Genomic DNA, 57,671 nt, shown 5'->3' with positions numbered 1-57,671 from the left:
TTCTGACTAGGTTTGTAAGTCTGAGTTGTTTGATTATCGGATTGTTTAGCTCTGTTATTAATATCTGTCATATCATTTTCTGAGCCAAACTCTGTTGCATAATTAGGCTGACCAACGTTTTGACGTGTCGTATTTTCCGCAGACTCGCCGATACGAGCAAATAATAATGGGATGCAGACAAGTCCACTCAACCCAACAAGGCTATAAATAATTCTTGATAAAGCTGAATCTTGTCCGCCAAAAAGGGCCGCTACTAAATCAAATTGAAAAAAACCAATTAGTCCCCAGTTAATCGCCCCAATAATGACCAAAAGCAAGGCAATTCTTGATAAAGTTTTCATGCTTTCTCACCTCCTGAATTAAGCTGAAGTTATCGCTTCTAGCATGTGTAAATTCCGCTGTAATCATACAATCAAAAAACGAAAAACAGGCTGAAAACTCAGCCCGTTATAAAAAGACAACAAAGATTAAATAATAAACTTTGAAAATGGTCCAGCTCCAGCGCCTAGGGGCTCGGGGTCATAAGCTTATCCAGTTGCGGTTCCTTGGGACTCGAGCCATAAGCCACCCCCTGAAGAAGGCAAAAAGCGCCTTCTTACAGGGTGCGTCTTATGCCTTCGTCCCATGACAGTCGCCTTCACATTTAAGTCAATCCGTCAAGAAGGCTCGTCTTAAGCCTGTCGCCCCTGTTCAAGGCGCTTCCGCTTATCTTTTAAATTGACTATTCTGGCTGTTTTGTTTGTCAGTGTTTTGTTCTTCATTCCCTGGGCCGGCATTGCCTTTTACACTGGCAGCACTTACAGCCGCTTTGGAAGGATTCTTTTTCACTCTCGCCATAAATATCACCTCATGAATAGGATGCCCATCGGAGCCAAAATATGATGCTAAAATTTTGTGCTCAAAAAAATTTTAAAATTCCGCGTTTATTGATTGCACAAATTTTCGAAATATTTTATATTAAATAGTAGCAGGACTCATTCCTAAATGAATTTTTTTTGCTATAAAAATGAATGAGTATTCATTCAAAGTTGAAGGGGGAGACAATGTTGAACCAATTGATTAAAAAAGCAGCTGTCCTTGGATCGGGAGTTATGGGCTCGGGAATCGCTGCCCACTTAGCAAATATCGGGATCCCAACACTGTTACTGGATATTGTGCCAAGGGATTTAACGAAAGAAGAAGAAGCCAAGGGACTTACATTAGCTGATAAACCGGTTCGAAATCGCATCAGCACACAAAATATCCAAAAACTATTAAAGCAAAAGCCTGCACCACTTACCTCTAAAAAGAATCTCGCCCTCATTGAAGCAGGTAACCTCGAAGACGATCTAATGAAACTGAAAGACGTTGACTGGGTCATCGAAGTTGTCGTCGAAAACCTCAACGTAAAGAAGCAGGTTTTTGAACAAGTCGACCAATACCGCAAACCTGGCAGCATTGTCAGCTCGAATACCTCTGGAATTTCTGTCGAAGCGATGGTGGAAGGACGTTCCGATGATTTTAAAAAGCATTTTCTAGGAACACACTTCTTTAATCCGCCGCGTTATTTAAAATTACTCGAAGTCATCCCAACTCAATATACGTCGCCAGAAGTACTTTCATTCATAAAAACATTTGGTGAGGATGTATTAGGGAAAGGTGTTGTAATCGCTAAGGATACCCCAAACTTTATTGCCAACCGTATTGGCACTTATGGGCTCCTTGTCACCGTTAGGGAAATGTTAAAGGCTGGACTAAGTGTCAGCGAAGTAGATTCGATCACTGGTCCATTAATCGGCCGAGCTAAAAGTGCCACCTTCCGTACACTTGATGTCGTCGGATTGGACACTTTTTATCATGTGGCCGCCAATGTATATGAACAAGTCGAAGGTAAAGAAAAAGAAGTCTTTGAAATCCCTGTGTTCCTTAAATCAATGGTCGAGAAGGGCTGGCTTGGCAGTAAGTCGGGTCAAGGGTTCTTTTTGAAAAAAGGGAAAGAAATACTTGAGCTAGATCCCAATACATTGGAATACGGACCGCGTAAAAAAATATCAACGCCAGCGGTTGAATTAGCGAAGCAGGAAAAAGGAACAGCGAATAAATTGAAAGCGCTTGTATACGCAAATGACAAGGCTGGTCAATTTTTATGGAATACATTCACAGAATCCTTTTTATACTCCGCACAGCTCTTAGGTGTGATTGCCGATGATATTGTCGCCATCGACCAGGCAATGAAATGGGGCTTTGGCTGGGATATGGGGCCATTTGAAGCCTGGGATGCGATCGGTGTGGAAAAGTCCGTGCAAAAGCTGAAAAGTTGCGGAGTGGAAGTACCAGCTTGGATTACTGATATGCTTGGAAAAGGGCATACCTCTTTCTACTTAGAAGAAAATGGTGAACAGTTCTATTATGATAACGGTCAATATCGACTCGTGGAAACCAATCCAAAGGCGATTGACCTTAAGAAAATTAAGAAACAGAAAGGTGTTATTAAAAAGAACAGTGGCGCAAGTTTAATTGATATCGGTGATGAAGTGGCCCTGTTGGAGTTCCACTCGCCTAACAATGCGATTGGTCTCGATATCGTCCAAATGATCAATTACGCAGTGGATGAGGTTGAGAAAAATTATAAAGGTCTTGTCATCGGAAACCAAGGGAAAAACTTCTGCGTCGGAGCCAATCTCGCGATGATGTTAATGGAAGTGCAGGATGACAATATTTATGAGTTAGATCTGATAGTCCGCCACCTTCATAGTGCCCTGTTAAAAATGAAATACAGCTCCAAGCCGGTAGTGGCTGCTCCATTTGGAATGACACTTGGCGGCGGTGCCGAGGTTTGTCTGCCTGCAGCCCATATTCAAGCTTCATCCGAAACTTATATGGGTCTTGTCGAGGTGGGTGTCGGCCTGCTTCCAGGCGGAGGCGGAAACAAAGAGCTTTACATGAAGCACTTAGAGAACCTGCCAAACGGAGTACCATTTGATTTGCAAAATGTCGCTAATAAAGTGTTTGAAACGATTGCCACCGCAAAAGTTTCAACATCTGCAGCAGAAGCAAGAGAAAATAACTTCTTAAGCTCTGCTGACGGCATTAGTTTTAACAGTGATCATCTTATTTATGATGCCAAACAGGCTGTGCTTGCCTTACATGATAAAGGATATAAACCAAGAGTTCGCCGGAAGGTCCCAGTCGTGGGCGAAACAGGTTATGCAACCCTATTGCTTGGGGCAGAAGCGATGCGTTTATCCGGTTATATTTCGGAGCATGATTTGAAAATTGCCAAGAAGATTGCTTATGTCATTGCTGGCGGCCGCGTTCCATTCGGAACAGAAGTCGATGAGCAATACCTCTTAGATTTAGAAAAAGAGGCTTTCTTAAGTCTGATTGCCGAGCCAAAATCACAGCAGCGCATGCAGCACATGCTGGTAAAAGGGAAACCGTTAAGAAACTAATACTAGATTAAGAGAAAGTGAGGGAGATGGCATGAGAGAAGCAGTGATTGTGGCCGGGGCCCGGACACCGGTCGGTAAGGCAAAGAAGGGAACGCTCGCAACTGTTCGTCCTGATGACTTAGGAGCTTTAGTAGTAAAAGAAACCTTAAAGCGTGCCGGAAACTACGAAGGAAATATAGATGATTTAATTATCGGCTGTGCGATGCCAGAAGCGGAACAAGGAAACAATATGGCCCGCAATATTGGAGCATTGGCAGGACTACCGTATACAGTTCCTGCGATCACGATTAATCGTTTCTGTTCTTCCGGCTTGCAGGCCATCGCCTATGCGGCACAAGGAATAATGCTGGGACATACCGATACCGCTATTGCCGGCGGAGCCGAATCGATGAGCATGATTCCAATGATGGGGCATGTCGTACGTCCGAACATTAAACTCGCGGAAACGGCACCGCAGTACTACATGGGAATGGGCCATACGGCGGAGCAGGTTGCCCAAAAGTATGGCATTTCCCGTGAAGATCAAGATGCATTTGCGGTTCGCAGCCATCAACGTGCAGCAAAAGCGATTGCAGAAGGAAAGTTCGTTGATGAAATAGTACCTGTTGAAGTAACGATTCGCACGGTAGGGAATGACAATAAGATTGTTGAAAAAACCGTCCAATTTTCTATGGACGAAGGGGTTCGCCCGGAGACCAATTTAGAGACACTAGCTAAACTTCGTCCAGCCTTTTCCGTCACGGGATCTGTAACCGCTGGTAATGCTTCGCAAACGAGTGACGGAGCAGCAGCCTTGATGTTAATGGATCGTGAGAAGGCAGAAGAACTTGGCCTAAAGCCGCTAGCTAAATTTCGCTCGTTTGCGGTCGGAGGCGTCCCGCCTGAAATAATGGGTGTCGGGCCAGTTGTCGCCATTCCAAAAGCAGTTAAGCTCGCAGGTTTGGAATTATCGGATATCAACTTATTTGAATTAAATGAGGCTTTTGCTTCCCAATCATTGCAAGTCATTCGGGAGCTTGGGTTAAATGAAGAAATTGTTAACGTAAATGGCGGTGCAATTGCCCTTGGACATCCACTTGGCTGTACAGGCGCGAAACTGACTCTCTCCTTAATCCACGAGTTAAAACGCCGTAACGAACAATTTGGTGTCGTGACGATGTGTATCGGCGGCGGAATGGGAGCAGCCGGGGTATTTGAACTACTGTAATAAAAGAATAGGAGGAATTTTAATGACTGAAACAAAAAAGGTTGTCAAAGGCGGAAGCTTTTTAGTTGAGGATCTATCCTATCAAGATATATTTACACCAGAAGATTTTAATGAAGAGCACTTAATGATTGCACAGACCGCTTCAGATTTTGTAGAAAAAGAAGTTGTCCCACAACTTGAGCACTTAGAAAATCACGAATTTGATCGCACGGTTAAGCTATTAAAGAAAATGGGTGAGCTCGGCCTATTAGCTGTTGACGTTCCCGAAGAGTTTGAAGGGTTAGGCTTAGATAAAATCACTTCATCCCTAATTACGGAAAAAATGGCGGGAGCCGGTGGATTCTCCCTTTCTTATGGTGCGCATGTCGGGATCGGATCCCTGCCAATCGTTTTGTTCGGTAATGATGAGCAAAAGAAAAAATATTTACCTGAACTTGCATCAGGTGGAAAAATTGCCGCTTATGCCTTAACAGAGCCTGGTTCCGGTTCTGATGCTCTAGGCGCTAGAACCACAGCGAAATTAAATGCCGCAGGTACTCACTATATTTTGAATGGCGAAAAGCAATGGATCACCAATGCTGGTTTTGCGGATGTATTTGTGGTTTATGCAAAAATCGATGGTGAGCACTTCACTGCATTCATTGTAGAAAGAGATTTCCCTGGCGTTTCAACGGGTGCGGAAGAAAAGAAAATGGGCATCAAGAGCTCTTCAACTCGTACATTGATTTTAGAGGATGTAGCTGTTCCTGTTGAAAATCTGTTAGGTGAGTACGGTAAGGGCCATGTGATCGCCTTTAACATCTTAAACATCGGCCGTTATAAGTTGGCAGTCGGCGGTGTCGGCGGTTCTAAAAAGGCATTTGAGATGACAGTCAAATATGCAAATGGCCGTAAACAGTTTAAAACAGCCATTTCTCAGTTCAATTTAACAAAAGAGAAGTTTGGGACAATGGCATCGAAAATTTATGCGGCTGAAAGCTCTGTTTACCGCACGATTGGTTTATATGAAGAAAACCAAGGAAAGCTTTCCACCGAGGATGCGAAAGATCTTAAAAAGGTGGCAAATGCGATTGCAGAGTATGCCATCGAATGCTCGGTGAACAAATTCTTCGCAAGTGAAGTATTATCCTATGTAGTCGATGAAGGTGTCCAAATCCATGGCGGTTATGGCTTTATGCAGGAATATCCGATTGAAAGAGCCTATCGTGATGCCCGGATTAACCGGATTTTTGAAGGAACCAATGAGATTAACCGCCTGCTTGTGCCAGGAACACTCGTGAAAAAAGCATTAAAAGGCGAACTGCCGCTATTCCAAAAAGCTTTAGCACTGCAAGAGGAATTAATGATGTTAATGCCAGAAGAGCCTGGCGATGAGCCATTAGCTCAAGAAAAATACCTAGTGAGAAATGCCAAAAAGATTGCCTTATTGGCTTCCGGTTTGGCTGCTCAGAAATTTGGTAAGGCATTAGAAAGAGAGCAAGAAATTTTAGCTAATATTGCGGATATCGTTTCAAACGTATATGCGATGGAATCGGTTGTGCTGCGTACCGAAAAGGCCATTGCGCAAGACGGCTTAGAAAAGAGCAAGCAGAAGCTTCTCTATACTCAAATCTTCTGTCAAGAAGCCTTTAATGAAATAGAAGCAACCGCAAAAGAATCGCTTGTAGCGATTGAACAAGGCGATACGCTTCGAATGATGCTAACATCACTGCGCAAGTTTACACGCCACCAGCCAATCAATGTAATTGCCAAAAAACGCGAAGCTGCCGACGTCATTATCGAAGCTGAGCGCTATACAGTCTAATATTGTGGAGCCCCTTCATTTTGATGGGGCTTTATTATATTTTTAAAGAAAGAAGGAAATTATACAAAAGGTGTCGAATTTTACCTATTGGAGTGCGGTCCATTAGGAGTTTAGAGGACCATATGATAAAATTTTTATGAATAAAAAGTATAGGGTGGTGAAAACCATTGGCTTTAACTTTTTACTGGTATCCAAAATGCGGTACATGCCATAACGCGAAGAAATGGCTGGATGCACATCATCTTTCCTATGAAGAAGTACATATCGTCGAGCATCCCCCGTCACGAGATCAGTTGCAGGAGCTTTATCAAAAAAGCGGATTGGAACTAAAGAAATTTTTTAATACAAGTGGTTTAAAATATCGTGAATTAGGGATTAAAGATAAAATGAAGACGGCAACTGAGGGCGAATTGCTCGATTTGCTTGCATCTGATGGGATGTTAATCAAAAGGCCGATATTGACGGATGGCGAACGCGTTACCGTTGGTTTTAAAGAAGAAGAGTTTGAAAAAAATTGGCTCTAGCTTCTAAATGAAGGTGAATTTTCTTATAAAAACAGGAGGGATTTTGCATATGAGTACACCAAAAGAATTACGTTATTCTGAAGAACATGAATGGGTAAAGGTAGAAGGAGAAAAAGTACGCGTCGGGATTACTGCCTTTGCACAGCATGAATTAGGAGATATCGTTTTCGTAGAACTTCCAGAAGTTGGTACTGAAATAACAGCTGACGAACCATTTGGAAGTGTTGAATCAGTCAAAACCGTTTCTGAGCTTTATGCCCCTGTCAGCGGTAAAGTTGTGGAAGTAAACGAAGAATTAAGTGACAGCCCTGAGTTTGTCAACGAATCTCCATATGAAAAAGCATGGATGATTGTCATCGAGCCTTCCAATGTAGGCGAAGTAGACAAATTAATGACTGCTGAGCAATATGAAGAAATGATTAAAGAAGATTAATCCGTTTCAAAGCACCTATTTTATGGGTGCTTTTTCTCTTAAATTTCCACTCCTTTTATTATCGGGCAGGGACAGACTATTCCTAAACCATATTGAAGAGGGTGGAGCAAATGACATTAAACCAACAAAAGATTGATGTGACCGATCGAGTGGTTGGAAAATTAAAAAATGGCGAAATTGAACTGTTTCTTGAAAATACATCAATAGGTAAAATAAAACTTTCTGATCAGATGCAAGTGGAATTAGATCATCATTTTGAGGCAGAACAACAAAAAATTTATCAGCATGTAACCGTAACTGAACAGCCGAATGCCAAGTATACCGACTGTGATGATGGTGGATGGTGTTAACATAATTTCAAGCAAATACCTATTTCTTAGCGGACAATCATGTTATAGTTAACTTACTAACAAGATGGTACACGAAATCAGTATTTTAGAATATGTTAACATAAACAACTTTATATTACAGGTGATGGGATATGAATGATTCGTATGTTGACAAAGTTCTTATTGTCGAAGGAAAATCCGATAAAAATAAGGTTAAGCATATTGTGAAGGAACCTGTGGAGATTATCTGTACAAATGGAACCATCAGTCATTCAAAGCTAGAGGAGTTGATTGAGTTTCTTGAGGATAAGGATGTCTATATCCTTGTCGATGCAGATGATTCAGGTGAAAAGCTTCGTAAACGATTTAAACGTGAATTTCCCCATGCGGAGCATTTGTATATTGACCGGATGTATCGGGAGGTAGCGACGGCGCCTGAACACCACCTGGCAATGGTCCTATTAGGGGCAAATATTGATGTACATGCTGAGTATTTAGAAATGAGTTAATGTGTGATGAATGAATGGAATCGAACTGAATTGGCTGATTTCCTCGACCGTGAGGGAATCGGTCTGTTATATTTCTATACCCCTCTATGCGGCACCTGTCAGGTTGCGTCTCGGATGCTTCAAATCGTCGGGGAGCTTGTAGAGGTTACGATGGGAAAAATGAACCTGAATTTTTATCCGGATTTGGCTAAGAATTTTGCAATTGAGAGTGTACCAAGCCTGTTGATTATTCGTAATGGTGAGGTCCAGGAAACGATTTATGCGTTTCATTCTGTTCCATTTTTGCTAGAAAAAATTAAATTTTATTTTGGGTGAGCAGATGCGTGGAGCGCATCTGCTTTTTCTATGAGGGTGTGGGCGAAGAAGGAACGTAATTTTCCCCAACTGGTAACAAAGGGTTGGCCACGGTCGAAATAAAAAGGAATTGTGCCCATCACGGTAAAGCGGAAGCCGGAGCGGTCGAAATAAAAAGGAATTGTGCCCATCACGGTAAAGCGGAAGCCGTAATGGTCAAAATAAAAAGGAATTGTGCCAATCATGGTAAATCGGAAGCGGTAACGGTCAAAATAAAAAGGAATTGTGCCCATCAAGGTAAAGTGGAAGCCGTAACGGTCAAAATAAAAAGGGATTGTGACTGTCACGGGGAAATAGAAAAAGGCAGCCGTCCAAATAAAAAATAATTGTCCCATTAAAATGAATTAAGAGCTATATTGGTAACAAAAGCTCGCGACAGTATACATACATACCTCTGGCTATTCGTAAAAGAGTCCCTTTGTCTTACCATTACAGATCAAGTTTTGTTTTAGAACCCTCCGAATAGTTTTTTTTGAATCAATACTCTCACACCATTCAAAAACTAAGTTAGTTGTAATTTTCTCATTAGGATAAAGCAACTTTATTTCCCCTACAGCTCTTAAGACCGCAGAGTCAAGCCCCTCACAATGACCACATACCTGACATTGCACATGTTTATCAAAACTAGAAACATCAAAAGAATGACAAACAGCACAAATAATCCCTTTCTTTAACATATCAATTGAATACTTTGAGTACTTTTCATAGGGGGACTCCGTCTGGTGCATAGATACTAATTGCTCAGCTAAACTTTTATGGCGTCCATTCAAAGTGGAAGATTTTCTATTTAATTTACACATAAAATCGGGCAGCTGATTTGGATAGATAATGGGTTTATTCATAGGGGATTGATATAAGTGGAATTTAGGGTTAATAAAAATAACATAGGCCTCAATAGTCAGGTGATACCCAAGACTTTGAAGAAGCTGTCGAAGCAGAGATTCACACCGTTCTAATTGTAGCAAAGGATTCTTAATTTCCTTTTTGATAGCGAGAGAATAAAACCTTCCATTTTCATAATTAAAATCACCTTCATAATTTTTTACCTCGAATAGGTAAATGGGGTCCTGTCTAATCATCAACGTATCAATTTGAAACTTGCTATTGTTTGACTCCAGCAACAAGTCATGTAAGAGGTAACTTGGAGGGTTGAGCTTCCCCGTTAACAAATCAAACATTTTTTCACCCTCATAACCTTTAGCTTTATTATGAAGATATTTTTTTTCCTTTTCTTCTAACTCTGTTCTAGCGTCTAATAGCTTTAATATTCTTAATTCAAGTGGTTCAGGGCGATCCTTTAAAATCATACTCCACATCCTTTCTAGTATCTCCTTCATTTTAACCAGAATCCGGGTGCAAAGATTTGACTATTTTCTAACACTTTCGAAGACTCGACATATTTCTCGGGAAATCGTCTTTAATAGCCCATTTCATCAGAGAATTGTCGAGCGATAATCAAAGGAATCCCGTCTTCCATGCTGAATAAGTAATCTAATACGTGCGCAAAGACCGGAGTGGTAGAAATGAACGAACTGGCAGAAAAATTTTTAGAAAAATTCACCTTACAGGGGCATATCCTAAGCTTAATTAAACATACCGATATAAAAGTAAAATTCTGTTGTGAAGAGGATACCGTTATCATCGAAATAAAAAATGGCAAAATGTCGTTACTAAATGACCAAGAATCCATTTGTTACGAAGTAAAAGGGGACTCGAACACCATACAGCAGCTTTTCGAAGGAACCGAAACACTGCGAACACTCGAAAAGAAAGGACGGCTAACCGTATCCGCCCCCCTAAGAACCACGCTGCTCCTAGAATCCATCTTCTTTTTAACAAAAGCAAATGAAAATCTTGCTAAAGTCATATAATCCTATATGTTGACTCGGAATTAAATTTCTAGTAATCTATAGTTAACAACAATTGAATTTTCAGAATCTTATCTAGAGTGGTGGAGGGACTGGCCCTTTGAAGCCCGGCAACCGGTTATAAAACACGGTGCCAATTCCAGCAGAGCAGCCTGCTCGAAAGATGAGAAGAGTTAACCCCCTCTTCTTAGGAAGCGGGGTTTTTTCATTTTTTTGATAAAAAGGAGGAACAGGAAAAATGGCGGAAAATCAAAAAAAGTACCGTTTTGAAACACTAAGTGTTCATGGAGGCTTGTCACCAGATCCTGTAACAGGAGCTCGCGCTGTTCCAATCTATCAAAACAATGCCTATCAATTCAAAAATACAGAACATGCAGCCAACCTTTTTAGTCTAGCGGAACCAGGTTACATATACACAAGAATTCACAATCCAACGACAACTGTTTTTGAAGACCGCGTCGCACTATTAGAAGGAGGAGTAGGAGCACTCGCCGTTGCCAGCGGCATGGCTGCTATTACACTAGCCATCTTAAATATCGCCGAAGCTGGCGATGAAATTGTCGCTGCTTCCAATCTTTACGGCGGAACCTATAATCTATTAGCGGTTACCCTGCCTAAATACGGAATCAACGTAAAGTTTGTTGATGCCGAGAATCCGGAAAACTTCCGCCAAGCGATTACTGAAAAAACAAAAGCAGTCTTTGCCGAAACGATTGGTAATCCAAGTTTACGAGTACTTGATATTGAAAAAGTGGCCGACATTGCCCATGCAGCTGGGGTCCCCTTAATTATTGATAATACCTTTGCCACACCATATCTCTGCCGGCCAATCGAACATGGTGCTGATATTGTCGTTCATTCGGCAACCAAATGGTTATTAGGGAACGGAACCACAACTGGCGGCATTATTGTCGATGGCGGCAAGTTTGATTGGAATTCTCCAAGATTCCCAGGCTTCACCACCCCAGATGACAGCTATCATGGCCTTATCTATGCAGAAGCCTTAGGGGCAATTGCCTATATCATAAAAGCCCGCGTCCAATTATTACGCGATCTCGGACCTGCACTAAGTCCGCAAAATGCCTTTCTGTTTACATTAGGGCTAGAAACGCTTCATGTGCGGATGAAGGAGCATGTAGCCAATACCAAGCAGATGGTTAATTATTTATTAGCTCATCCGGCGGTGGAGTGGGTATCCTATCCTGGTCATAGTTCACATCCAGATTATGAATTAGCGAAAAGGTATCTGCCTAAAGGTGCAGGATCAATGGTGGTCTTTGGTATTAAAGGGGGAAAAGAAGCGGGAGCAAAATTGATCAATTCCTTAACACTCTGGGCGCATGTTGCCAACGTCGGTGACGCAAAGAGCTTAATTATTCATCCTGCCAGCACCACCCATCAGCAGCTCGATGCCGAAGGACTTAAGGCAGCCGGTGTATCAGAAGATTTAATCAGGCTTTCCATTGGAATTGAGAATGTCGAGGATTTAATGGATGACCTTGAGTCAGCGATAGAATCTGCGACAGGGTTAACCTCACTAAAGGAAAATGTCTAAATTTTACCTATTATTATATTCAGAAAAAATCGTTGACACCCCATTTTATCCGTGATACGATAACTTTTGTTAATATAATAAATTTACTTAAACAATATAATGTTTTAATTGAATATAGAAGCTGTAAGCTCTTATCAAGAGAGGTGGAGGGATGTGCCCGATGAAGCCCGGCAACCGTCAATGTTTTTATTGAAATGGTGCCAATTCACACAAAGCGTTTGCTTTGGGAGATGGGAGAAAGGTTTATTTTTGATAATGCCTTTCTGCCCGTGCAGAAAGGCATTTTTATTTTTCTGAAATAATAGAATCCTTTTTATTTATACAGTGAACCCTATATTCATGATTTCTATAAAAAGTAGGTGATCAAATGATTTCAATTCAGAATGTCCGGAAAATCTTCCCTAGCAAAAAAGGTGACCTTAAGGCAGTCGACGATGTAAATCTTGAAATAAAAGATGGAGAAATTTTCGGCGTGATTGGCTATAGTGGTGCCGGAAAAAGTACATTAATCCGCATGTTAAACGGGTTAGAGATCCCAACCGAGGGCAGCGTTACGGTTGCAGGGCGTGTCATATCCAAAATTAAGGGGTCGGAACTTCGTAAGGCCCGTCAGGAAATCAGCATGATCTTCCAGCATTTTAACTTACTGTGGTCGAGAACAGTTAGTGAAAATATTGCCTTCCCTCTAGAAATTGCTGGTGTCAAAGGGCCGCAAAGAAAGAAGAGGGTGGCTGAGCTAATTAAGCTAGTTGGTTTAGAAGGCCGGGAAAATGCCTATCCATCAGAGCTTAGCGGTGGTCAAAAGCAACGGGTTGGAATTGCAAGGGCACTTGCGAATAATCCGAAAGTATTATTATGTGATGAAGCAACATCGGCACTTGACCCGCAAACAACGGATTCGATTCTTGATCTGCTTGTCGATATTAATAAACGACTTGGATTAACAATTGTGTTAATTACACATGAAATGCATGTCATTCGAAAAATCTGTCATCGCGTTGCCGTAATGGAAGGCGGGAAAATGGTTGAACTGGGTCCCGTTTTAGAAGTATTTAAACATCCAAGGCAGCCAATTACAAAACGATTTGTCCAACAGGTTACGGAACCAGAAGAAACGAAGGAAACAATAGACCATTTACTCGAACGTTATCCACAGGGACAGGTTATTCAGCTTTCGTTCGTTGGTGAGTCGGCAGAACAACCATTAATTACAAACCTTATTAGGGATTACAATGTGATCGTAAATATTCTCCAAGGTAAAATATCGCATACACAAAATGGATCGTATGGTTCCTTATTTATTCACCTTGATGGACAGACGACTGAAATTAAAAAAGCGGTCGATTATCTCCATTCACAGCAAATCGGTGTGGAGGTGTTAAGCAATGACTAACATAATGGAAACATTAAACTGGGATCAACTTTATGCTGCAACCCAAGAAACCATCTATATGACTTTCATATCGGTGCTTGCTACATTTATTCTGGGCTTGTTGCTCGGTCTTTTATTGTTTTTAACGGAAAAAGGAAATATTTGGCAAAATAAACCGATAAATATTGTTATTGCTGGATTTGTTAATATTTTTAGATCCATCCCATTTATTATCTTAATTGTATTGTTAATTCCTTTTACGAAATTACTAGTTGGGTCTATGCTCGGTGCGAACGCAGCCTTACCAGCCTTAATCATTGGGGCGGCGCCTTTCTACGCACGTATGGTGGAAATTGCACTCAGGGAAATTGACAAGGGTGTGATTGAGGCATCTCAATCGATGGGAGCCACACATGGACATATTATATTTAAGGTGCTAATACCCGAATCATTGCCGGCATTAATTTCAGGTATTACCGTCACAGCCATTTCTTTAGTCAGCTTCACCGCAATGGCGGGTGTAATTGGAGCTGGAGGGCTTGGACATTTTGCATACTTGGAAGGCTTTCAGCGCAATAGACCAATCATCACCTTAATTGCAACAGTTGCGATATTAATTTTAGTTTTTATCATCCAATTTATTGGAGATTATTTTACAAAGAAAACTGACAAACGATAACAGGGGGAGAAAAGAATGAAAAAAGTATTTAGTCTTATTGTAATTGCCTTATTAGCATTTGCTCTGTCAGCTTGTGGCGCTGCTAAAGATGATGCGGCAAAGGAAGGAAAAGATGGCAACAAAAAATTAATCGTCGGTGCATCTGCCGTACCTCATGCTGAAGTACTTGAAGCTGCAAAACCTTTGTTAAAGAAAAAAGGAATCGATCTAGAAGTGCAAGTTTTCCAAGATTATGTTCTTCCAAATGTAGCCTTAAGGGATAAAGAAATTGATGCAAACTATTTCCAAACACCAGGTTATTTAGATCTTCAAATGAAGGAAAACAAGGATTATGATTTTGTTAGTGTTGGTGAAATTCATAAGGAACCGATCGGTATTTATTCTAAAAAGTATAAAAGTCTAAAAGATCTTCCAACTGGTGCCAAAATTATTATGAGTGACTCATTTAGTGATCATGGACGAATTTTACCTATTTTTGAAAAAGCAGGTTTAATTAAGCTAAAAAAAGGCGTTGGCGCTAATGCAAGGGTAGAGGATATTGTTGAAAATCCAAAGAAACTTGATTTCTCTACTTTAATTGAAGCTAAATTATTAGCATCTTCTTTCGAAAGCGGCGAAGGTGATGCAGTTGTTATTAATACCAACTACGCATTAGAAGGTGGAATTGACATCGGTAAGTATGGAATTGCCTTTGAAGGCAGTGATGTTGTACCGGCTAATCTTGTAGTGGTTCGCTCTGAGGACAAAAACCGCCCAGAAATTAAAACACTTGTAGAGGTTTTAAAATCAAAAGAAATTCAAAAATTCATTAAAGATAAATATCAAGGTGCGGTTCTAGCTGCAGAATAATAATCTTTAATAATTTGACCGCTTTAATAAAGTGATGGAACCAGTGCGAAATAGCACTGGTTCTTTGTTTTCACGAATGAAGAATATATAGTTTAAGCAACCTATAGGTAACGGAAAAGTTTTTATTATTTATTTCATTTTATGGTAAAAAGTAGTTTGGATGAAGATGAATTCATTCCTTGGTTATTTTTAAAAAATAAGGTATGATTTTATTCGGGTCTATCTTACATAAGGGGTTAATGTCTGAATTTTCGATCATACCTATTTTTGTATTCTCAATTAGTAATCGCTTAATGAAAATCTTGCACTGTTTCTACTGTTTAAGAGTTGCTAATACATTTCATTTGTTATAAGATTGTAATGAGAATAAAATGAGAATAGAACTACAAAACAAACTTGCTTTGCAAGCTAACAACACTTTCTTTTCGGAGGTATAAATATGGCTGGATCAACTTTAACGATCAAAGATTTACATGTAGCAATTGATGGGAAAGAGATATTAAAAGGTGTTAACCTTGAAATAAAGGGTGGAGAAATTCACGCTATCATGGGACCAAACGGTACTGGTAAGTCCACTTTATCATCTGCCATCATGGGACATCCAAAATATGAAGTAACTAGCGGTTCAATTACTCTAGACGGACAAGATGTTCTTGAAATGGAAGTAGATGAGCGCGCACGTGCAGGACTATTTTTAGCAATGCAATATCCAAGCGAAATTAACGGTGTCACAAATGCCGATTTTTTACGTTCGGCTATTAACAGCCGTTTAGGTGAAGGAAACGAAATTTCGCTTATGAAATTTATCCGTAAGATGGATAAGCAAATGGAATTCCTTGAAATGGACCTGGATATGGCACAGCGTTATCTAAATGAAGGATTCTCCGGCGGTGAGAAAAAGCGTAACGAGATTCTTCAATTAATGATGATCGAACCAAAGATCGCGATCTTGGATGAAATTGACTCTGGACTAGATATCGATGCCCTAAAGGTTGTTTCAAAGGGTGTTAATGAAATGCGCGGAGAAGATTTCGGCTGCCTAATTATCACGCACTATCAACGTCTTTTAAACTATATCACTCCTGACCATGTGCATATTATGATGCAAGGCCGTATTGTTAAATCAGGCGGACCTGAGCTGGCACAACGCTTAGAAGCAGAAGGATATGACTGGATCAAACAAGAGCTTGGCATTGAAGATGAAACAGTTGGGCAAGAAGCGTAACAGAGTGTTAGGAGGATTACAATGACAACAGAAACCAAATTACCAGTTGATCAGGAATTTGTCCGCTCGTTCTCGAAAGAAATGAATGAGCCTGCTTGGTTTGAAGAATTCCGGCTTAAAGCACTAAACGAATTCGAACAGCTTTCCATGCCAAGACCTGATAAAACCAAAATAGAGAAATGGAATTTCACACAATTCCAACAGCACACAGTCAAAAGTGATGCCTATCCATCACTAGATGCACTTCCTGAGGAAGTAAAAGCATTAATAAATGTAGAGGATCAAAATAAAAATCTCTATATCCAGCGAAATCAGACTCCTGCCTTCTTAACTTTATCTGAAGAGCTGAAAAGTAAGGGTGTTATCTTTACAGATCTATTGACAGCTGCAAGAGAACATGGCGACCTTTTGAAAAAATACTACATGACTCAAGCCATCAATATGGATGAAAACCGTTTAACTGCCCTTCATGCAGCATTAGTAAACGGAGGAGTTTTCTTATACATTCCGAAAAATGTGGAAATTAAAGAACCAATCCAGGCAGTGTTTGTACAAGATCATGCTGAGGCAAACCTATTTAACCATGTGATTGTAGTCGCAGAAGACAATAGTGCTGTCACATATGTAGAAAACTACATTTCTACAGTGGAAACCTCAAATACTCTTGCAAATATTTTGACTGAGGTTATCGCCAATGTGAACGCAAAAGTTCAATACGGGGCTGTTGATTATTTGGCAAAAGGGATTACCACTTATGTCAACCGTCGTGGTGTAGCAGGTAGAGATTCCCAGATTGAATGGGCTCTTGGCCTTATGAACGAAGGAAATACTATTTCTGAAAACACAACAAACTTACTTGGCGATGGCTCAACTGGCGACACGAAAACTGTCGTAGTCGGCCGTGGTGACCAGACACAAAACTTTACGACAAAGGTTGTTCATTTCGGTAAAAATACGGTCGGAAATATTTTAAATCATGGGGTTGTAAAAGATAGTGCGACTTCCATCTTTAACGGCATCGGTAAAATTGAACATGGTGCATCGAAATCTGATGCAGAGCAAACTTCCCGTGTCCTTATGCTAAGTGAAAAAGCACGTGGAGACGCCAATCCAATTCTTTTAATCGATGAAGATGATGTTGTTGCAGGTCATGCTGCCTCTGTAGGACGCGTTGATCCAGTTCAACTCTATTATCTAATGAGCCGTGGAATCTCGAAAACGGAAGCAGAGCGCTTAGTTATTCATGGTTTCCTTGCACCGGTTGTTACCCAACTTCCAATTGAAGGAGTAAAGAAACAATTAACTGAAGTGATTGAAAGGAAAGTTCGCTAATGAACATCCAAGATATTCGCAGCCAGTTTCCAATCCTTGATCAAGAAGTGAATGGTAAACCATTGGTTTACTTGGATAGCTCAGCTACTTCCCAAAAGCCGATTCAGGTTATTGAGACCATTGAAAAATATTACCGTGAAATTAATTCCAATGTCCATCGCGGTGTTCATACGCTCGGAACTAGAGCTACGGACGCATATGAAGGGGCAAGGGAAAAGGTTCGTAAATTCATAAATGCTAAATCCATACAGGAAGTAATTTTTACAAGAGGCACAACAACTTCCCTTAATACGGTAGCTTCCAGCTATGCAGCTGCCAATTTAAAGGAAGGCGACGAAATCGTAATTACTTACATGGAGCATCATAGTAACATTATTCCATGGCAGCAAGTAGCGAAACGTACAGGTGCCCAGTTAAAATACATCCCGCTTCAGGAAGATGGCACTATCTCACTAGAAGATGTTCGGGCAACGATTACGCCTAATACGAGAATTGTCTCTGTAATGCAGGTTTCTAACGTTCTTGGCGTTATTAATCCCGTTAAAGAGATTGCCCAAATTGCTCATGAGAATGGAGCTATTATGGTCGTTGATGGCGCTCAAAGTGCACCGCATATGAATATCGATGTTCAAGATCTCGATTGTGATTTCTTGGCTTTTTCTGGACATAAAATGTGCGGCCCTACCGGCATTGGTGTTCTATATGGAAAAAAACATCTGCTTGAGAACATGGAGCCAATCGAATTTGGCGGCGAAATGATTGATTTTGTACACTTGCAAGAATCAACTTGGAAGGAACTGCCTTGGAAGTTTGAAGGCGGCACTCCTATCATTGCTGGTGCTGTAGGTCTAGGAGCGGCCATCGACTTTTTAAATGAGGTTGGTTTAGACAATATTGCCGAGCATGAACATAAGCTTGCGGCCTATGCGCTTGAAAAATTATCTGCGGTTGAGGGCATGACCATTTATGGTCCGCTTGATGCAGCTAAGCGTGCAGGACTAATTACGTTTAATATTAAAGATGTTCACCCGCATGATGTAGCAACCGTATTGGACGCAGAAGGAATTGCCGTCCGTGCCGGCCATCACTGCGCTCAGCCGCTGATGAGATGGCTAAAAGCCTCTGCTACTGCACGTGCAAGTTTTTATTTATACAATACTGAAGAAGATATTGATAAACTCGTTGAAGGGCTTGTCAAAACAAAGGAGTATTTCAGCGATGTCTTCTAAAAATATAGATTTAGATGCATTATACCGTCGAGTAATTATGGACCATTACAAAAAACCCCGCAATCGCGGGATTTTAGAGGATGGCAGCCACACGATCAATATGAATAACCCTACCTGTGGTGATCGAATTCAATTAACCTTTAAGGTCGAAGATGGAATCATCAAGGAAGCTATGTTTGAAGGAGAAGGCTGCTCGATTTCGATGTCTTCCGCTTCGATGATGACGCATGAGATCAAAGGGAAAAAAGTTGAAGAGGCGCTTAAATTATCAGAGATTTTTTCTGAAATGATGTTAGGTCATGATCACGATGATTCCATTGATTTAGGTGATATTGAAGCACTTCAAGGTGTTTCTAAATTCCCTGCCAGAATTAAATGTGCAACATTAGCATGGAAGGCAATGGAAAAGGGATTAAAGGAAGAGGAACAAAAGTAAAACGATTGGGCTAAGGCTTCAATCGTTTATGAAGGAGGAATACGACGATGGCAAAAAAGATGCCTGAAATCGGGGATTATAAATACGGTTTTGCCGATAAAGACGTTTCCATTTTCCGATCGAAACGTGGGTTAACACGTGAGATTGTTGAAGAAATTTCAAAAATGAAAAATGAACCACAGTGGATGCTTGACTTCCGTTTAAAGTCTCTTGAGCATTTCTACAATATGCCTATGCCACAGTGGGGCGGAGATTTGAATTCTTTAAGCTTTGATGAAATTACGTACTATGTAAAACCATCTGAAAAATCCGAGAAGTCTTGGGATGAAGTACCAGAGGAAATTAAAGCTACTTTCGATAAGCTTGGTATCCCTGAAGCAGAGCAAAAATACCTTGCTGGTGTATCTGCGCAGTACGAATCAGAGGTTGTTTATCATAACATGAAGGAAGACCTTGAAGAGCTAGGAATAGTCTTTAAGGATACAGACTCTGCCTTAAGAGAAAACGAAGACATTTTCCGTGAACACTGGGCAAAAGTAATTCCGCCAACGGATAATAAATTCGCAGCGTTAAACTCAGCGGTTTGGTCTGGCGGTTCATTCATCTATGTACCACCAGGTATTAAGGTAGATACGCCATTACAGGCATACTTCCGAATCAACTCTGAGAACATGGGTCAATTTGAACGTACTCTTATTATTGTTGATGAAGGTTCATCTGTACACTATGTAGAAGGATGTACAGCACCAGTTTATACAACTAACTCTCTTCACAGTGCGGTTGTAGAAATCATCATTAAAAAGGATGCTTATTGCCGTTATACAACGATCCAAAACTGGGCAAACAATGTGTTTAACCTTGTTACCAAGCGTGCGGTTTGTGAAGCGAACGCAACAATGGAATGGATTGATGGTAATATCGGTTCTAAGTTAACCATGAAATATCCTGCGGTTATTTTAAAAGGTGAAGGCGCACGTGGTATGACATTATCGATTGCGATTGCAGGTAAAGGTCAGCACCAGGATGCGGGTGCAAAAATGATCCATTTAGCACCAAATACTTCCTCAACGATTGTATCTAAATCCATTTCTAAACATGGTGGTAAAGTAACATATCGTGGTGTTGTTCATTTTGGACGCAAAGCAGATGGAGCTCGTGCGAATATTGAGTGTGATACATTGATTATGGATAATCAATCAACATCTGATACGATCCCATACAATGAAATTCTAAACGACAATATATCTCTTGAGCACGAAGCGAAGGTTTCGAAGGTTTCTGAAGAGCAGTTATTCTACTTGATGAGCCGCGGAATTTCTCAGCAAGAAGCAACTGAAATGATCGTAATGGGCTTTATTGAGCCGTTTACAAAAGAATTACCAATGGAATATGCCGTTGAGATGAACCGTCTGATTAAGTTCGAAATGGAAGGTTCTATTGGTTAATATTGAAAAAACCCTTGTGGGGCAAGGGTTTTGACGATTTTTATAAAAGGTAAAATTGCCGGCGTGCCGATTTGATTTATCTTTGAGTGTAGGAGGCGAACTTTTGAAGTTCGTCTTCTTCTATTTTTTCGGTGATATCAAGATAAGTATCAGCCGTTGTTTTGATGGTTTTATGTCCTAAACGATTAGATACACATTTCAGACTTGTACCTGATTCAAGTAGCAGGACAGCGTGTGTGTGCCTTTATATTCAACACTGGCTTGTTTATGATATGGCTGCATTGTTTCACGAATAATAGAAGGTGTGAGATAATGACCGTTATAATTTTGAAAAATAATACCATCTTCATTTTGGCGAAATCTTGGATTTCCTAAAATTAATTCATTTTGCTTTAGCTTGAATTTCTTTAATTCACGTACTAATTCTTGTTCAATTTTTATTGTACGATAAGAAGCAGTATTTTTTAATGTTGTTAATTTCACTTTATTGTTATCATCACGGCTAGTTTGTTTATCGATGGTTATCTTATCTCTATCAATATCTTCCCATCTTAAAGCTAAAGCTTCAGATATTCTTAAACCGGTTTTGCTTAAAAAGGACATTAACATGTAATAAAGCTGATATTCAGGAAAGCGTTGATGCTTATATGTTTTCATGAAATCCAATAATTGATTTAATTCCTGAAGGCTGAAATATTTTACTTTTTCCTTTTTAATAGCAACACTATCTTGAACAGGAACCTTTAATTTATCAGCCGGATTTTTTTCAAGTACTTCAAGTTCATGAACAGCATAATGAAAAATGCTTTTTATTACTGAAAGATATTTTAACCTTGAACCAAATTTAGCAATCCATCTTTTTATTTCAGGTCTATGAATTGTCATGATTTTTTTATGCCCAAATGTGGGTAAAACGTGATTTCTAATAATTACTTCAAGCTGCACAAATGTTGATTCCTTTACATTTGCTTTCTTATGTTCAAGCCAATCCTTCACTGCATCATCAAACAGCATGTTTCTATCATTTAATGTTTGACCATAGTAAATCCGTTCTTCAACTTTAGCAGCTTCAATTTCAGCTTCCTTTTTCGTGCGAAATGTTCCAATGCTGCTTTCTTTACCATCATATGAAACACGTGCCTGCCATTTCCACTTGGTAACTTTCTAAATGTTGCCATCTTCCCTTATCTCCTTTCAATCCTTTAAAACGATTTCGATAACGCTTTTTATTTTTGCTTTTTGGTACAAAAAAAGGGAACGTCAAGTAACGATCCCTTTAGCCACTCATGCAGCAGAGCTGCACCACAAAGAATGAAAATGGGTAAGAACGACAATACTAATACTGACCTTAATCCAGTCATGCCTTTGGATGCTTCTTCAATTCATCTCAAAAATTTTCTCTACCACAGAGGTAATTCTCAGCAAGTTTTTTAGTATTAGATATATTCTGTCCAATCGCTAAGGGTTTATAAGTAGTGTCCCCCATTAACTCGGTATCAGAAACCTCGTAATACTTTATTGCTTTACGCTCATTTTCTGTTTCCACACTTTTGTTCCTAAACGTAAACGAAAGTTGGTTTGTTTTTAATTATCGTAATAGCCCTTTTGATTAAATATTCTATCTTTGAAAGCAGTTCAAGAAACTCCTCTTCATATGGTTGATAATCTATAATTATTCTATTAACAATCGCTATTTCTTCCAAAATCCTCATTTTTAAGTTATTGAGATATAGGAAGAATTGTAATAACATCAATAGTTACTATTTAAAATAAAATGTTAAAGATTTTGAAAAAACACCTTCCGAAATAGATATTTAAGAAATCATATCATAAAACCGCCATTTATATCGATGGAAGCACCAGTTATATAACTTGCTTGTTCTGAAGATAAAAAGGCAACTAGATCTGCTATTTCAGTAGCTTTACCGTATCTTCCTATAGCGATAATTTCTCTTAGTAATTTTGCATTAGAACCATCTGCTGGATTCATATCAGTGTCAACAGGTCCAGGCTGTATATTGTTAACAGTTATTCTTTTTAAGGCAAGGTCCCTTGCTAATCCTCTAGTCATACCTGCTACAGCTGCTTTCGACATGGCATAAAGACTCAAGCCTGGAAAACCTGTTACATTGGCATTAGCACTTCCGATTGTAATTATTCTGTCACCCTCACTCATTCGTGGTGCAGCTGCTTGAACACCCTCAAAAACGGAACGTACATTTACAGCCACCATTCTGTCAAACTCTTCCATTGTAAATTCGTCATACATCTTTGATTCAAATAAACTGAAGGATAATACGAGAATTTCGGAACGTTTATTTCGAAATTTATTTAACGATCTCTTTATTAGTATTTTTCATTTTGTTCTTTATAAAAACCCAAATACTTAATACAGGTAAATAGGTAAAAAGAAAAATAGAACTAAATAAAATGGTTATGGACTCCACTTTGTTGACATCGATCGTATCCTTGCAGAGTGTAACAATCATTTGAATAAGGATGACTGAAACCCACAAGGTTATATCCGGCTTCATTCCAATCGATTCTTTTAGTATGCGTACTCCCCCCCAAACGGCTATACAGCATGTAGGTAAAAAGACCAAAACCCAAGTAAAAATATACACATATTCAAACCTTTCAATAAACGGGAAACGAATAATTTTGGACATAATTAACGTTGGCCACACCGTATGTAAAAGCTGCCCATGGCTAAAGTAAACAAATGTAAAAATGGCTACTAGAAAATATAACAAGGTAGTGTAGCCCATTCCAAAGTGAAACCACTTTTGAGAATGTAAGTTATTTTTAATATAAGGATAGTAAATAAGCAGGAATTCCGGTCCAACAAAACTTAGCATACTACCTTTAGCGGAAACAAAATAATCATGGATCCCATGATTGAACAGCGGTAATAAGTTTGACCAATGAGCGTACTTAATAAGATAATACACTGAAAAGAATAAAAAACTTGGTAGGATGACTCCCCAAAAGCAAATTCCTGTAATTACGCGAAAACCACCTTTAACAATATTGACAATGACAATTAAGAGAATGAAAGAAAAAATCCATAAAGGAGTACTTGGAAATACCCATGTCATTAACACTTCTAAATAAGACCTGATCACAATCGATACGATTAATATACAGTAACTATATAGAAGAAGATTTAAAATATTCCCCATCCATCTGCCGAACAATTCCTTGTGCAGCGACATGATATCCCCGTTTCTGGCATGCTTTAATAAAAAATACATTAACACTCCAATTATATGAAAGGCCGCTCCCACCAAAAGGATAGAGACCCATGCATCTTGTTCCGCACCCTTGAATATCTCTTTTTGAAATCCAAGTAAACCTACACCCGTTTGTGCCCCATGGATAAGAAAAAATAAAAAAAAGGGAGAGACCGTTAAACTTTCCTTTAATTCTTTGCCCATAATCCTCCACCTTACTCCCCAATACCTGCCCGTGTTAATTCGATATTTAGGTCCATATCATATTGAACATTCGGATAGATATTTTCATAAAATTCTTTTTCATCCCAATCTCTAGATTTTGCTCTTACCAAATCACCTATACCAAGTGGATCTACTTTATTGGCAGTCAGTTTATGAAGAAGCTTTTTACATTCTTTTTCTACTTGTTCTTCTAGTTGTTTTTTTAACATATATTTTGGGGAAACTTCCCTTAGGTCCAACCAAGTAGGATAATCCTTCACCATACCTTGTAACTCCATATAAAAGTGAATCTTTGGTACCGAATGATTTTTTATGAATCTTTTTCTATTTTCCCCATATAAAACTGTAAAGACAGCTGTTCCTTTTCTATCTTCATTCTTAACGTTAAATACACTATCTCCTCTTATCGTTTCTCCTCTTAGTAATTTATATAAGAACGTCTCTTTTTCATCGAGTGTTGTTATTAGTTTATCGTTTTTAAATACCGCTAATCCTCCAATGGTTATTTTACCCGCGGAGTTTACTTTTAAGAGTGGTATGGCATTATCTCTTCCTTCACCATAATAATCAAATAAAAAACTATGCATATTCGGAAGAGGTAAATCATCCTTCTCATATCGATGCTCAATTAAGCGGACGATATGGTCACTACTGTTACTTTTATTGTTCTTTAATAACTCACCTGATTGTCCCTCGGAGACAGCCAAATACATATTGCTTCCTACTAAAGGGTCTCTACAAATAGTCTTTACAAAATAAGCGATCCCGTCTTCGGCTAATTCTTTGCCAAATAACAATAAACTCAACTTTCCAAGTTCAACTGGCTTTGAAGACTGCTCATCCATCTCTTGCAGGATTGTCCTTGTATTCAATCCCTTCCCCTTTAAGATTGTAGTTTCTCCCTTCTCCTCTTCTTTTGTATAGTCAGTATAAAGAATGGTTCCAATATACTTATCCTTTCCTTTATCTAATCCTAAAACGGAAGGAATTTGGATATCATTAATTGTCTTATTATTAGGATTATTACAGGCAGTCAAAGTTAATAAAACAGCTAAGAAAGTAATGCTAAATTTCAACTTAGGCCCATTCATTAGAATCATCCTTATTTTCTTGAGGTTTATATCTGATAAGAGAAAGCGGTCTTAAAAACCGGCTTCGTTTTGTTGTGTACTTGTATGATGATCGAATAAAACTATCTCTAAAGCTATTTATTCTAAAAGGATAAAGAGGAACCATATAGGGGTTCCCTAATGACGTTAATTTTAATAGGTGACTAAGAAGAAGAACAAATCCAATCGCTATACCAAATCCGCCTAATAAAGCAGCTAAAATAATAAATGGGAACCTCAGAAGACGGATAGCATTAGACATCTTAAAAATGGGAGTGGTAAAGGAAGCAAGGGCAGATAAAGAGACAATAATCAGCAAGATATTACTGGTTAAAGCTGCTTCAACAGAAGCTTGTCCAATCACAATTCCCCCTACTATCCCTAACGTCTGTCCAATCTTCGTTGGAAGCCTGGCTCCTGCCTCACGTAATAGCTCAATGGTTATTTCCAGGAATATGGCTTCCAATACAGGAGGAAACGGAACATGTGCCCTCGAGCTTATTAAAGGTTGAAGTAAATCTTCTGGTATTACCTCATAGTGAAAGGTCAGTATGGCTATATATAACGAAGTAGAAAACATGGAAAAAATAACCCCAAAAATTCTTATAATCCTAAAAAATGAACCTAATATCCAAGACAGAAAATAATCTTCTGGAGAGATAAAAAAATCCAATAAAGTAGACGGTCCTGTCACGATATAGGGTGAACCGTTAGCAAATATAGCAACTTGCCCTGATATCATGGCATAAACGACTCGATCCATTCTCTCAGTTGATAAAAATATCGGAAATGGAGTGTTAGAGTTATCCGAAAAAATCTGTTCAATTTGTGAACTGTCAAAGATGACATCAAAGTCAATATCCTTTAATCGTTGTCTGACCGTTTGGATATACTGCGGGTTTGTTACCCCCTCGATATAGGCAATCGCTATTTCTGTTTTAGATAGAGAGCCCAGTTTCATTTCTTCAAAAACTAATTCCGGAACAGCAATTTTTTTCCTTAATAAATGGATATTAACATTGATGTTTTCTATAAACCCAACTTTGGGGCCTATAACACTAAATTCATTCTCGGTTTCATTATTTTTTCTATATCCAAGTTCCTCATTTTGAATATTTATAACAAGTAACTCTTTAAGATCTCTAAATTGAACAGTGACAAAGCCTTTAATTAGCTTGTTTTCAATGTCGTTGGGGTCTTCTGAAAGATTAACCTCTTCAAAGGGGATTAATTGTTCCAATTCTTGGAGTGACTTAACTTTTTTACAGTTCTCCTTTATTACTGGAAGCAAAAGCTCATTTATCGCTTTTGCATCTACCATAGACTTGTAATAACTGATAAGTAGGTAATCCTCCCGCTTAAGGGGGGAAAATTGAAAAAAATCACTTGACTTTTTTGCCTGCTGATAAACGTCTTGAATAGACTTAATCTCAGTTTTATTTTTATTAATATCTATCCGTTTTGAGTTCTTAAAAGGCATATCTTCTCACCAACTGTTTTTTTAAGAATTAACCTTAGTTTATTTATTTAGCGTAAGCAGTGTAATCACCATAAGACTTATTTTGCCAACGTATGAAGTTTCAATCCATAGTTGTTAGTATTTTCATAAAATAAAAAAACTAATTAGGTTTTGGTGAACTGACCTACTCACTTGAGACAACAGAAAAAACACCTAAGCTACCTGTTCCCTATATTCAATAGGGGACAGGTAGTTTAATTTTGCCTGAAGTCGAACTTGATTGTAATAATTGATGAAATTATTTACTTTTTCCACTACAATAGGATTTGTAAGATACTCTACCATGAAAATAAGTTTCCTCAATTGGAATTGTCAATACTGATAATGACCTTAATCCAGTCAACCAATTCATAGACTTATTAATTAACGCCCTCTTCTTTTTTAACGATTGAGCCAGGGTCTTCTTAAGTATTGTCATTTGAGTTCAGGAAGGATTGCGGATGTTATCTAAAATTAAAAAATCAGTTCATAATTATGCCAAAGGTGCTCTCGTTGTTTGTATATAAACAACGAGAGCACCTTTATCTGTTTATTTAGTCAAAAATGTTGGTTTCAGTATCAAATTCGCTTACATTTTCAGCAAGATAAATATAATACTGGTCATCGGAAAATCTCCTCAACACCAGCTTTATTCAAGGCATCTAATTGAAGGTTCAAATTTTGCTCCAACTTGGAAACTCGTGCATATCCTAATTTCATTGTCAAATCCTCCAAAATAAAAATGTCTCAAAAACCAGTATCCACTAAATCCAGAGATGGGTATGATATTTTTCTGATTAACGGAAATAAGGGGACATCAGAGAGAATAGAATCATAAGAAACTTAGTTTGTTGGTTATACAAACATTAAATGTAATGCTATAATAATCTACAAGTTTTATCATTCGGTTAGAAGGAGGTTTTTGGGTGAAAAAGATTTTCTGAAGGGTATTGGTACGGCAGGTATTGTTAAAGATTAGGTAGTTCCGTCAATACTTCGTTCGGAAATAACGGAATTAAAAAGAATTGTAAGCAAAAGCCTCAAAGCGAAGGAAATTGATTAAAGATTTCGATACACTGCAATTACGATAGCTGCGGAATTTATTAAGATAAGAGGATAGAAATTGTTTACATTGAAAAATCTGGAATTCTTCTAAGAGTATTTTTGACGAAATGCGTTTATAGACCAGTAGTCACTAAAGTGAAAACGATTCTAAAATTTTCCCTGTATTTTGTGGTAGAAGAAAGTAAGAAATCAGTCCCGGTAGTTTCAGACTAACTGAATGAATAGTAAGAATAGCTGTCAGGTTTCTATTGAATAGCTGATTATTTCAAACATATAAATAAAAAATTGTTAAAGAGGTGATACCATATGCCAATGGGCAGAGTGATGGGGGGACTCTTCACTGTATGTGATTGGATTTGGAAGATGGCTTTGGTAAATATCTTATGGATTCTTTTTACATTAACCGGATTCATAGTTCTTGGGATAATCCCCGCAACTGTGGCGTTATTTACAGTGGTAAGAAAGTGGAACATGAAAGAAACGGATATCCCCATTTCTCGAATCTTTTTTAATACCTATAAAAAGGAGTTCCTTCATGCAAATTTAGTGGGACTACTAATGGGAGCAATCGGCTTTTTCCTATTTATTGATTATAGGCTCGTTATGGCAATAGGGGGAACCGTTCAATACATTCTGTCCATTCTTTTATTAATCCTTATTGGTTTGTATTTGATCACCCTGCTATATCTTTTTCCTGTTTACGTACATTTTGAATTAAGGTTTTTTCAATATTTCAAATACGCGTTTTATATCGGGACTCTTAATATACACATTACTATTTTGATGGTAGCAGTGCTTCTATTATTAAGTTTTCCGTTATCCGTTTTCCCAGGATTTATTCCATTTTTTTCGGTGAGTCTTATGTCCATTGTGATGATGTTTGGTTCGACAATAGCTTTTAAGCGTATTGAAAAAAAACAAAAGAAGTTTAGTGCTTAATAATTTGAAATATAGTTAGAAACTGACCCAAAGATCTGTTCTTTGGGTTTATTTTTTTAAAAAATATTATTTTTATTCTAATAACATTTAGAGGATGCAACACAAAGTCTAATCAATGCAAGGGTTGAGGAAGTAATTTCCCTTTTAATCTTTCTTTAACAGCAGAACCTTAGAATATATCAATTATTTATATGAAAATGTCAATGCATGGAGGGAATAATTATATTATTATTCTATTAAATAAGTTGGAAACGCTTTAGTTACAAAAACTTTTGCAGACATCAGAGTTGATCAAAAGAAATAGTTTCCATTGAACAGTTGTAACAAAAAAGCAGGGGAAAGTTGAAAACGATTTCAATAAAAGGGGTGATATGAGAATTGTAAGTCTTAGATTTTTTGAAAAAAATAAAAAGGGGAGAAAAATGTATGAAAAAACTTTTAACATCAGTGTTAGCTGGGGCATTAGCACTGTCTCTCACTGCTTGTGGAAGCAATAGTAGTCAGTCTAGCAGCAAAAGCGATGGGAAAACGATTTCTGGCGAACTCACTATTATGGGGTGGGGTGGCGGAGAAGAACTCCAGGCCAGAAAACAAGCTACAAAAGTATTTGAAAAATTGTATCCTGATGTGAAAGTTAATGAAATATGGCTTCCAGCAGATAGTGTTGATCAGAAGCTTGATGCGGCACTGGCAGCAGGGAATGCTGCTGATGTTATTATGATGTCTCCTGACTGGAAAGGTCTTCGTTCAAAATGGTTAGAAGATTTGAATCCATATTTAGAAAAGGATAAAATCGATGTTGCAGATTTTACCCCGGGGGCAGATGATGGGTATGTAGATCCGGATGGAAAACGGGAAGGAATGCCAACAACTCAATCAGATTTCATGTTTGCTTACAATAAAGAAATTTTCGACAAAGCCGGAGTTCCATATCCTACGAATGATTGGACTTGGGATGATTTTAAGAATATTTCAAAGAAAGTTTCTTCAGGTTCTGGAGCTAAAAGGAACTATGCTATTGTTTCACATTGGATTAATCATAGTTTTGCATCTTTCCCATATGGCGGCAGTCCATATAACAGTGATTGGACCAAACAGACCGTAGATGATCCAAAAACAATAAAAGGGTTAGAGTTGTTTAGTGACCTCATAAAATCAAAAGCGTTACCTGATGATTCTGCTTCTAAAAGTATACCTATGGACCAGATGTTTGTATCAGGAAAAGCGGCCATGTACCCATTAGGATTGTTTGAGGCTAAAGACATAGCCCAAAAAATAGGGAATAACTTTAAATGGGGTATAGTTTTGCCTCCTAATGATCCAAATGGAAAAAATACGAATATTAAATTTCAAACAGGTTTTGGTATGAATAAGGCATCAAAGAACAAGAAGGCTGCATGGGCGTACATAAAGACAATTTCTATGAATAAAGAAGTAAATGATATCTACGCCAAAGTAGGAATTCCAGCATTGAAGGAATCTGCTGACACCACTTTCAGTAAACTGACTATTCCAAACACGGATTTAAAACAGACTGACTATCTTACTGGATTGGCGGATGCAACTACGAATCCTTGGGGTGGATCCCTTAATAAAGCTGCAGACTTATTCGAACAAATATATCAACAAATTACAACTCAGCAAAGTTCGGCTAAAGACGCTGTGAAAAAATATGCTCCACAAATACAAGCTGCACTTGACGAAGTTCATCAAAAGCAAAGTAAATAGTGTAAGTAATTTAAATCAATGGGAGGAAGACATAAAGGACAGATCCTCCCTTTGTAAATTCTTCTCTTGAGGGGTGAAAAAATGAAAAAGAAGTATATTAGCAGTGAAAAAAGGGAAGCTAGGCAATTTTATTTGTATACATCACCATTTATTTTGGGTTTTATAATATTTACATTATATCCAGTAGTTTATTCCATTATGCTGATCTTTACAAATGCTGATATGACTGGAACAGGTGATTTTATAGGCTTAGCCAATATAAAAAAAGCTTTTACCCAAGATCCTCTTTTCTATAAATCTCTATGCAATACCTTATATTTTGTAATAGTTTCTGTCCCATTAAGTTTAATACTTTCATTTTTGGTTGCTCTCTTACTAAATCACAAAAAAATAAAAGGAATGGGAATATTCAGAACCACTTTTTATATACCGTATATAACTGCAGGTGTTGCTGTTACATTATTGTGGGGATGGATTTTTAACGCACAATTCGGTCTCATAAACTATGTTCTTTCATTTTTTGGAATAAATGGTCCGAATTGGCTAAGTGATGGTAAATGGGCGATGCCGGCGATTATCATTATGGGGTTATGGACGATTGGCAACTCTATTATCATAACACTTGCTGGGTTACAGGATATACCGGAACAATTATATGAAAGTGCTTCAATAGATGGTGCGAGTCGCCTTATAATGATCACTCATATTACTCTTCCTCTGTCAACACCAACATTATTTTTTAATCTAGTAATGGGAATAATAGGTGGCTTTCAAGTTTTCATGCAGCCTTTTGTTTTAACAGAAGGTGGCCCTAACTATGCTACCTATACCTATATGATGCATATATATAACAGTGCATTCAAATATGGTGAGATGGGGTATGCTTCAACATTAGCGTGGATCTTATTTATTATAATCCTGATTATAACTTTAATTGTAAACCGTACTTCTAAATACTGGGTATACTACGAGAATTAATTTTTGGAGGCGGAAAAATGCAGGCAAATGTGGCAATAAAAGAAACGACATTGAATTATAAGAATAAAAGAAAGGTTGAAACAATTAATCTTACTATAAGTTATATTATTTTGATCATATTAGCTTTAGTATTTATTTTTCCATTTTTATGGATGATTTCTACTGCTTTTAAAGTACCTTCTGAGGCATATACAATACCTCCGAAATTAATACCAAAAACATTCACATTGGATAATTTTATTCAGGGATGGCAGTATGCCGATTTTACAAGGTACACATGGAATACGATTATAGTAACTGTTTTAGCAACTTTAGGAGCAGTATTCTCAGCATCTTTAGTTGCATATGGCTTTGCAAGGTTCAAATCACGCTACAGTAACATCCTTTTTGCAATCGTGCTTGGAACAATGATGCTGCCTAATCAGGTTCTTTTAATTCCAACATATATTTTATTTTCAAAACTAGGTTGGCTAGATACATTAAAGCCTCTTATAGTACCCTCATTTTTTGGCGGCGGGGCGTTTAATATTTTTCTTCTGAGACAATTTTTTAAGACAATACCAGCAGAGCTAGATCAGGCTGCTAAAATCGATGGTGCAAATACATTTCAAATTTACTATAAAATTCTGTTACCTATAATAAAACCAGCTTTGATGTCAGTTGCAGTTATGTCAGTTGCTTTTCATTGGAATGACTTTATGACACCACTAATTTATTTAAATAGTGACAAACATTTTACGCTCGCACTTGGTTTACAGTTTTTTCAGAATTCATACGGTTCTTCACAAGTTCAGATGCTTATGGCCGTTTCTTTAATAACGGTAATTCCCTTACTCATACTTTTCTTCATAGGACAAAGATACTTTGTTCAAGGGATTACGATGTCAGGACTTAAGGGATGATCGATTCATATATGGTGGTTACTAGGAAAAGGTGATTGAGAGGATGTACAAAAACCCGATTATACCGGGATTTAACCCGGATCCGAGCATTTGCAGAGTGGGTAATGATTTTTACATGTAAATTCAAGTTTTGAATTTTTTCCAGGTGTCCCAATCTATCATAGCAGGAATTTAGTTAACTGGAATCTTATTGGATATTGCCTAACTAGAAGATCACAGGATGAACTATTAAATGCGCGGGCATCTGGGGGGATTTATGCGCCTACCATACGATTCCATAATGACATGTATTATATGACAACAACTAATGTGTCTCATGGTGGTAATTTTATTGTGCACGCAAAGGATCCAAGTGGACCCTGGTCGGAACCGGTATGGGTAGACCAGGGAGGGATAGACCCATCATTATTTTTTGATGATGACGGAACGGTATATTACTGTTCAAATGCAACGGTAGAAGGGAAAATGGGAATAGCACTTTCGATTATTGATCCAATTACTGGAGAAAGATTGTCTCCAATTGAACATATTTGTTCAGGTAGCGGTGGACGTTATCCGGAGGGACCACATTTAAATAAAATCAATGATTGGTATTATTTGATGATTGCAGAGGGCGGGACTGAATATGTTCACATGGAGACCATATTCAGGAGTAGGTCTCCATGGGGCCCGTATGAAGGCTGCCCCCACAACCTCATTCTTTCACACAGAGACTATACAAACAGTCCGATACAGTGTACAGGTCATGCAGATATGGTAGAAGATCAAAACGGGAACTGGTGGCTTTTGTGTTTAGGGGTGAGACCATTAAAAAGTATGCTTCATAATCTTGGCCGTGAAACTTTTCTTGCTCCGGTCACTTGGACCAGCGATGGATGGCCGGTTATAGGAAATGATGGTTATATCAAAATGGAAATGAATGGGCCTCTTCCAGAAGATATTTTCCCACAAAGTGATACTTGGCTTGATCATTTTGAGAGCAATACGTTGGATTTAAATTGGAATTTTATACGTAATCCAAAAATGGAAAACTATGATTTATCTTCAAGTAAGGGCGCAATCAAAATTATAGGAGAAAGTAAAACACTATCAGAAGATAAAGAATCTCCTTCGTTTATTGGAAAGAGACAGCAGCATTTTAACTGTACCGCAGAAGTTAACATGTCCATTAATGCTGATGATCAAAACTTTGAAGCCGGCATAACAGCTTACTACAATGATAGTTATCATTATGAAGAATTCTTAACAAAAATTGATGGGGAATATTACGTTTGTCTTAGAAAAAAAGTACATGATATTGAGGTTATAACAGATAAGAAAAAGGTTAATTTCAAAGAGGAGATTATATTTAGAATCAGATGCGATAGAGATTACTATTACTTTGATTATAAACTTCCTGAGGAAGATTGGGGAAACCTGGGCAAAGGAATGACAGCTGGCCTTTGCAATGAGGGAACGCATACTATGACTTTTACAGGTACTTTCCTAGGTATGTACTGTGTAAATGGAAATGCTTTTTTTGACTGGTTTAAATATACCGGATGCAATGATTAGTATATAACTGATTGATCCAAGTAAACCTTGGATCAATCAAGTTGTTTGATTCTTTCTACAATATCAAAGGATTGACTCCTTTTCACTGTATGAATTGACAACATTGTTCCGATAGCTACCCGGAGTATATCCTGTCTTTTGTTTGAATTGTCGGCAAAAGTGCTCTACATTGTTATAACCACAGCGAAATGCGACTTCAGCAATTGTATAGGAACCATGCATCAGATATTCTTTGGCTAGCCGAATTCGGCTGATAATTACGTCATCCATGCAGGAGATACCAAAGGTATTTTTATAGAGTGCCTGCAAATAGCCGGGACTAAGGTGCAAATATTCTGACATTTTAGAAACCGTCCAATTATTACCAGGGTTATGGTAAATTTCTGTACGAAGATTTATAAGGTTGTAATATTGTGGGGTAATCTCAGTCTGGAAGTAGGATTCCAAAAGTTTATTAAATAGAATTCTTAACAAATAGTCCGTTGAGCATTCTCTAAAATCTTTATTAAAAGAGTGCTCTGTAACAAGTAACTGAAATAACTTGTGGCAATATTCCGGATCGGCTATTGAAAAAGGTAAACCACGTGGAAGCACTGATTCGGTAACAAAAGGTTCATTTGTATCAAAACGTATCCAATCATTTACATACTTTTCAGCACAAGCCCGATAGTAAATTTTCTGATGTGGTTGATATAATATCGCACTGTGCTTAGGATATTCCTTTATTTTTCCATTGACCCAGAAAAGAGCAGGAGTGTGAGTAACGACAAGAAGCCAGCAGTCATGACCTTTAGGAATATCAAAAACAAAACTATTTGTGTGTGTAGCCTCAGTTTCTACATAGTAAATATTTGTCATAGTACCCTCCTTCCTAATCTTCATGTTGTCATAATACGCATTGGGTCCTAAGAGTTCCCATATAGAATCATAGAATATAACAATTATATTATGTATCATTTTTCTGAAAAATCCAAGAAATTAATTTAATAATAGAAATGATGAATGGATTTTACTACTTTTAATGTTTTAGATAAGTGAGAAAGAACATAAATAATGACATCAAAAGCAAGAAAAGAGTCAAACTATGTAATTTGTTTTCAAGAGTACTACTGGAAGGTACGCAGATAAAGAGGCGTAATTTTATTGAAAAGAACACTTACTAAAAGCAATATATTGAGAGGATGAAAAATATGGGCCAGAAGGCAAAAATGGTACTTGAAAAAGATTTTAAAATTTCTGAGATTGATAATCGTATATACGGTTCTTTTATTGAGCATCTGGGAAGAGCCGTTTACGGCGGGATCTACGACCCAGGTCATCCCCAAGCAGATGAAAATGGTTTCCGTCAAGATGTGATGGAAATGGTAAAAGAGCTCCAAGTTCCTATCGTTCGTTATCCGGGTGGAAACTTTGTTTCCGGTTACTACTGGGAGGATGGCGTAGGACCGGTTGAAAATCGCCCACGCAGGCTTGATTTAGCATGGCGTACTACGGAAACCAATGAATTTGGTACAAATGAATTTATGAAATGGGCAAAATTAGTAAATGCTGAAGTAAACATGGCAGTTAACTTAGGAACACGCGGGATTGATGCAGCAAGAAATCTAGTAGAATATTGTAACCATCCGGGCGGTTCTTATTATAGTGACTTGCGGATTTCCCACGGGTTTAAAGAGCCACATAAAATTAAAACATGGTGCTTGGGAAATGAAATGGATGGTCCTTGGCAAATCGGTCATAAAACAGCTGAAGAATATGGGAGAATTGCTTTGGAAGCAGCCAAGGTCATGAAGTGGGTAGACCCAACAATTGAACTTGTTGCATGCGGAAGCTCCGGCCGAGGGATGCCGACCTTTGCAGATTGGGAAGCAACTGTTTTGGATCATACCTATGATCATGTTGAATTTATTTCGCTTCATCAATATTACGGCAATCGTGATAATGACATCTCTAACTATTTGGCAATGACCCTCGAAATGGATGACTTTATCCGTTCAGTCATATCCATAGCAGACTATATAAAAGCGAAAAAACGCGGGAAGAAGAATATCAATCTTTCTTTTGATGAATGGAATGTTTGGTACCACAGTAATGAAGCAGATAGGAAAATTGAACCTTGGAGCATTGCACCTCCGCAACTGGAAGATCATTATAATTTTGAGGATGCCCTATTGGTTGGATGCATGCTGATAACGTTATTAAAGCATGCTGACCGCATAAAAATCGCTTGTCTTGCCCAATTGGTAAATGTAATTGCACCTATTATGACGGAAGAAAATGGGCCAGCCTGGAAACAGACTATTTTCTATCCATACATGCACGCATCTGTATTTGGACGCGGCGTTTCCCTAAACCCCATTATTTCAAGTCCAAAATACGATAGCAAGGATTTTACGGATGTACCTTATTTAGAATCAGCAGCTGTATATAATGAAGAAAATGAACAGTTAACGATTTTTGCGGTAAACCGCCATCTAAAGGAAAGCTTGGAACTAGAGTGCGATATTCGTAATTTTGAGGGATATGAGGTTGTGGAGCATATTGTGCTTGAAAACGATGACTTAAAACAATCTAATTCAGCTAAAGGCACACCGGTAGCTCCACATTCAAATGGTAATGCGGCGATTAAAAATGGTTTGGTTTCAGCTTTATTGCCCAAATTATCCTGGAATGTAATCCGGTTAGCAAAACGTATATAGTTTTGAATCAATTTCCATATTTTTTATTTGCTGTTAAAGTAACCTATTTATTAAGATACAAGGAGTGGAGTGAGGATGAAGCAAGGATTCAATCCGTATCTTCCATCGTGGGAATATATTCCTGATGGAGAACCATATGTTTTTAATGATAGAGTGTATGTGTATGGCTCTCATGATCGTTTTAACGGGCATGTCTTTTGCATAAACGATTATGTGTGCTGGTCTGCACCAGTGGATAATTTAGGTGATTGGCGGTATGAAGGTGTCATTTACAAAAAAACAGATGATCCACTCAATCCTGATGGCAGAATGTGTCTTTATGCACCAGATGTCACAGTAGGTTCAGATGGTCGGTATTATCTCTATTATGTGCTTGACAAAGTCCCCGTTGTGTCGGTAGCCGTCTGTGATTCGCCGGCGGGCCGTTACGAATTTTACGGTTATGTGCATTATTCAGATGGAACACGCTTGGGGGAAAAAGAGGGCGACCAGCCTCAATTCGACCCAGGGGTCTTGACCGAAGGCGACACAACCTATTTGTACACTGGCTTTTGTGCAGCTGGTGACAAATCAAGAAAGGGTGCCATGGCGACGGTAATTGGTCCGGATATGCTTACAATTATGGAAGAACCAGTTTTTATTGCACCAAGTGAGCCCTACAGCAAAGGCAGCGGGTACGAAGGACATGAGTTTTTTGAAGCGCCGTCCATTAGGAAAAAAGGAGATACTTATTATTTTATCTACTCCTCTATCGTCATGCATGAGCTTTGCTATGCGACTAGCAAACATCCGACAGAAGGCTTTGTCTACCAGGGAGTCATCGTAAGCAATGCCGATCTTCATATCGATACTTACAAACCAGCGGACAAGCCTATGTATTATGGTTACAATAACCACGGCAGTATTGTTGAAATTAATGGGAAATGGTACATCTTTTATCACAGGCATACCAACGGAACAGTTTTCAGCCGACAGGGCTGTGTTGAACCGATTGAATTTAGGGAAGATGGCACAATACCCCAAGTAGAGATGACATCCTGCGGGTCCAATGGAGGACCACTAGCGGGTCGCGGAGAATATCCAGCTTATGTGGCATGCAATCTATTCTGTAAGGATGAGGAATTGTATTCGGGTTCTCTCGGGGCATGGATGGACGGACGATTTCCGAAGATTACACAGGATGGAAAAGATGGGGATGAAGAAATCGGATACATTGCTAATATGAGGGATTCTGCTACAGCCGGTTTTAAATATTTCCAATGCGACGGTATTCGAAAAGTCAAAATCAAGGTGCGTGGGTATGCCAATGGAACTTTTGAAGTCAAAACATCATGGAACGGGCCGGCCCTCGGAAAAATACCTGTTGGGTTTACGAACATATGGACAGAATATTCCGCTGATATTACCATTCCGGACGGCATACAGGTATTGTATTTTACTTATACGGGGATCGGTAACGCGAGTCTCGCTTCTTTTACTTTGGAATAAACATTACTTACATTATCCGAAAGAAATACCATTATTCATCCTTACATAAGGGATGATATTTGCATTTGAAACCCTGGAAAATCCTTGTTTATGTGGCATCAGTACTTGCTCGAACCGTGCCGATTTTGTGCCGAAATGAATTTATTTTGTATTTTAAGTTATTTAAAAAATTTGCTTTATATTAAGCTTCAGCCGCTTATATATATATATCATTTCACGCTGTTTTAAGCAAAATTAATCAAGTTTGAGATGGAAGGCTCTATTGGATAATATATTATAAATTTACCCGGTTGCCATTTATGGCAGGCGGGTATTTTTTATATCAAGTGTGTTGTGATACTAATGGCTCCGCTGCTATATTGAGGAAATAAATTGATATTCGGCGGAATTAATTAGAAAACCGACGGAAAAAAACCAAAAACCGGCGGAAAAACTCACAAATCTCGCGGAATTAATCTACCAACAATTCCGATCGCAAAAAACCAACACTAGCTGCCGTTATTTTGGCAGAACAAAAAATGGTTATGCTATTATAAGATAGGGGTGACAGACATGATCTACATTGGTGTAACCGGTTGGGGCGACCATGATAGCCTTTATCCAGATAAAATAACCTCAAGAGATAAACTAAAGGTATATGCCGGACACTTTCCAACCGTGGAAGTGGACTCCGCCTTCTATGCCATCCAGCCTAAACGAAATGCTGAAAAGTGGGTCAATGACACCCCGGATAATTTTCAATTTATTGTCAAAGCCTATCAAGGGATGACCGGCCATCAGCGGGGAGAACTTCCGTTTGACAACATACATACCATGTTCAAAGCCTTTAAAGAGTCATTAGAACCCTACATTGAAAAAAACAAATTAGCTATGGTCCTATTTCAATTTCCGCCCTGGTTTGATTGTAAAAGAGAAAATGTCGATTATCTAAGATGGTGCAGACAAGAAATGGGGGACATCCCTTGCGCCCTAGAATTCCGGCACCAATCCTGGTTTGCCGCTGCTTATCGGCAAAAAACACTAGAATTTATGAAATCAGAAAAATGGATTCATAGTATTTGCGACGAGCCGCAATCAGGGGAAGGATCTATTCCCACTGTTCTGCAGCCTACCACAAAAGACCAAGTCCTCGTAAGATTTCATGGCCGCAATGTTTACGGCTGGCAGAAGCGGAATGCGGATAACTGGCGGGAGGTCCGATATCTCTATCGCTATAATCAACAGGAACTGCAGGAATGGAAGGCTCATATCGAAAATTTGGCAGCGGAATGTAAGCATGTATACCTTCTGTTTAACAATAACTCCGGCGGGGATGCCGCCGATAATGCAAAAGAAATGATGAAACTCCTACAGCTCACATATGAAGGGCTCGCACCCAAGCAGCTCGATTTATTTAATGAACTATAGACTTAGAAGGTGAACACAAATGGAGTGGATACTCTTAATATTAATAGGAATTGCAGCTAGTTCACTCGGCTCCCTGATTGGCATGGGAGGAGGAATTATTGTCGTTCCTGCCTTGCTTTACCTGGCAACCCTCCCGTCCTTCCATCACTTGACACCACAAGTGGTAGTAGGTACCTCGCTGTTTACGATGATTTTTACCGGCTTATCATCGACACTTGCTTATATGAAGCATAAAACGGTCGATTATAAAAGCGGACTCATTTTTCTAATCGGCAGCGGACCAGGAAGTATTTTGGGTGCATGGGTAACGGAAAAAATGGGCTTACATTCTTTTAACATCTATTTTGGTACATTTATTCTTTTTGTCTCGTTCGTCCTAATCGTTAAGGACAAATTAAAGCCGCTTCCGTTTTCCAAGAATAAAGGAATTGTCCGTACTTTTACCGATAATAGCGGCCGCTCCTTTGAATATGGTTTTAACCCTATTTTAGGAGTCGTGATTGCATTTGTCGTCGGGTTCCTATCAGGAATTTTTGGAATCGGCGGCGGCTCACTCATGGTACCAACGATGATCTTGCTATTTTTCTTCCCGCCGCATGTGGCGACAGCTACATCGATGTTCATGATTTTACCAACTTCAATCCTTAGTTCCATCACACATATCTCGTTAGGGAACGTGAATTGGCTTTATGCCTTGGCCTTAGTGCCGGGAGCATGGATTGGTGCAAAGGTTGGTGTCTATTTAAATACGAGGTTTAAGAGTAAAACGATTGTCATCATTATCAGGGCCACCCTCATCATTGTTGGGGTGCGCTTAATCTATCAAGGGATAACAGGGTAGGACAAACATGGAAACAATACATATCTTTCATACAAATGATTTTCACAGCCACTTGGAGCATTGGCCCCGAATCCACAGTTTCCTTATGGAAAAAAAGGAGTATTACCACACCAGGGAAGAAGAGCTTTTTTTATTTGATATTGGTGATTTCATTGACCGCTGGCATCCTTATACGGAAGCAACGAAGGGAAGAGGGAATATTGAACTGCTAAATAGTTGCGGCTATACAGCTGTTACGATTGGTAATAATGAGGGAGTTAATCTTCCCCATGAAGATTTGGATCATCTATATGATGATGCAGACTTCGATGTACTTAACGCAAACCTTTTTAAAATCAATGGTGGCTATCCTAATTGGGTCAAACCTTATAAAATCTATGACACAAAAACAGGAACTAGAATTGGGGTCATTGGCCTCACTGCCTGCTTTAGCCATCTATACAATCTGCTGGGATGGGAAATCACCGATCCAATTTCAGAGCTAAAAAAATGGCTGAAGCCTTTAAGGAAAGAGGCTGATATAATCATCTTACTTTCCCACCTTGGAATTCAAGATGATGAAAACATAGCTGCCAATTTTCCAGAAATCGACGTGATTTTAGGGGCACATACCCATCATTTCCTCGAACAAGGGGAGGTCGTCGGGCAGACACTAATTGGAGCCGCGGGGAAATTTGGTCATTATGTCGGTCATATGACACTCACCGTCAATGAGGATAAGGATGTTGAAAATAAAAAAGCCATTCTTTACGACTTTGAGGAGATCCCCGAGTCCAAAAACGAACAGGAGCAAATTGCGGACCTTTTTGAAAAGGGGAAAGAGCTTCTCAATCAACAAATAACCATTCTTAAGGACCCATTACTTCATGATTCTTTTCATGAAACAAATCTTTCGCAATTACTGTGCAAAGCTTTACGAGAGTGGTGCCAAACCGATTGTGCGATGATAAACGCTGGTCTTTTCTTGGGCTCATTATCTGGTGAGGTAACGACCTATGATTTGCTTAAAATTTGTCCTCATCCCATTAATCCATGCATCATTGAACTGACTGGGGAGGAGCTGGAAAAAATACTTACGGAAACAAATGGTGCTGAATTAGCTCGCAGAGAAATAAAAGGCCTAGGTTTTAGAGGGACCGTCTTGGGGATTTTTGTTTATGAGGGAATCCACTTTGCAGATGATCAAATTTTCATCAATGATACGTCCTTGGAACAAGATAAAACCTATACTTTGGCGCTTCCCGATATGTTTACCTTTGGTCATTTTTTCAAAGAGGTTTTACCGCATAAACACAAGAACTATCTTCTCCCGGAATTCTTACGGGACTTATTAAAATGGGAGTTGGAAAAACACGAATAGACCATAGCCTGTCACCCTTTAATCCTTCTAATCATACAGTGATAGTAAGGAAAGGGGTGAGGAACCTTTGGTTGAGCTTTCACCAATTGAAATTAATGGCCATACCTTCTTGGCTGTTACTGTTTTACTCCCTAAAACCACCTTGCTAACCGTTTCAAATGATAAGGGCTATATCATGTGTGGTGCATTAGACGTAGGCCTATTAAATGATAAACTAAGAGATCGAAAAATCATTGCTGGCCGGGCTGTCGGCGTCCGGACGATTGAGCAGCTTCTAAACGCCCCTTTAGAGTCGGTCACATGGGAAGCAGAGGAACTTGGAATTCATAAGGGAATGATCGGTAAAGAGGCTTTGCTTAAAATGATTTAAATGCTTGCTATATTTAGCAGGCATTTTTCTTTGGTTTGCAATAGTGCTAGCTTCAGCTGCTCCTTTTTTATGGGCTAGTTCATCTTTCTTGTGCATACATATAACAAGAAGGGGTGATTTACTTGGCTAAGTTTTCTAGACGGCTTCGCAAACGGGGGCCTCTGCCTTTCCGCTACGTCCTGTTGTTATCCTTTATCCTTTTCTTGTTCTCTACTGCTTCAGGATTATGGCTCGTGAATAAGGGGATTGAGCCGACTTTAATGAGAATTGCTACATCTGAAACACGGAATATCGCCTCACTTGTCATCAACAGAGCCATTACCAAACGTACCACCAATGTTGGTGATAATAATGATGTGATTAAAATAGTACCAGGCAGTAACGGCAAAGGGCAAAATGCTCAATTAAATACAGATTTAATCAATCGAGTACTGGCAGAAACCACAGCTCAGATTCAAAAGAATTTAAAAACAGCTAAAAAAGGTGATATTGCACTATTGGAAAATGATGTGGAAATCGAAACAGAAAATACCGAAAAAGAGGACGGAATTGTCTGGTATATTCCTTTAGGGCAGGCAACGAATATCACTTTATTGGGAAATATTGGCCCGAAAATACCAGTAAAATTTCATGCCATCGGTGAAGTAGAACCGGATGTGCATATTGCCACAAAAGAAATGGGAATCAACAACACGTGGATGGAGGTTTCTGTAGATATAGAGGTTTCGGTGCAAATTATTACTCCATTTGCAACTAAAGTGACGAAGCTAAAACAAAGCATACCGGTTGGTGGAACCCTTGTGGAAGGGGAAGTACCGCAATTTTATAATCATGGAGGGAGCCTAACACCTTCCATACAGATACCGGAAAAAAAGACGGACACAAGCAAGAGTGAAACTAAAAAAACTAACTAAGAACAATTAGTAAGGACTATCCAAATCAGGATAGTCCTTTTTTGTATGCTATGTTTCAAGGGGAAACTCTCTCAACGGGAACTTTTCGTTTTTCGAAGCTCTATCCGTTCCAACCGTTTCCACTGTGCTAAGTGTGGATAGGGATCAAATGACCATTCGGTAATCCCGTTATCTTTGTACATTCCGTAATGTAAATGAGGTGGGAATTTTCCGGAAGTTCCCGGAGGACCGTATCCGGTGCTGCCTACACCGCCAATGACCATACCGGGTTCAACCACTTGTCCGACTTGAAGATTTTTAGCAAAGCCGCTAAGATGGGCGAAATAATGATAAGTGTTATTAATATCACGGATGCCGATTCTCCAGCCGCCGAACTTATTCCAGCCTTTCATCTCAACAATCCCATAGGCCGTAGCTCGGACGGGAACACCATAATTAGCAAAAATATCAGTTCCTTCATGAATTCTTCTGCCGCCCCAGCCGCGCGCGTCGCCCCAGGTACTACGGTAACTGTGATTGCTGTATAAAGGAACAGGAAAAACACGTTTATCTAAATCCAAGCGCCCAAGTTGGCGGTAAATTTTAGCCTTCCCAGCAATAATGCCAACTGTTCGATCGCGATGATAGTAGTTCCATAACCCAATTTTAAGATTATCAGGATCAACACCGTATGAAAGGAGATAATTTGCGAATGCATATAAAACATCCTCATCGCTCTTTAAACTCGCTTTGCCATCTCCGTCTCCATCAACGCCCATACCATTAAAAAGCTGAATGACAGCCGGATTCTTTTCGTTTGGATTAGGATTGGTCAAACCTGCCCACACCTCAGGACGAAAATAAATACCAATGACACCATCAGCTTTTGGTAAATCTCTGCGAGCTAGGCGGACACTTCTCTCGTATTGATCAATGGCTGCTAAGTAATACCAAGGGATTTGAGTAATGGTTTCCACTTTTTTATAAAGCTTCATTCTTTCCTGATAGGGATCGGTTTCTTGTGCATGAGCATCCCTGACAGACAAAGTAGAAATAAAAAGTATAAGGATGGTTCCAATAATTAGAACAGCCCGCAACAGGAATCCTCCTTCCAATTAATGTACAAGATTAGTGTGTGATACTTCTGATATTTCATTATGGTTAATAATTGGTAATCCAATTTTAATTGCTTGTTGTTCATCCTCTAGTATGATAAAGTGACAGAAGAAGAGCTCAAATTGAACCATATAAGTTATTTTGAGGAGTGTAAAAATGAGCAAGAAAGAAGAAATTTTACGTAAGCCGGAATGGCTAAAAATAAAATTAAATACCAATGAGTCATATACAGGCTTAAAAAAAATGATGCGGGAAAAAAATCTTCATACCGTTTGTGAAGAAGCTAGATGCCCTAATATTCATGAATGCTGGGCCGTAAGACGTACGGCAACCTTTATGATCCTTGGGGATACCTGTACACGTGCCTGCCGTTTCTGTGCGGTAAAAACAGGTCTTCCAACAGAACTCGATTGGCAAGAGCCAGAAAGAGTTGCCGATTCTGTTCAATTAATGAACCTAAAACATGTCGTTGTAACGGCTGTTGCTCGGGATGACTTAAAAGATGGCGGAGCAGCTGTATTTGCTGAAACGGTACGAGCTATTCGCCGTAAAAATCCATTTACAAGTATTGAAGTTCTTCCATCGGATATGGGTGGAAAGGAAGAGAACTTAAAAATCTTAATGGATGCCAAGCCGGATATTCTTAACCATAATATTGAAACTGTTAGACGATTAACTCCAAGAGTACGTGCACGCGCTAAATATGACCGTTCACTGGAGTTCCTCCGCCGTGCCAAAGAAATGCAGCCAAGCATTCCAACTAAATCCAGCTTAATGATTGGTCTTGGAGAAACAAAAGAAGAGATATTGGAAGTTATGGATGACCTAAGAGCTAACAACGTTGACATCATGACAATTGGACAATATCTGCAGCCGACCAAAAGTCATTTAAAGGTTGAGAAGTATTATACTCCTGATGAATTTAAGGAATTCCAGCAAATTGCGCTAAGTAAAGGTTTTAGCCATTGTGAAGCTGGTCCTCTTGTTCGCTCCTCATACCATGCCGATGAGCAAGTTAATGCAGCAGCCAAACATAAGCAAATGCTCGGTGAAAAAGAGGCTAAAGAAGCTTAAAATAAAAAGAGTTCAGCCACCCAGGCATGAACTCTTTTTCGTTTTCTCAGCTTCAGCGCCTAGCCCCNNGCCGGCTCGTCTTATGCTTGTCGGGCTAATCAAGGCGCTTGCGCATTTGTTCTTATTTGTTGCTCATATTGGAATTTTGATTCGTATTTTTGGCATTGTTTATTATTTTATTATTAGCTTTTGGAGTTTTGTTGATATCAAAGTCATCCGGTGTTCGGCCATTTTCGTCTTCACTTGCATTTAACCGTGCTCCTTGAGGCGACTTTAACATTTGCTTAATCACGCTATTGACCGTATGACGGGCATTCCGGCTCGTAGAATCAAGGCTTGCAAGGTTCTCCACATCACGCATCAATTTAGAATTATCTGACACATAAACATGGTAATAACGCGGTACCACCGAGAAGGCCGTCTTTTTCACTTGGTCCGCTGTGAGGTTCCGTTTCTTAGAATCCGTATCATATGCGATCAACACTTCTTGGTCGGTGACCAGTGTGGCAACGTCATGGACATTTGGAATATCTGCACTGTACTTACTAATAATATTAGCTAGTTGCTCGCGGTCAAGAGCAGTGTAATGATCGTTAGCTATTTTATCGTTCATTAATGGGCTCTTTTGGTGACGAACATAACCATAGCTTGTACTCGTATTCCGAATACCGCGGCTTCCGCCTTCATTGTAAAGTTCATGCCGTTTATTATTTACGTTAATGGTGTTTCCGCTCTCGTCATATACATCATTTTTTCCTGTATCCTTTGAGCATCCACTTAATGCAGTTATTGTACATAATCCTGCGATTATGAGTAACTTTTTCAAGTTTAAAGCACCTCCTATACATAGGATGACCAATCTAGGCATTTATTTTCTTAGCAATTGATGGTGAATCAGGTATAATGGAAAGTAGGAATTTGTCGGTTAAAAACGAGGTGAGATAGATGATTGTGATCAACAATACCACATATGAAATCATCCAGGAATATCGAAATGGGTATAATGAAGAAGCCTTAAAAGCAAGATACAGTGATATTTTAGCGAGGTATGACTATATTGTCGGTGATTGGGGATATGGGCAGCTTCGTCTTAAGGGTTTTTTTGATGATCAAAACCAAAAGGCTACATTTGATACCAAAATTAGTACCCTAAGTGAGTATCTATACGAATATTGCAACTTTGGCTGTGCCTTTTTTGTATTGAAAAAAGTAAAAAAATGAGAAGGATCAGTAAACTGACCCTTCTTTTTTATTGATATCCAGATCCAGCGCCTAGGGGCTCGGGGTCATAAGCCCCTAGGGAAAAAATGAACTACTTTTTTCCCTGGTCAAGGCGCTTTCCCTTTTAATTGTCATAAGGTGCTTGATTATCTATATTTGGATCATCATGGGTCGGATGGGCTCCCTCCATCTGCCTTGGAATATCCTGATGCAATGATTTATTTTCATAGTTAAAATTGCTGTAATAACGTTGTCCGTCTTCCCATGGAGTACTTTTATTCTGAACTGGTTGATTTTTTCGAATTGGTGAACCATAGGGACCTTCAGGAAACTCTTGCGCCGTCAGATAATTTTGTTGTTTTTCAACGTTTGATAATTCTGTATATTTTTCAGAGCCTTTATTTGTCATGGTTTCACTCCTTTTGCCCTTATTATGAGACCGTGGAGTGAAAAACATGTGTTGTTCATTAGACGATTTCTGCTAAAAAGCTGCGCAGTTCCTCTGCGTCCTCTTCGTTTAATTGAAATGCAAACTCTAAATATCCTTCTTCCTCTAAGTCATCTGGGCCAATAATGGCAAAACGATTTCCTTGCATATCTAAAACTAACGATTTTCCATAATGGCGATTTGTTTGCGTAATGGCCAAATCAAAGCGTTGATTTTCGCCAACAAAACTGACAAATCGTGTTTTTGTATTTTCTGTATCATCGTATAAATAAAAACGTTCCTGCATTCGTTTGTCTCCTTTTTGGTTTAACTATTTTCCATCTCCTCTATAGTATCAAATTTGCGTTCATGTTGGGAGGACAAGTTTCATGATTTCTGTCCGCTAATAAATTCGCAAGGCTTGGTTTGTGATACAATAAGAACTGGAATGATTACATACAATAAGAACGGCGGAAGGAAGTGGACTAGGTGTATTTTGTTGACAGAGAAAAAATTGAAAGCATGCTGAAATATTTAGAAGTACAAATCCGTCTATTCCGAGGTCAAAAGGAATGGTCAACGCCTCTTGAAAGGGCAGCCTTGGAGCGTCTATGTCAAATGATGATTGAGTCAATTTTAGATGTTGGAAATAGCATGATCGATGGCTTTATCATGCGTGACCCCGGCAGTTATGAGGATATTATTGATATTTTAATCGATGAAAAGGTGATTAGTGGGACAACTGGTGAAAATTTAAAGGTCCTTATTCTTTATCGGAAAAACCTTGTTCAGGATTATCTAGAGATTCCTCATCACGAACTGCAGGAACAATTTTTACGGTATCTCCATGAATTAGAGAGTTTTTCAACCAATGTCCGTGATTATTTAGTCAATGAATTAGGACCTGTTTCAGCGTTTAAAAACTAATGAATGGACCGTTCATACGGTCTATTTCACTTTTAAGATCACAATCGGTATACATAGGAGCGATTCTACAAAATGAAAAAATATAAAGGCTACTTGATTGATTTAGATGGCACGATGTATAAAGGAACAGAACGGATTGAGGCGGCATCTGACTTTGTGAAAAAACTGAAGGCTAAAGATATTCCATATTTATTTGTAACTAATAATTCTTCCAGGACACCAGCCCAGGTGGCTGATAAATTAAACAGCTTTGACATCCCGGCAGAGGAGCAGCTTGTTTTTACGACAAGTCAAGCGACGGCTAATTATATTGCTGAACAAAAAAAGGATGCTAGGTGTTTTGTAATTGGGGAAGAGGGACTTCAATCAGCGATTGAGGAGAAAGGTTTTAGAGCTGCGGGGGAAGAGGCTGACTTTGTTGTCATCGGGATTGACCGTGAAATCAGCTATGAAAAATTAGCTGTAGCCTGCCTGGCAGTCCGCAATGGGGCTCAATTTATCTCAACAAACGGAGATATCGCTATCCCGACAGAGAGAGGGCTGCTCCCAGGAAACGGTTCACTCACCTCGGTTATCGCAGTTTCGACCCAAACAAAGCCGACGTTTATCGGAAAGCCAGAAGCGATTATCATGGAGCAGGCCTTAAAGGTATTAGGTACCTCTAAGGAAGAAACGCTGATGGTAGGGGATTATTATGATACCGACATCTTAGCGGGCATGAATGCCGGCATGGATACTTTGCTCGTTCATACAGGAGTCACCACCAAAGAATTGCTAACGGGATATGACCGGAAGCCAACGTATTCCATTGATACATTAGACGAATGGGATGTGTAAAAGGGATGGAGATCACTCCATCCCTTATTTAGATAGAAAAGTATAAAAGTTTTTAACTTTGAGAATTGTCTAGCTCCAGCGCTTTTCTTACTCTACTCTTCGGCCTCATGTGCGGCACGGTGGGCGAGTCTGCTTGAGGCTGCCGCAGCGATCGCACCGACAATATCATCTAAGAAGGTATGACATTCACCGGTTGATTTATCATTTAAATGAGCCAAAATGCCAGGCTTTAATTTATCAATGTAGCCATAATTAGTAAAACCAATCGAACCATAAACATTTACAATGGAAAATGCGAGGATTTCATCTACACCATAAAGACTTTCATCCGTCCCGATAATCGATTGAAGCGGCTCTTCCAATAATCCTTTTTCAGCAAGTACGTCTAGCTGTATACCTGTAAGAATCGCGTTTTGTACTTCTCGTTTTGACAGAACGCGTTCCACATTGGAAAGACAATCTTCCATTTTTAAATTTTTATGATATTTTTCCTGTAAAAAGAAGACCAAATCTGCGATGTCCTTAATTTCAACGCCTCTTTCTTTCAACCATTTGCGTGCCGTTTCCTCAGTTAGATCCACTTTTTTGTCGTTTGCCATTCCTGATCACCTTTTCCTTGTGAAATAAAATCTGATACTAAAAACAATAGTTCCAGCACTTTCTATTTTCACTATATATATACGCTTTTCCCTTAATTTATGCAATTGCAGTTCCAATTAACAAACTAAAATGTTATCATTCCCAGCTTTATTTAACCTATTCACTATTTTGAAAAACATCAAGTTTTTATTTGCTATACATATACATAGGGTAAGACAGGTAAATGAGGCGGGGTGTGAGGATGCTTCAAAAAATGCTGGAGAATCAATATGGGGTTACGGTAGAAGAATATGTGAAGTTAGATGTGTATGAGGCTTTGAGGGGAAATGGCTGGCTTTATTTGATTTCTAAACCGGCAGGGAAGGCAGAAGAGGATATATCAGAACTAGAAAAGATTGCGGAACATTTACGAAATTATGGGGACCAAAATGTGCCCATTTTTTTACCGTCTAAAGAAGGCAGCTTAATTACCACATGGGAACAAAATCAATATTGCGTACTAGCCAATCGGCAAATGGAAGAACAGCGGAAAATTAAGTTAGGCCGAAAGCTAGCTAGGTTCCATGAACGAGGCAGACGGGTTCCGTTTCAAATTGAAAGGGCAAGCCGGATTGGGCAATGGAAAACATTATGGGAAAAACGTCTTGAGCAAATGGAAAGGGTTTGGAATGGCCTTTTATTTCAATCACCGGAAGATGAATTTGAGCGAATGTTTGTTGATTCTTTCCCTTATTATTTAGGTCTGACAGAGAATGCCATTCAATATTTAGTCGATACGGAAATTGATGATGAACCCAAAGAAACTGATAACGGGACCGTTTGTCATGAGCGGTTTACAAGTAAAACTTGGGGACCTTATGACAAGTACATGATTAAAAATCCGTTTGATTGGGTATTTGATCATCGAAGCCGAGACTTGGCGGAGTGGACGAGGGAACGATATTTTCGCAATATCCAAACCTATCAAGTCGAATTAAGGAACTTTTATGAAGATTATCAGAGCATTGCGCCTTTATCCTCGTTTTCATGGCGGTTGCTCTATTCACGATTAGTTTTTCCGCTTCACTATTTTGATTGTATTGAGAGTTATTATATCACCCGTTCTGAACAGGAAAAGAAAGTACTGGAAGAACGGTTAAGTAAAATATTACGGCAAGCCAGTGATTATGAACGGTTTTTAGCAGAATTCTACCCAATATCCGGTGCTCCAATCAAACAATTACATCTGCCGCCGCTAGATTGGCTTTATACAAAATAATCCAATCTAGTTGTTAAAAGGAAGCTTCTCGTAGAAAATATGTTACACTAATAGTAAAACTGCCCAAGGATGTGACACGAGATGAAGCCCTATGTTTATATTACGAGAAAGCTTCCAGATGCACTTGTGAACCCATTAAAAGAAAAATATAACGTGCATATGTGGAAACATGATGATATTCCTGTCCCTAGAGATATCTTAATGGAAGAAGCCAAAAAGGCAGATGCACTTTTTACAGTACTTGCGGATTCCATAGATGAAAGTGTTCTAACAGCGGGAAAAAATCTAAAGGTTGTAGCAAACCTTGCTGTTGGATTTAATAATATTGATTTAAAAACGGCTAGTGAAAAAGGAATCGCCATCTGCAATACTCCGGATGTCCTTACCGATACAACAGCAGATTTAACCTTTGGCCTCTTAATGGCTGCTGCCCGTAGAATTGTGGAAGCGGCAGAGTTTGTAAAAGAGGGAAAATGGCAAGCTTGGAGTCCTTTTCTTTTAGCGGGTCAGGATATTCACCATAAAACACTTGGGATTGTCGGGATGGGGAGGATTGGTGAAACCGTTGCGAAACGAGCAACAGGATTTGACATGAACATCCTATATTTTAACCGGACAAGAAAACCTGAAGCAGAACAGCAATTAGGGGTTACTTACGCATCTTTTGATGATCTTGTGAAGCAGTCAGATTACATTATCTGCCTGACACCACTTACACCTGAGACAAGTAACATGTTTACCCGAGAAGTCTTCCAGAAAATGAAGCAGTCCGCCATTTTTATTAATGCCGCAAGAGGAGCAGTTGTCGATGAACAGGCATTATATGAAGCCCTTATGGCTGGTGAGATTGCCGGAGCAGGACTAGATGTGTTTCAAAAGGAACCTATTCCAGCAGACCATCCGTTATTAAAACTTCCGAATGTTGTTGCCCTCCCTCATATTGGAAGTTCAAGTACAGAGACCAGGACAGCAATGGTCCAGTTGTGTGTTGAAAATATAATGTCTATTTTAGACGGGAAAGAGCCTAAGACATTAGTTAATAAAGACTGGCGGCCCTTAGTAAAAGGATAAATATAAAGAAAAGCGACTGCCGCTCTTGGCAATCGCTTTTCTCTCTATTTTTAGTTAGAAACATCTAGCTCCAGCGCCTAGGGGCTCAGAGGTCTACAGCCAATCCGTCAAGAAGGCTAAAGAGCAGCCTTCTCGCCGGCTCGTCTGTAGCCTTGCGCCCCTGTTCAAGGCGCTTCCGCTTTTGATATTTAGAATACTTGTTCAACTTCTACAATGCCAGGAACTTCTTCAAGAAGGGCTCTTTCGATACCGGCTTTTAGTGTAATGGTAGAACTAGGGCAGCTGCCGCAAGCACCTAATAGACGAAGTTTTACAATACCTTCCTCTACATCTACTAATTCACAATCTCCGCCATCACGAAGAAGAAATGGACGTAATTTATCTAGTACTTCTTGAACTTGCTCAAAAATTTCAGTTTCTGTTGCCATATGATCGACTCCTTTCCTAATTATATTATAATGTGAATGGTGCTAAAAATCCATTCTCAGAAATTAGGAAAATACACATTAAAAAACATTATTTTAGTTTTTATCTTACTTTTTGTTTAAAATAAAAGAAAACTGACAGGAATGATTTTGATGGGAATAAATGAGGTAGAAATTGTTCTATATGGTGCTGAGACCTTATGCCCGAGCTGTGTGAATTTACCATCTTCAAAAGAGACCTTTGAATGGCTGGAAGCCGCCATTAGCAGAAAGTTTCCGAATCAGCCGTTTAAGATGACCTATGTGGATATTTTTCAGCCATCTGGTGACAACGAAAAAACAACTTTTGCCACACGGGTAATTGAGGAGGATTTGTTTTATCCCGTTGTCGTCATTAACGAGAAAATCGTCGGCGAAGGGAATCCTCGCTTGAAAACAATTTTTGCAGAACTTGAAAAATACGGATATATAGCACAACCATAAAAAGCATTCCAGACTAAGCCTGGAATGCTTTCTTATTACCCATTATGAAATTTATATAGCCATAAAATTCCTGATTTTAAGATACGTGCGACACGTCCTGTGATAGCCCGGTCCGCCATGACCCCAAAGCCTTGTTTTTTTCCAAGCGAGCCAAGGACGCCTTTTAGTTTAATAGGCGGGAATTCTGCAGGCAGTGGTTCACCATTCCAGCGCTTTCTTAATACTTCGACAATCTGTTCTGCCTGTCCTTCAGCTAATTGTGCACTAGGGGCATGCGATGAACTGGCACAGTCACCGACAATAAACACATGTTCATCATTCGGTAAGTGATGGTGAGGTGTCACGATTAATCTTCCTAAGCGGTCTTTTTCTCCGTCCATTTGGCGGACGATCTGATTCGCTTGAATACCAGCCGTCCAAACAATAACGTCACAATCAATCGGCTCGTCGTGGTTATACAAGCGTCCTTCTTCCACTTTTGTAATATTGGATTGGTTAATAATCTCAACATTATTCCGGATGAACCAATTCTCAACATATTTACTTAATCTTTCGGGGAATGAAGATAAAATGTGTTTACCTCTATCAAACAATTTTATTTGAAGGTCTTCACGGCTTTCACTGAGCTCACTTGCTAATTCAACACCGCTTAGTCCTGCACCGACAATTCCAACCACCGAACCTGGGCCAAGGTTATTTAAGACAGAATAAGTAAGCCGGGCTTTTCCAATCGATTGAATGCTATAAGTAAATTCCTCCGCTCCCGGGACATCGTGATACTTATCTTCACAGCCAAGACCAATCACTAGGTCATCATATTCAATTGGTTCGGCATCCTTCAAGATCACTTTATGTTCGCTCGTATCAATTCCGGTTACCTCTCCATATTTAATCATCAAGCGTGGGTGTTCAGGAAAAGCTACCCGCACTTCTTTATCAGAAATGGTACCGGCAGCTAAGGCGTAGTATTCCGTCTTTAAACAATGATACGGAACACGGTCGATAAGTGTGACGGTAACATCTTCAGGCAAATGGTTGGGAAGAAGTTCGTTAAGAATTTTCATTCCACCATAGCCGCCACCGAGAATCACAAGGTTTTTCATGGTTATTACCCCTTTATTTATCAGGCTTTATGTATCTTTGGTCAAATAAAACGAATAAAAAATAGTAGAATAATATTATCTAGCATAACCACAATTGAGTATATCTAAAATGTGTCGAAATAACAACATTATTTATTTGATTCTTGACAAGTATATAAAGAACGTGGTAATTGACGATTTTGCTTAAATGGAGTAGGATAAGTAGGTGTGGAGAGGTGAAAACATTGATTAAACCAATCATTGAATTTTGCATTAGCAACTTGGCAAACGGTGCTCAAAAGGCACTTGAAAAACTTCAAAGAGATCCGAACCTGGATACAATTGAATATGGATGTCTAGGATACTGTGGAAAATGTGCCCTCTCTCTATATGCACTCGTAAATGGAGAGGTTGTCACAGGAGATACTCCTGAGGATCTAGTTGATAATATTTATCAATACTTGGAAGAAAATCCAATGTTTTAATGAAGGAGCAAATTGTGCTCCTTTTTATATAATGCGGTAGTTAAAAAATTGTGCTTTTATTCAGTTGAGACTTGAATCATAAGTGTATATACTAATTTAAAAGCCGGCGGAGAAGGAGGAGTTATGATGAGTAAAGAATTGGTAATCCTGACTGAAGCGGCATCATTACACATAAAAGAGATGATGAAGCATAATGAAGAGGAAGGTGCCTTTTTACGTGTTAGTGTAAAAGGCGGCGGATGCAGCGGCCTATCTTATGGAATGGGCTTTGACCATGAAGTAAATGAGGATGATCTTCAGTTTGAACAGTATGGCATTACTGTTCTAGTTGATAAAGAAAGTGCCCCGATATTGAATGGTACAAAAATAGACTATAAAGAATCAATGATGGGCGGCGGATTTACGATTGATAATCCAAACGCCATCGCTTCATGCGGCTGCGGTTCTTCATTCCGTACTGCAACTGCAGCTGGTACACCAGAAGAATGCTAAAATTCAGCACAAAAGGCGCCTATTACGACGCCTTTTTCTTATTTATTAAACATGGACGAACTATGAAGCGGCTGAATTCTTGCTTTTGGATCAATGTAGGATTTCGCGTTATTGACAGCAGTTGGTGCTTCGCCAAATCCACAGGCAATTAGTTTAGTTTTTCCGGCATATGTACAAATATCTCCTGCTGCGTAGATGCCTGGTATATTGGTTTCCATTTTTGAGTTTACGACAATGGAGTTCTTTTCAATTTCAAGTCCCCATTCCTTAATTGGACCCAGTGATGAAACAAATCCGTAATTACAAATAACCGAATCGACATCAATGGTTTCCGTTTCTTCACCGTTTACGGTCTTTAGGACAACTTGTTTAATTCCGTTAGTGTCACCGATTAACTGTGCAGGAACATAAGGAGTTTTTACTTCAACCTTTGAGTTATAGAGGTTCTCAACACTGTGCTCATGGGCGCGAAACTTTTCACGGCGGTGAACAATTGTTACCTTTGCAGCAATAGGCTCAAGCATTAACGCCCAGTCGACAGCAGAGTCTCCGCCGCCAAATACAACCACTTTTTGCCCTGAGAACTGATGTAAGTCTTCAATAAAGTAATAGAGGTTTTTCTTTTCATATTGCCCTGCACTTTCAAGCTCTAAACGACGAGGCTGGAATGCCCCGTTACCGGCCGTAATAATGACCGATTTGCTATAATGGACTTCCTGATTAGTTGTTATTTTAAAGACGCCATCTGCTTGTTTTTCTAGCTTTTCAACTGACTGCTCTAGTACGACTGTTGGTTCGAATTTTGCCATCTGTACTTTCAAATTATTTATTAATTCTTGAGCGCGAATTTTTGGGAAACCTGCTACATCATAAATATATTTTTCCGGATATAGGGCTGACAACTGGCCGCCAAGCTGCGGCAAGCTCTCAATGATTTTTACTGATGCTTGTCTCATACCGCCATAAAAGGCAGTAAATAGACCTGTAGGACCGCCGCCAATAATGGTAATATCAAAAATTTTTTGATTCGTTTGCATCCGAATCCCCCCATCGAGTATAACAAACTCCATTCCTTATATATTATAAATAACATCATCCACATATCCATTATTGTGAACATTTAGACAAATTATTTTTTTATATAAATAAAATCAGCTAAAATATTTTATAAATGGCTTGAAAATAGAGGGAAATTAGCATAAGATGTATTGTGGATATATTGTTAAGATTGTGTGACAAAATAAGTACAGTTATGTGAATGAGTCTCTATTCATCTTATTCATTCTTTTACTTTAAAATGCCTCACACGTTTCTATGTACTGATCGTCATTTCTTTTTCTTTATTCCTATTCGTGAATTACATCACATAATTTTTTTGCTATGTATCGTGAAGTATCTCACATACATTAATTTTCAGCTAAATAAAATAAAAATGGTCATAGCAGTGGAAGATAAGAAAAAGGGCATTTATACAAAAAATACTATAAAAGGTGGAAGTGATCACTTTGAGAAAGCCTAAAATTGTGATTCTTGGTGCAGGTTACGGCGGACTTCTTACAACAGTTCGTTTGCAAAAGTTAATCGGCGTAAATGAAGCGGATATTGTGTTAGTAAATAAAAATGACTACCATTATGAAACAACATGGTTACATGAGGCCTCGGCTGGTACGCTTCACCATGATAAGGTCCGCTATGATATTCGTGATGTCATCGACCGCAGTAAGGTTGATTTCGTTCAGGATACCGTTGTAGAGATTAATAAAGATGAAAAGAAAGTTATTTTAGAAAAAGGCGAAGTTGATTATGATTACCTTGTCATTGCCCTTGGCGGTGAGCCGGAAACTTTCGGTATCAAGGGTTTAAAGGAATATGCATTTGGAATTACCAACGTCAATTCTGCACGTCAATTACGTGAGCATATTGAGTATCAATTTGCTACTTACAATATGGAAGAAGAAAAGAACGACAATCGTCTTTCTATCGTTGTTGGTGGTGCTGGTTTTACAGGAATTGAATTCCTGGGTGAGTTAACAAACCGGATTCCAGAACTGTGCCATGAATATGATGTGGATTTCCACAAGGTAAAAATTTATTGTGTGGAAGCAGCCCCGACTGTATTGCCAGGATTCGATCCGGAGCTAGTAAATTACGCTGTTTCTACCCTAGAGCGTAAAGGTGTAGAGTTTTTAATTGGTACAGCAATTAAGGAGGCTGTTCCTGGCGGTATTCTTGTAGCAAAAGGCGATGCTGAGCCATATGAAATTAAGTCTGAAACCGTTGTTTGGGCTGCAGGTGTACGTGGTAACTCTGTCATCGAAAAATCAGGTTTTGAAGCAATGAGAGGCCGTGTTAAGGTTCAGCCAGATTTACGCGTTCCTGGATTTGATAATGTCTTCATTATTGGTGACAGCTCTCTTGTTATTAACGAAGAAATCAATCGTCCATACCCACCAACAGCACAAATTGCGATGCAGCAGGGTGAGGTTGTAGCGAAAAATATTGCGGCTTTAGTTCGTGATAAGTCTGAGCTAGAAACCTTTACGTTCGATAATAAAGGTACCGTATGTTCACTAGGTGAAGATGACGCGATCGGTGTGGTTTTTGGCAAAAAGATTACCGGCGGAAAAGCTTCCTTTATGAAAAAAGTAGTCGATAACCGTGCCCTTTATATGATCGGCGGAGCAGGTATGGTATTGAAAAAAGGTAAATTTAATCTATTTTAATATGAGAGCCGGAATGCCTTGACGGGTGTTGTAGCTTCTATCATATTTACAAAAAGGACAGAGAAACTCTGTTCTTTTTTGCTATGATAATACAGAGATATCCTAAGGTAGTCTACATTCGAACATGGGGAAAGTAAAAGAATAAAGTCCTGTCCGGAGGTAGGTCACCTTAGGACAGGGGGAGGCCAAAAAATAGTATTCCTGTCCGAAGGCAGGTCACCTTCAGACAAAGGGAGGCTAAAAAATAGTATTCCTGTCCGAAGGCAGTTGACCTTCGGACAGGGGAAAGGCAAAAACAGTAATGACCTGTCCGAAGACAGGTCACCTTTAGACAAGAGAAGGCTAAAAAATAGTATTCCTGTCCGAAGGCAGGTCACCTTCAGACAAGGGAAGGGCAAAAAATAGTAGTCTTGTCTGAATGCGGGTCACCTTCAGACATGGGAAAGGCAAAAAAATAATGTCCTGTCCGAAGGCAGGTCACCTTCAGACAAGGGGAGGGCAAAAAATAGTAGTCTTGTCTGAATGCGGGTCACCTTCAGACAGGAGAAAGGCAAAAACAGTAATGTCCTGTCCGAAGGCA

Annotated in this window: 61 protein-coding genes, 1 pseudogene and 2 riboswitches (1 of these 64 running past the window's edge); of the genes and pseudogenes, 42 read left to right on the top strand and 20 right to left on the bottom strand. The window is 39.1% G+C overall.

Annotated elements, in window-relative coordinates:
• On the bottom strand, positions 1-341 hold the 5' portion of the coding sequence (locus COD92_RS33560) for a DUF378 domain-containing protein (protein WP_098530287.1). Its footprint begins 25 nt before the window's first position; 341 of the gene's 366 nt are visible here — the first part of the coding sequence; the start codon lies at positions 339-341; its stop codon lies off the left edge, out of view.
• A gap of 364 nt (positions 342-705) precedes the next feature.
• Positions 706-837, bottom strand: coding sequence for a YuzL family protein (locus COD92_RS02200; protein ID WP_098529540.1), 132 nt, complete (start codon positions 835-837; stop codon positions 706-708).
• A gap of 209 nt (positions 838-1,046) precedes the next feature.
• Between COD92_RS02200 and COD92_RS02195 the strand changes: the two genes are divergently transcribed.
• The 9 genes from COD92_RS02195 (at position 1,047) to COD92_RS02155 (ending at position 8,917) form a co-directional block, all read left to right on the top strand.
• Complete coding sequence (locus COD92_RS02195; protein ID WP_255295234.1) at positions 1,047-3,431, top strand: 3-hydroxyacyl-CoA dehydrogenase/enoyl-CoA hydratase family protein; 2,385 nt, start codon at positions 1,047-1,049, stop codon at positions 3,429-3,431.
• A 31-nt stretch (positions 3,432-3,462) separates the two neighbouring features.
• Entirely contained in the window at positions 3,463-4,638 is a 1,176-nt protein-coding gene (locus COD92_RS02190) for an acetyl-CoA C-acetyltransferase (protein ID WP_098532408.1), read from the top strand.
• A 22-nt stretch (positions 4,639-4,660) separates the two neighbouring features.
• A complete protein-coding gene (locus COD92_RS02185) occupies positions 4,661-6,442 on the top strand; it encodes an acyl-CoA dehydrogenase family protein (RefSeq protein WP_098532407.1) in 1,782 nt (593 codons plus the stop codon).
• A 167-nt stretch (positions 6,443-6,609) separates the two neighbouring features.
• Positions 6,610-6,966: an arsenate reductase family protein gene (locus COD92_RS02180; protein WP_098532406.1), complete on the top strand. Its 357-nt coding sequence runs from the start codon at positions 6,610-6,612 to the stop codon at positions 6,964-6,966.
• A 49-nt stretch (positions 6,967-7,015) separates the two neighbouring features.
• Positions 7,016-7,399 carry a glycine cleavage system protein GcvH gene (gene gcvH, locus COD92_RS02175; RefSeq protein WP_098532405.1) on the top strand — a complete coding sequence of 128 codons (384 nt, stop codon included), beginning with the start codon at positions 7,016-7,018 and terminating at the stop codon, positions 7,397-7,399.
• 110 nt (positions 7,400-7,509) lie between these two features.
• Positions 7,510-7,749 carry a YusG family protein gene (locus tag COD92_RS02170; RefSeq protein ID WP_098532404.1) on the top strand — a complete coding sequence of 80 codons (240 nt, stop codon included), beginning with the start codon at positions 7,510-7,512 and terminating at the stop codon, positions 7,747-7,749.
• A 131-nt stretch (positions 7,750-7,880) separates the two neighbouring features.
• Entirely contained in the window at positions 7,881-8,237 is a 357-nt protein-coding gene (locus COD92_RS02165; RefSeq protein WP_098532403.1) for a toprim domain-containing protein, read from the top strand.
• Positions 8,238-8,243: 6 nt separating this feature from the next.
• Complete coding sequence (locus tag COD92_RS02160; protein WP_098532402.1) at positions 8,244-8,552, top strand: thioredoxin family protein; 309 nt, start codon at positions 8,244-8,246, stop codon at positions 8,550-8,552.
• An 83-nt stretch (positions 8,553-8,635) separates the two neighbouring features.
• The gene (locus COD92_RS02155; protein WP_098995869.1) at positions 8,636-8,917 is read left to right on the top strand and encodes a hypothetical protein; all 282 of its coding nucleotides are present in this window, start codon (positions 8,636-8,638) and stop codon (positions 8,915-8,917) included.
• A 72-nt stretch (positions 8,918-8,989) separates the two neighbouring features.
• Here COD92_RS02155 and COD92_RS02150 read toward each other — a convergent pair whose 3' ends face one another.
• Entirely contained in the window at positions 8,990-9,898 is a 909-nt protein-coding gene (locus tag COD92_RS02150) for a nuclease-related domain-containing protein (protein WP_098528080.1), read from the bottom strand.
• A gap of 216 nt (positions 9,899-10,114) precedes the next feature.
• Here COD92_RS02150 and COD92_RS02145 point away from each other — a divergent pair, with 216 nt between their 5' ends.
• From COD92_RS02145 to sufB, 10 genes are all read left to right on the top strand, one after another.
• On the top strand, positions 10,115-10,462 hold the full coding sequence (locus tag COD92_RS02145; RefSeq protein ID WP_098528011.1) for a hypothetical protein: 348 nt from the start codon (positions 10,115-10,117) through the stop codon (positions 10,460-10,462).
• A 65-nt stretch (positions 10,463-10,527) separates the two neighbouring features.
• Positions 10,528-10,629: riboswitch (SAM riboswitch) on the top strand.
• 68 nt (positions 10,630-10,697) lie between these two features.
• Complete coding sequence (locus COD92_RS02140) at positions 10,698-12,014, top strand: O-acetylhomoserine aminocarboxypropyltransferase/cysteine synthase family protein (RefSeq protein ID WP_098528012.1); 1,317 nt, start codon at positions 10,698-10,700, stop codon at positions 12,012-12,014.
• 128 nt (positions 12,015-12,142) lie between these two features.
• Positions 12,143-12,251, top strand: a riboswitch (SAM riboswitch).
• 130 nt (positions 12,252-12,381) lie between these two features.
• On the top strand, positions 12,382-13,407 hold the full coding sequence (locus COD92_RS02135) for a methionine ABC transporter ATP-binding protein (protein ID WP_098528013.1): 1,026 nt from the start codon (positions 12,382-12,384) through the stop codon (positions 13,405-13,407).
• Complete coding sequence (locus COD92_RS02130) at positions 13,400-14,065, top strand: methionine ABC transporter permease (protein ID WP_098528014.1); 666 nt, start codon at positions 13,400-13,402, stop codon at positions 14,063-14,065. Before COD92_RS02135 ends, COD92_RS02130 begins: the two co-directional genes overlap by 8 nt.
• A 15-nt stretch (positions 14,066-14,080) precedes the next feature.
• Positions 14,081-14,914, top strand: a complete 834-nt coding sequence (locus COD92_RS02125; protein ID WP_098528015.1) for a MetQ/NlpA family ABC transporter substrate-binding protein — start codon at positions 14,081-14,083, stop codon at positions 14,912-14,914.
• Between the two features lie 439 nt (positions 14,915-15,353).
• Positions 15,354-16,139: a Fe-S cluster assembly ATPase SufC gene (gene sufC, locus COD92_RS02120; protein ID WP_098528016.1), complete on the top strand. Its 786-nt coding sequence runs from the start codon at positions 15,354-15,356 to the stop codon at positions 16,137-16,139.
• 21 nt (positions 16,140-16,160) lie between these two features.
• Positions 16,161-17,471 carry a Fe-S cluster assembly protein SufD gene (gene sufD, locus COD92_RS02115; protein ID WP_098528017.1) on the top strand — a complete coding sequence of 437 codons (1,311 nt, stop codon included), beginning with the start codon at positions 16,161-16,163 and terminating at the stop codon, positions 17,469-17,471.
• On the top strand, positions 17,471-18,700 hold the full coding sequence (locus tag COD92_RS02110; RefSeq protein WP_098528018.1) for a cysteine desulfurase: 1,230 nt from the start codon (positions 17,471-17,473) through the stop codon (positions 18,698-18,700). Before sufD ends, COD92_RS02110 begins: the two co-directional genes overlap by 1 nt.
• Positions 18,690-19,136, top strand: coding sequence for a Fe-S cluster assembly sulfur transfer protein SufU (gene sufU, locus COD92_RS02105; RefSeq protein WP_098528019.1), 447 nt, complete (start codon positions 18,690-18,692; stop codon positions 19,134-19,136). Before COD92_RS02110 ends, sufU begins: the two co-directional genes overlap by 11 nt.
• 47 nt (positions 19,137-19,183) lie before the next feature.
• Positions 19,184-20,581, top strand: coding sequence for a Fe-S cluster assembly protein SufB (gene sufB, locus COD92_RS02100; RefSeq protein ID WP_098528020.1), 1,398 nt, complete (start codon positions 19,184-19,186; stop codon positions 20,579-20,581).
• Positions 20,582-20,779: 198 nt separating this feature from the next.
• On the opposite strand, the gene COD92_RS02095 is transcribed toward sufB, so the two are convergent.
• The 8 genes from COD92_RS02095 to COD92_RS32600 all read right to left on the bottom strand — a co-directional run bounded on the left by COD92_RS02095 (position 20,780) and on the right by COD92_RS32600 (position 27,366).
• Positions 20,780-21,595, bottom strand: coding sequence for a tyrosine-type recombinase/integrase (locus COD92_RS02095; protein WP_255286547.1), 816 nt, complete (start codon positions 21,593-21,595; stop codon positions 20,780-20,782).
• 11 nt (positions 21,596-21,606) lie between these two features.
• Positions 21,607-21,759, bottom strand: coding sequence for a hypothetical protein (locus tag COD92_RS31740; RefSeq protein ID WP_176550384.1), 153 nt, complete (start codon positions 21,757-21,759; stop codon positions 21,607-21,609).
• A gap of 644 nt (positions 21,760-22,403) precedes the next feature.
• On the bottom strand, positions 22,404-22,886 hold the full coding sequence (locus COD92_RS02090; protein WP_255286549.1) for an SDR family oxidoreductase: 483 nt from the start codon (positions 22,884-22,886) through the stop codon (positions 22,404-22,406).
• Positions 22,887-22,908: 22 nt separating this feature from the next.
• Positions 22,909-24,018, bottom strand: coding sequence for a GerAB/ArcD/ProY family transporter (locus tag COD92_RS02085; protein ID WP_098528022.1), 1,110 nt, complete (start codon positions 24,016-24,018; stop codon positions 22,909-22,911).
• 11 nt (positions 24,019-24,029) lie between these two features.
• Positions 24,030-25,130 carry a Ger(x)C family spore germination protein gene (locus COD92_RS02080; protein ID WP_176541075.1) on the bottom strand — a complete coding sequence of 367 codons (1,101 nt, stop codon included), beginning with the start codon at positions 25,128-25,130 and terminating at the stop codon, positions 24,030-24,032.
• Positions 25,117-26,628 (bottom strand): spore germination protein, encoded by a 1,512-nt coding sequence (locus tag COD92_RS02075; RefSeq protein WP_098528024.1) that lies wholly within the window; start codon positions 26,626-26,628, stop codon positions 25,117-25,119. The genes COD92_RS02080 and COD92_RS02075 overlap by 14 nt, the downstream gene beginning before the upstream one ends.
• Before the next feature lie 192 nt (positions 26,629-26,820).
• Positions 26,821-26,952, bottom strand: a complete 132-nt coding sequence (locus COD92_RS02070; protein WP_098528025.1) for an IS3 family transposase — start codon at positions 26,950-26,952, stop codon at positions 26,821-26,823.
• Positions 26,953-27,267: 315 nt separating this feature from the next.
• Positions 27,268-27,366, bottom strand: coding sequence for a recombinase family protein (locus tag COD92_RS32600; RefSeq protein ID WP_480253689.1), 99 nt, complete (start codon positions 27,364-27,366; stop codon positions 27,268-27,270).
• Between the two features lie 651 nt (positions 27,367-28,017).
• On the opposite strand from COD92_RS32600, the gene COD92_RS02065 reads away from it, so the two are divergent.
• The 6 genes and pseudogenes from COD92_RS02065 (at position 28,018) to COD92_RS33550 (ending at position 33,812) form a co-directional block, all read left to right on the top strand.
• The gene (locus COD92_RS02065; RefSeq protein ID WP_098528026.1) at positions 28,018-28,650 is read left to right on the top strand and encodes a YesL family protein; all 633 of its coding nucleotides are present in this window, start codon (positions 28,018-28,020) and stop codon (positions 28,648-28,650) included.
• 426 nt (positions 28,651-29,076) lie between these two features.
• Positions 29,077-30,378: an ABC transporter substrate-binding protein gene (locus COD92_RS02060; RefSeq protein WP_098528027.1), complete on the top strand. Its 1,302-nt coding sequence runs from the start codon at positions 29,077-29,079 to the stop codon at positions 30,376-30,378.
• An 81-nt stretch (positions 30,379-30,459) separates the two neighbouring features.
• Positions 30,460-31,356, top strand: a complete 897-nt coding sequence (locus COD92_RS02055; RefSeq protein WP_098528028.1) for a carbohydrate ABC transporter permease — start codon at positions 30,460-30,462, stop codon at positions 31,354-31,356.
• Between the two features lie 17 nt (positions 31,357-31,373).
• Positions 31,374-32,258 (top strand): carbohydrate ABC transporter permease, encoded by an 885-nt coding sequence (locus COD92_RS02050; protein ID WP_098528029.1) that lies wholly within the window; start codon positions 31,374-31,376, stop codon positions 32,256-32,258.
• 129 nt (positions 32,259-32,387) lie between these two features.
• Positions 32,388-33,128, top strand: a pseudogene (locus COD92_RS33555) (glycoside hydrolase family 43 protein); the annotation flags it as partial.
• Positions 33,129-33,167: 39 nt separating this feature from the next.
• Positions 33,168-33,812 carry a beta-xylosidase family glycoside hydrolase gene (locus COD92_RS33550; RefSeq protein ID WP_480254380.1) on the top strand — a complete coding sequence of 215 codons (645 nt, stop codon included), beginning with the start codon at positions 33,168-33,170 and terminating at the stop codon, positions 33,810-33,812.
• 63 nt (positions 33,813-33,875) lie between these two features.
• Here COD92_RS33550 and COD92_RS02040 read toward each other — a convergent pair whose 3' ends face one another.
• Positions 33,876-34,670: an AraC family transcriptional regulator gene (locus COD92_RS02040; protein WP_098528030.1), complete on the bottom strand. Its 795-nt coding sequence runs from the start codon at positions 34,668-34,670 to the stop codon at positions 33,876-33,878.
• Positions 34,671-35,002: 332 nt separating this feature from the next.
• On the opposite strand from COD92_RS02040, the gene arfA reads away from it, so the two are divergent.
• From arfA to yunB, 7 genes are all read left to right on the top strand, one after another.
• Positions 35,003-36,511 carry an arabinosylfuranosidase ArfA gene (arfA, locus tag COD92_RS02035; RefSeq protein ID WP_098528031.1) on the top strand — a complete coding sequence of 503 codons (1,509 nt, stop codon included), beginning with the start codon at positions 35,003-35,005 and terminating at the stop codon, positions 36,509-36,511.
• 75 nt (positions 36,512-36,586) lie between these two features.
• A complete protein-coding gene (locus COD92_RS02030; RefSeq protein ID WP_098528032.1) occupies positions 36,587-37,999 on the top strand; it encodes a family 43 glycosylhydrolase in 1,413 nt (470 codons plus the stop codon).
• A gap of 552 nt (positions 38,000-38,551) precedes the next feature.
• A complete protein-coding gene (locus COD92_RS02025; RefSeq protein ID WP_098528033.1) occupies positions 38,552-39,406 on the top strand; it encodes a DUF72 domain-containing protein in 855 nt (284 codons plus the stop codon).
• Positions 39,407-39,425: 19 nt separating this feature from the next.
• Complete coding sequence (locus tag COD92_RS02020) at positions 39,426-40,247, top strand: sulfite exporter TauE/SafE family protein (protein ID WP_098528034.1); 822 nt, start codon at positions 39,426-39,428, stop codon at positions 40,245-40,247.
• A gap of 7 nt (positions 40,248-40,254) precedes the next feature.
• A complete protein-coding gene (locus COD92_RS02015; RefSeq protein ID WP_098528035.1) occupies positions 40,255-41,607 on the top strand; it encodes a bifunctional metallophosphatase/5'-nucleotidase in 1,353 nt (450 codons plus the stop codon).
• 67 nt (positions 41,608-41,674) lie between these two features.
• Positions 41,675-41,977: a YunC family protein gene (locus tag COD92_RS02010; RefSeq protein ID WP_098528036.1), complete on the top strand. Its 303-nt coding sequence runs from the start codon at positions 41,675-41,677 to the stop codon at positions 41,975-41,977.
• Between the two features lie 122 nt (positions 41,978-42,099).
• Positions 42,100-42,891 carry a sporulation protein YunB gene (gene yunB / locus COD92_RS02005; protein WP_098528037.1) on the top strand — a complete coding sequence of 264 codons (792 nt, stop codon included), beginning with the start codon at positions 42,100-42,102 and terminating at the stop codon, positions 42,889-42,891.
• A gap of 71 nt (positions 42,892-42,962) precedes the next feature.
• Here yunB and COD92_RS02000 read toward each other — a convergent pair whose 3' ends face one another.
• Complete coding sequence (locus COD92_RS02000) at positions 42,963-43,967, bottom strand: M23 family metallopeptidase (protein WP_176550383.1); 1,005 nt, start codon at positions 43,965-43,967, stop codon at positions 42,963-42,965.
• Between the two features lie 175 nt (positions 43,968-44,142).
• Between COD92_RS02000 and lipA the strand changes: the two genes are divergently transcribed.
• Positions 44,143-45,060 (top strand): lipoyl synthase, encoded by a 918-nt coding sequence (gene lipA / locus COD92_RS01995; RefSeq protein WP_098528038.1) that lies wholly within the window; start codon positions 44,143-44,145, stop codon positions 45,058-45,060.
• Between the two features lie 121 nt (positions 45,061-45,181).
• Here lipA and COD92_RS01990 read toward each other — a convergent pair whose 3' ends face one another.
• Entirely contained in the window at positions 45,182-45,886 is a 705-nt protein-coding gene (locus tag COD92_RS01990) for a YhcN/YlaJ family sporulation lipoprotein (RefSeq protein ID WP_098528039.1), read from the bottom strand.
• 119 nt (positions 45,887-46,005) lie between these two features.
• Here COD92_RS01990 and COD92_RS01985 point away from each other — a divergent pair, with 119 nt between their 5' ends.
• The gene (locus tag COD92_RS01985) at positions 46,006-46,281 is read left to right on the top strand and encodes a YutD family protein (RefSeq protein WP_098528040.1); all 276 of its coding nucleotides are present in this window, start codon (positions 46,006-46,008) and stop codon (positions 46,279-46,281) included.
• A 124-nt stretch (positions 46,282-46,405) separates the two neighbouring features.
• Here the strand turns inward: COD92_RS01985 and COD92_RS01980 are convergent, their stop codons facing one another.
• Entirely contained in the window at positions 46,406-46,690 is a 285-nt protein-coding gene (locus COD92_RS01980; protein WP_098528041.1) for a cytosolic protein, read from the bottom strand.
• Between the two features lie 58 nt (positions 46,691-46,748).
• Entirely contained in the window at positions 46,749-47,015 is a 267-nt protein-coding gene (locus COD92_RS01975; RefSeq protein ID WP_098528042.1) for a DUF3055 domain-containing protein, read from the bottom strand.
• Positions 47,016-47,197: 182 nt separating this feature from the next.
• Between COD92_RS01975 and COD92_RS01970 the strand changes: the two genes are divergently transcribed.
• Together COD92_RS01970 and COD92_RS01965 are read left to right on the top strand one after the other, a co-directional pair.
• Positions 47,198-47,635, top strand: a complete 438-nt coding sequence (locus tag COD92_RS01970) for a DUF86 domain-containing protein (RefSeq protein WP_098528043.1) — start codon at positions 47,198-47,200, stop codon at positions 47,633-47,635.
• A gap of 72 nt (positions 47,636-47,707) precedes the next feature.
• Complete coding sequence (locus COD92_RS01965; RefSeq protein WP_098528044.1) at positions 47,708-48,472, top strand: TIGR01457 family HAD-type hydrolase; 765 nt, start codon at positions 47,708-47,710, stop codon at positions 48,470-48,472.
• 92 nt (positions 48,473-48,564) lie between these two features.
• Here the strand turns inward: COD92_RS01965 and COD92_RS01960 are convergent, their stop codons facing one another.
• Positions 48,565-49,071, bottom strand: coding sequence for a phosphatidylglycerophosphatase A family protein (locus tag COD92_RS01960; protein WP_098528045.1), 507 nt, complete (start codon positions 49,069-49,071; stop codon positions 48,565-48,567).
• A 242-nt stretch (positions 49,072-49,313) separates the two neighbouring features.
• Between COD92_RS01960 and yutH the strand changes: the two genes are divergently transcribed.
• Both yutH and COD92_RS01950 read left to right on the top strand, forming a co-directional pair.
• Positions 49,314-50,330, top strand: coding sequence for a spore coat putative kinase YutH (gene yutH, locus COD92_RS01955; protein ID WP_098528046.1), 1,017 nt, complete (start codon positions 49,314-49,316; stop codon positions 50,328-50,330).
• An 81-nt stretch (positions 50,331-50,411) separates the two neighbouring features.
• A complete protein-coding gene (locus tag COD92_RS01950; protein ID WP_098528047.1) occupies positions 50,412-51,401 on the top strand; it encodes a 2-hydroxyacid dehydrogenase in 990 nt (329 codons plus the stop codon).
• A gap of 188 nt (positions 51,402-51,589) precedes the next feature.
• Here the strand turns inward: COD92_RS01950 and COD92_RS01945 are convergent, their stop codons facing one another.
• Positions 51,590-51,829, bottom strand: coding sequence for a NifU family protein (locus COD92_RS01945; RefSeq protein ID WP_098528048.1), 240 nt, complete (start codon positions 51,827-51,829; stop codon positions 51,590-51,592).
• A gap of 150 nt (positions 51,830-51,979) precedes the next feature.
• Here COD92_RS01945 and COD92_RS01940 point away from each other — a divergent pair, with 150 nt between their 5' ends.
• A complete protein-coding gene (locus tag COD92_RS01940) occupies positions 51,980-52,309 on the top strand; it encodes a YuzD family protein (RefSeq protein WP_098528049.1) in 330 nt (109 codons plus the stop codon).
• Between the two features lie 35 nt (positions 52,310-52,344).
• Here the strand turns inward: COD92_RS01940 and COD92_RS01935 are convergent, their stop codons facing one another.
• On the bottom strand, positions 52,345-53,412 hold the full coding sequence (locus COD92_RS01935) for an NAD(P)/FAD-dependent oxidoreductase (RefSeq protein ID WP_098528050.1): 1,068 nt from the start codon (positions 53,410-53,412) through the stop codon (positions 52,345-52,347).
• A gap of 224 nt (positions 53,413-53,636) precedes the next feature.
• Between COD92_RS01935 and COD92_RS01930 the strand changes: the two genes are divergently transcribed.
• Positions 53,637-53,876, top strand: a complete 240-nt coding sequence (locus COD92_RS01930) for a YuzB family protein (protein WP_098528082.1) — start codon at positions 53,637-53,639, stop codon at positions 53,874-53,876.
• Positions 53,877-54,002: 126 nt separating this feature from the next.
• On the top strand, positions 54,003-54,368 hold the full coding sequence (locus COD92_RS01925; protein WP_098528051.1) for a HesB/IscA family protein: 366 nt from the start codon (positions 54,003-54,005) through the stop codon (positions 54,366-54,368).
• A gap of 38 nt (positions 54,369-54,406) precedes the next feature.
• On the opposite strand, the gene COD92_RS01920 is transcribed toward COD92_RS01925, so the two are convergent.
• Positions 54,407-55,405, bottom strand: coding sequence for an NAD(P)/FAD-dependent oxidoreductase (locus tag COD92_RS01920; RefSeq protein ID WP_098528052.1), 999 nt, complete (start codon positions 55,403-55,405; stop codon positions 54,407-54,409).
• 468 nt (positions 55,406-55,873) lie between these two features.
• Between COD92_RS01920 and COD92_RS01915 the strand changes: the two genes are divergently transcribed.
• Positions 55,874-57,091 (top strand): NAD(P)/FAD-dependent oxidoreductase, encoded by a 1,218-nt coding sequence (locus tag COD92_RS01915; protein ID WP_098528053.1) that lies wholly within the window; start codon positions 55,874-55,876, stop codon positions 57,089-57,091.
• Positions 57,092-57,671: the final 580 nt, after the last annotated feature.

This window comes from Bacillus sp. AFS037270 (assembly GCF_002585305.1).
Note: the sequence above shows the minus strand (reverse complement) of the source record. Positions and strands in the feature narration are given on the sequence as shown.

Excerpts from the sequence above, each read along its gene's own strand:
- COD92_RS32600 (WP_480253689.1), bottom strand. The coding sequence starts at position 27,366 with ATGAAATTAGGATATGCACGAGTTTCCAAGTTGGAGCAAAATTTGAAC.
- COD92_RS02080 (WP_176541075.1), bottom strand. The coding sequence starts at position 25,130 with ATGAATGGGCCTAAGTTGAAATTTAGCATTACTTTCTTAGCTGTTTTA.
- COD92_RS02025 (WP_098528033.1), top strand. The coding sequence starts at position 38,552 with ATGATCTACATTGGTGTAACCGGTTGGGGCGACCATGATAGCCTTTAT.
- COD92_RS02200 (WP_098529540.1), bottom strand. The coding sequence starts at position 837 with ATGGCGAGAGTGAAAAAGAATCCTTCCAAAGCGGCTGTAAGTGCTGCC.
- COD92_RS02020 (WP_098528034.1), top strand. The coding sequence starts at position 39,426 with ATGGAGTGGATACTCTTAATATTAATAGGAATTGCAGCTAGTTCACTC.
- sufD (WP_098528017.1), top strand. The coding sequence starts at position 16,161 with ATGACAACAGAAACCAAATTACCAGTTGATCAGGAATTTGTCCGCTCG.
- COD92_RS01940 (WP_098528049.1), top strand. The coding sequence starts at position 51,980 with ATGGGAATAAATGAGGTAGAAATTGTTCTATATGGTGCTGAGACCTTA.
- COD92_RS02030 (WP_098528032.1), top strand. The coding sequence starts at position 36,587 with ATGAAGCAAGGATTCAATCCGTATCTTCCATCGTGGGAATATATTCCT.
- COD92_RS01985 (WP_098528040.1), top strand. The coding sequence starts at position 46,006 with ATGATTGTGATCAACAATACCACATATGAAATCATCCAGGAATATCGA.
- COD92_RS01945 (WP_098528048.1), bottom strand. The coding sequence starts at position 51,829 with ATGGCAACAGAAACTGAAATTTTTGAGCAAGTTCAAGAAGTACTAGAT.
- COD92_RS02145 (WP_098528011.1), top strand. The coding sequence starts at position 10,115 with ATGAACGAACTGGCAGAAAAATTTTTAGAAAAATTCACCTTACAGGGG.
- COD92_RS02170 (WP_098532404.1), top strand. The coding sequence starts at position 7,510 with ATGACATTAAACCAACAAAAGATTGATGTGACCGATCGAGTGGTTGGA.
- COD92_RS02165 (WP_098532403.1), top strand. The coding sequence starts at position 7,881 with ATGAATGATTCGTATGTTGACAAAGTTCTTATTGTCGAAGGAAAATCC.
- COD92_RS02130 (WP_098528014.1), top strand. The coding sequence starts at position 13,400 with ATGACTAACATAATGGAAACATTAAACTGGGATCAACTTTATGCTGCA.
- sufC (WP_098528016.1), top strand. The coding sequence starts at position 15,354 with ATGGCTGGATCAACTTTAACGATCAAAGATTTACATGTAGCAATTGAT.
- COD92_RS01950 (WP_098528047.1), top strand. The coding sequence starts at position 50,412 with ATGAAGCCCTATGTTTATATTACGAGAAAGCTTCCAGATGCACTTGTG.
- COD92_RS33550 (WP_480254380.1), top strand. The coding sequence starts at position 33,168 with ATGGAAATGAATGGGCCTCTTCCAGAAGATATTTTCCCACAAAGTGAT.
- COD92_RS01920 (WP_098528052.1), bottom strand. The coding sequence starts at position 55,405 with ATGCAAACGAATCAAAAAATTTTTGATATTACCATTATTGGCGGCGGT.
- COD92_RS02065 (WP_098528026.1), top strand. The coding sequence starts at position 28,018 with ATGCCAATGGGCAGAGTGATGGGGGGACTCTTCACTGTATGTGATTGG.
- COD92_RS02075 (WP_098528024.1), bottom strand. The coding sequence starts at position 26,628 with ATGCCTTTTAAGAACTCAAAACGGATAGATATTAATAAAAATAAAACT.
- COD92_RS02040 (WP_098528030.1), bottom strand. The coding sequence starts at position 34,670 with ATGACAAATATTTACTATGTAGAAACTGAGGCTACACACACAAATAGT.
- COD92_RS02085 (WP_098528022.1), bottom strand. The coding sequence starts at position 24,018 with ATGGGCAAAGAATTAAAGGAAAGTTTAACGGTCTCTCCCTTTTTTTTA.
- arfA (WP_098528031.1), top strand. The coding sequence starts at position 35,003 with ATGGGCCAGAAGGCAAAAATGGTACTTGAAAAAGATTTTAAAATTTCT.
- COD92_RS01925 (WP_098528051.1), top strand. The coding sequence starts at position 54,003 with ATGAGTAAAGAATTGGTAATCCTGACTGAAGCGGCATCATTACACATA.
- COD92_RS02070 (WP_098528025.1), bottom strand. The coding sequence starts at position 26,952 with ATGGTAGAGTATCTTACAAATCCTATTGTAGTGGAAAAAGTAAATAAT.
- COD92_RS02015 (WP_098528035.1), top strand. The coding sequence starts at position 40,255 with ATGGAAACAATACATATCTTTCATACAAATGATTTTCACAGCCACTTG.
- COD92_RS02060 (WP_098528027.1), top strand. The coding sequence starts at position 29,077 with ATGAAAAAACTTTTAACATCAGTGTTAGCTGGGGCATTAGCACTGTCT.
- sufU (WP_098528019.1), top strand. The coding sequence starts at position 18,690 with ATGTCTTCTAAAAATATAGATTTAGATGCATTATACCGTCGAGTAATT.
- COD92_RS02050 (WP_098528029.1), top strand. The coding sequence starts at position 31,374 with ATGCAGGCAAATGTGGCAATAAAAGAAACGACATTGAATTATAAGAAT.
- COD92_RS01965 (WP_098528044.1), top strand. The coding sequence starts at position 47,708 with ATGAAAAAATATAAAGGCTACTTGATTGATTTAGATGGCACGATGTAT.
- COD92_RS02185 (WP_098532407.1), top strand. The coding sequence starts at position 4,661 with ATGACTGAAACAAAAAAGGTTGTCAAAGGCGGAAGCTTTTTAGTTGAG.
- COD92_RS01975 (WP_098528042.1), bottom strand. The coding sequence starts at position 47,015 with ATGCAGGAACGTTTTTATTTATACGATGATACAGAAAATACAAAAACA.
- lipA (WP_098528038.1), top strand. The coding sequence starts at position 44,143 with ATGAGCAAGAAAGAAGAAATTTTACGTAAGCCGGAATGGCTAAAAATA.
- COD92_RS02135 (WP_098528013.1), top strand. The coding sequence starts at position 12,382 with ATGATTTCAATTCAGAATGTCCGGAAAATCTTCCCTAGCAAAAAAGGT.
- COD92_RS31740 (WP_176550384.1), bottom strand. The coding sequence starts at position 21,759 with ATGGCAACATTTAGAAAGTTACCAAGTGGAAATGGCAGGCACGTGTTT.
- COD92_RS02125 (WP_098528015.1), top strand. The coding sequence starts at position 14,081 with ATGAAAAAAGTATTTAGTCTTATTGTAATTGCCTTATTAGCATTTGCT.
- COD92_RS01935 (WP_098528050.1), bottom strand. The coding sequence starts at position 53,412 with ATGAAAAACCTTGTGATTCTCGGTGGCGGCTATGGTGGAATGAAAATT.
- gcvH (WP_098532405.1), top strand. The coding sequence starts at position 7,016 with ATGAGTACACCAAAAGAATTACGTTATTCTGAAGAACATGAATGGGTA.
- COD92_RS02150 (WP_098528080.1), bottom strand. The coding sequence starts at position 9,898 with ATGATTTTAAAGGATCGCCCTGAACCACTTGAATTAAGAATATTAAAG.
- COD92_RS02055 (WP_098528028.1), top strand. The coding sequence starts at position 30,460 with ATGAAAAAGAAGTATATTAGCAGTGAAAAAAGGGAAGCTAGGCAATTT.
- COD92_RS02160 (WP_098532402.1), top strand. The coding sequence starts at position 8,244 with ATGAATGAATGGAATCGAACTGAATTGGCTGATTTCCTCGACCGTGAG.
- yutH (WP_098528046.1), top strand. The coding sequence starts at position 49,314 with ATGCTTCAAAAAATGCTGGAGAATCAATATGGGGTTACGGTAGAAGAA.
- sufB (WP_098528020.1), top strand. The coding sequence starts at position 19,184 with ATGGCAAAAAAGATGCCTGAAATCGGGGATTATAAATACGGTTTTGCC.
- COD92_RS02140 (WP_098528012.1), top strand. The coding sequence starts at position 10,698 with ATGGCGGAAAATCAAAAAAAGTACCGTTTTGAAACACTAAGTGTTCAT.
- COD92_RS02095 (WP_255286547.1), bottom strand. The coding sequence starts at position 21,595 with ATGCTGTTTGATGATGCAGTGAAGGATTGGCTTGAACATAAGAAAGCA.
- COD92_RS01980 (WP_098528041.1), bottom strand. The coding sequence starts at position 46,690 with ATGACAAATAAAGGCTCTGAAAAATATACAGAATTATCAAACGTTGAA.
- COD92_RS02190 (WP_098532408.1), top strand. The coding sequence starts at position 3,463 with ATGAGAGAAGCAGTGATTGTGGCCGGGGCCCGGACACCGGTCGGTAAG.
- COD92_RS02110 (WP_098528018.1), top strand. The coding sequence starts at position 17,471 with ATGAACATCCAAGATATTCGCAGCCAGTTTCCAATCCTTGATCAAGAA.
- COD92_RS01960 (WP_098528045.1), bottom strand. The coding sequence starts at position 49,071 with ATGGCAAACGACAAAAAAGTGGATCTAACTGAGGAAACGGCACGCAAA.